Source organism: Paracoccus denitrificans (assembly GCF_900100045.1).
In the GTDB taxonomy this organism is placed as follows: domain Bacteria; phylum Pseudomonadota; class Alphaproteobacteria; order Rhodobacterales; family Rhodobacteraceae; genus Paracoccus; species Paracoccus denitrificans.
Window position 1 is genome coordinate 1 of the sequence record NZ_FNEA01000001.1, and the last position, 56,932, is coordinate 56,932.

The window sequence follows — 56,932 nt, forward strand, 5'->3', positions numbered from 1 at the left end:
GATCATCGACGGCAAGGCTTTTGCTTCTGGTGTCCGGGGCCGCGTTGCGTCGGCGGTTGCCGGGCTGGAGGCCGCGCACGGGGTGGTGCCGGGGCTGGCGGTGGTGCTGGTGGGCGAGGATCCGGCGAGCCAGGTCTATGTCCGCAACAAGGGCATCCAGACCCGCGAGGCCGGCATGGCGAGCTTCGAGCACAAGCTGCCGGCCGAGACGGCGCAGGCCGAACTCATGGCGCTGATTGAACGGCTCAACGCTGATCCGGCCGTCCATGGCATCCTGGTGCAGCTGCCGCTGCCCCGGCACATGGATGCCGAGGCGGTGATCAACGCCATCGACCCGAAGAAGGACGTGGACGGCTTCCATGTCCTGAACGTGGGCCTGCTGGGGACCGGGCAGAAGGCCATGGTGCCCTGCACGCCGCTGGGCTGCCTGATGCTGTTGCGCGACACGCTGGGCGATCTGTCCGGGCTGAACGCGGTGGTGGTCGGGCGCTCGAACATCGTCGGCAAGCCGATGGCGCAGCTGCTCCTGAACGAAAGCTGCACGGTGACCATCGCGCATTCGCGCACCCGCGACCTGGCCGGGCTGTGCCGGACGGCCGACATCCTGGTCGCGGCGGTGGGCCGGCCGCGGATGATCCGCGGCGACTGGATCAAGCCGGGCGCCACGGTGATCGACGTGGGCATCAACCGCATCGAGGAGGCGGGCCGCTCGCGCCTGGTCGGCGACGTGGACTTCGACAGCGCCGCGCCGGTGGCGGGCGCCATCACCCCGGTGCCGGGCGGCGTCGGGCCGATGACCATCGCCTGCCTGCTCGCGAATACGCTGACCGCCTGCTGCCGGGCCAACGGCCTGCCCGAGCCCGATTTCGCAGAGGCGGGGGGCTGACCGCCTGACGGTTCCCCGGATATGCGCACAAGAAGGAAATCAGGGCCCTTGCCCTTTCAGTGGAGAGCCAGATGAAGAAATACACGCTGACGGTCGCCTGCCCCTCGACCCGCGGCATCGTCGCCACCGTGGCCGGCTTCCTGGCCGAGCACGGCTGCAACATCACCGATTCCAGCCAGTTCGACGACATCGAGACCGGGCGCTTCTTCATGCGCGTCAGCTTCGTCTCCGAGGAAGGCGTGGGGCTCGAGGAGTTGCGCGCGGGCCTGGCCGAGCCGGCCAAGCCCTTCGACATGGACTATGCCATCCATGACGAGGCCGAGAAGATGAAGGTGGTGATCATGGTCAGCCGCTTCGGCCATTGCCTGAACGACCTTCTGTATCGCTGGCGCATCGGGGCGCTGCCGATCGAGATCGTGGCGGTGATCTCGAACCACATGGACTACCAGAAGGTGGTGGTGAACCACGACATCCCCTTCCACTGCATCAAGGTCACGAGGGAGAACAAGCCGCAGGCCGAGGCGCAGCTGATGCAGGTGGTCGAGGATTCGGGCGCCGAACTGGTGGTTCTGGCGCGCTACATGCAGGTGCTGTCGGATGCCCTGTGCAGGAAGATGTCGGGGCGGATCATCAATATCCACCATTCCTTCCTGCCCAGCTTCAAGGGCGCCAACCCCTACAAGCAGGCCTTCGAGCGCGGGGTGAAGCTGATCGGCGCGACCAGCCATTACGTCACCGCCGACCTGGACGAGGGCCCGATCATCGAGCAGGACATCATCCGGGTAACGCATGCGCAATCGCCCGAGGACTACGTCTCGCTGGGCCGCGACGTGGAGAGCCAGGTTCTGGCCCGCGCCATCCACGCCCATATCCATCGCCGGGTGTTCCTGAACGGCAACAAGACCGTGGTCTTCCCCGCCTCGCCCGGCAGCTACGCCAGCGAGCGCATGGGCTGAGAGCGGCACGGGGCGCGCCGGCCGCGCCTGCGCAGGATGCAGCCGGGGCTTGCGTTGGCCTGGCTGGTGCTGGCCGTGGTCCTTGCATGGGCGCTGGCGCCGGGGCTGTTCACGGGGTTCAGCGGCGTGACCGGCGTGCCGGGCAACCAACTCAAGGCTCCCGGCGGGGTCCATTGGCTTGGCACCGACGAGATCGGCCGCGACGTGCTGGCCCGCATCATCCACGGCGCGCGCTATTCGCTGTCGGGCGCCTTCATCGCGGTCGGGACCGGCCTTGTCTTCGGCACGCTGATCGGCGTTTCGGCGGGATCGGTCGGTGGGCGCACCGACGCCGTGCTCATGCGCGTCGTGGACATCATGCTTGCCATCCCAAGCCTGCTGCTGGCGCTGTCCTTCATCATCATTCTGGGCTTCGGTCATGTGCAGGTCGCCCTTGCGGTGGGGATCACCTCGATCGCCAGTTTCGCGCGCCTTGTAAGATCCGAGGTCGTGACCGTGCGCCGCGCCGATTATGTCGAGGCGGCGTTCGGTTCGGGCGGCCGCTTCTGGGCGGTGATCTGGCGCCATGTGCTGCCGAATTCGCTGACCATGGTGCTGGCCTATGCGGCGCTGCAACTGGGTTGGGCGGTCCTGCAGATCTCGACGCTGGGGTTTCTCGGCTATGGCGCGCCGCCGCCGACGCCGGAATGGGGCCTGCTGATCGCCGAGGGGCGCAACTACATGATGACGGCCTGGTGGCTGACGGTCTTTCCCGGCCTGGCGGTGATCGCCACGGTGCTGGCCGCGAACCGCATCGGCCGGTCGGTCGAAAGGGCGGTGCGATGAGCAGGGCTTCGACAATCTCTATTCAGAATGCGCGTGCCGCCATGCCGGTCCTGCGGATCTCGGATCTGGTGGTCTCCTACGACGGAATGCCGGTGGTGCACGGGGTCGATCTCGATGTCGGCGCGGGTGAGGTGGTGGCGCTGGTCGGTGAAAGCGGGTCCGGCAAGACCACGACCGCGCAATCGGTGATCGGCCTGCTGCCTGGCAACGGCCGGGTCGAATCGGGCCGGATCGAGTTGAACGGCGAGGATGTCTCGCGCTGGCCGGATCGTCGCTTCGATGCCATCCGCTGCTCGGTTGTCAGCCTGATCCCCCAGGATCCGGGGACTTCGCTCAATCCGGTGCGCAGCATCGGCAGCCAGATATCCGAGATCTTCCGCCTGCACGGACGCCGCGACCGCAAGGGCATCCGGGCCGAGGTGATCGCGCTGCTGGACCATGTCGGCCTGAGCCGGCCGGAACTGCGTTATCGCCAGTATCCGCACGAGCTGTCCGGCGGGATGCGCCAGCGGGTGCTGATCGCCGTCGCGCTGGCGCTGAAGCCGGCGCTGGTGATTGCCGACGAACCGACCAGCGCGCTGGATGTGACGGTGCAGAAGCGCATTCTGGACCTGATCGACGAATTGCGGGCCGAATATGGCACCTCGGTGGATTACACCAGACAGTTGATCGACGCGATTCCCGGGCAGCGTTTCGGAATTGCACCACAGGCAAGGAACCGAGCATGAGCGCGAGAATCAAGAAACCGGGCTTTTTCACCCGTTTGCTGGACGATGCCGGCCCGGCCGAGCGTTACAGCCTGGTAACCGAACAGATCCGCACGGCAGAGCGTTTCGGCTATCATACCGCCTGGGTGGCGCAGCATCATTTCCATCGCGACGAAGGCGGCCTTCCCGCGCCGCTGGTTTTCCTTGCCCATGTCGCGGCACGGACCAGCCGGATCCGGCTGGCGATCGGGGTGGTGACCTTGCCGCTGGAACACCCGGTGCGGGTCGCCGAGGATGCGGTGGTGCTCGACCTTCTGTCGGGTGGACGGCTGGACCTGGGGCTGGGCACCGGGGGCACGCCGGAGTCCTACGCCGCCTTCGGCCATGACCATGCAGACCGCGCGACGATCTACGACGAATATATCGCGACCCTGCGCAAGGCCCTGGCCGGAGCCGATCTGGGCGGCGGCAACAGGCTCTATCCCGCTGCCGGAGATCTGGCGTCGCGCATCTGGCAGGCGACCTTCTCGGTTCCCGGCGGGGTCCGGGCGGGCAGGGCGGGCGACGGGCTGCTGCTGTCGCGCACCCAGCCGCGCAGCAAGGACAATCCGGCGGCGGATCTGCATGAGCTGCAACTGCCGATCGTCGAGGCTTATCATGCAGCCCTGCCCGCAGGGGCCGCTCCGCGCATTCTGGCCTCGCGTTCGGTCTTCGTGGCCGACAGCCGGGCCGAGGCCCGCCGGCTGGCCGAGATCGGCCTGCGCCGCGTGGCCGCGCATTTTGCCGGCAGCGGGCATATTCTGCGCGGCGATACGCTGGACGACCTGATCCGCACGCCGGATTCCCATGTCGGCACCCCCGATGAGGTGGCCGAGTCCCTGGCCGCCGATCCGACACTGGATCACGCGACGGAAGTTGCGATCCAGGTCCATTCGATCGATCCCCCGCATCCGCTGATCCTGCGCTCGATCGAGCTTTTTGCCACCCGCGTTGCGCCCGCCCCTGGCTGGGCGGATGCGCCCTGCCTGTCCGAACCCGCCTGAAGGAACCCAGATGAGCGATACGATCAATCGGCTTGCGGGCATCGCCCCCGGCTCGCACCTCGATCAGTTGCGCAATCGGCGCGCGCAGGCAAAGACATCGGCCGAAGAAAGCTTCACGCTGTTGCTTTCCCCGGCGGATGAGGGCGATTTTCCGGTGGCCGACCGGCGCAGGGTCGCGTTCTTCGTGGCGCTGCTGCATGGCGATGCCGAGGCGGTGTCCTTCTATGAGGCGTTGCTGGGCGAGGATCCGCTTGCCGGCGGCCTGCGCAATGAAGCAGAGCGCGCCGTCGCGCCCGGTCCCTGGGGGCGCTACCCGGTGGGGCCGCTGAGCGCCGAGGATATCCAGGGGCCCGCACTGGCCATTCCCGACGCGGCCGGCTTCGAACCGAAGCTGGCCCGGGCACTGGAACACGCGCACCTCCTGGTGCTGCATCCGCGCGATGCGTCCCCCAGGGCGCTGCAGGCGCTGCTCGATGCGGGCTGGAGCACGACCGGCGTGGTCACGCTGTCCCAATTGGTGGCCTTCCTTTCTTTCCAGATCCGCGCGGCCATCGGCCTGCGCGCTCTTTCCAGAGTCTGAGGTGCCTTCATGCCGGACGCTGTCCTGACCCATCCCGACAATGCCGAGCCCGTCGAATTCACCCGTGCCGAATTGGGCTGGGTGCCATGGCGCGCGCCCTTGCCCGAGGCTGAATTCACCAAGCGTCACTATGACGGGCTGGTCGACCGCGGCCGGGCGAAATCGCCGTATTTCGCCCTTCTGGCGCGCGACCCCGAGGTGCTTGGCGCCCGCACCCGCACCGACAAGGACATCTTCTACAATACCGATGGCGGGCTGCCGCGGGCCGAACGCGAACTGGCTGCAACGACGGTCTCGCGGCTCAACAGCTGCATTTTCTGCGCCTCGGTCCACGCCCGCTTCGCCGCGCATCACGCGAAGGCACCCGAGGATGTCGACGCCTTGCTGGCCGGCGGCGTCGCGACCCGGACCAGCCCCCGCTGGGACGCGGTGGTGGATGCGGCGGCGGCGCTGACGCGCACTCCTTCGGCCTTCGGTCCCGACGAAATCCGTGCGCTGCGCGCGACAGGTCTGGCCGATGACGAGATTGCCGACCTGATCTTCGCCGCCGCCTTCTTCAACTGGGCCAAGCGGCTGAAGCTTTCGATCGGTAAGCCTACGCCGCCGACAGCCGGGTGACGTCATCGGGAGAGGAATACGAGAGTCGTTTTTCGGCCTGTTCTGATCTCGACCAAGATGTGATCCGGCAGGCGGTTGAAGAACTTTGGCCTCGACTGGTTTAGGAACATGATCACCCCCGGCATGCGGATGGCGGGGGGTGATGCGCGGATAACCGCGCCACGGAGCTGCCACCTTCCGATCAGGGTGGCGGCCGATTTCTGATGTTCCGGTGATCGCCTTCGGTATTCTCCTGGCCTATGTGGACGGCTCATGCGGGGCGTTGAACGGATGCCCCTCTCGTGGCCCGTCGGAAAGCTGACGGCCGATGTCGCATTGCTGCTGCGCCGGACCAGCGGCGCAGGACAAGATGCCCGAAACCGTCGAAACGCGGCTCCATCGGAAGGTTTCTCAAGAGGTTACCGAGAATGCTGAAAGAACGGATAGCGGGTTTGCTCGACCAGCGCCGGCCCGGCCATTCCTTGCCCCGCGACTTCTATGTCGATGACGAGATCTTTCGCGCCGACATGCAGGCGATATTCGAAACCGACTGGGTCTTTGCCTGCAACGTGGTCGAGATTCCGCGCCCCGGTGACTATGTTACGCTGAAGGTCGGCGACAATCCGGTCGTCGTGCTGCGCGATCGCGAGGGCCGGATCGCGGCCTTTCACAACAGTTGCCGCCATCGCGGCTCGCTGATCTGCCAGAAGGAGAGAGGGCGGGCGAACCGCCTGGTCTGCCCCTATCACCAATGGGTCTACGAGCTGGACGGCAGCCTGATCAATGCCCGCCAGATGCCCGAAGATTTCGACAGGGCCGAACACGGCCTTGCCCCGGTCCACGTCGAGGTGATCTGCGGCATGGTCTATATCTGTCTTGCCGAGCAGCCGCCCTCGCTTGCGCGTTTCCGCGCCGGGGTCACGCCCTATATCGCCCCGCACATGCCCGACCGCACCAAGGTCGCCTTCACCTCGACCATCGTCGAGGAAGCGAACTGGAAGCTGGTGATCGAGAACAACCGCGAATGCTATCACTGCGCGGGCAACCATCCCGAACTGCTGGTGACGCTGGTCGAATTCGCCCTGCCCGACGACCCGCTGGCCAAGGCGCAGTTCCAGGGGCTGATGGACCGCTCGGCCGCGCGCTGGGACGCGCTGGACCTGCCCCACAAGCCGGCCGAGGGCGGCGTCGAGTTCCGCTGCATCCGCCTGCCCTTCAACGAGGACTGCCTGTCCTTCACCATGGACGGCAAGCCCGCCTGCAACAAGCTTCTGGCCGATTTCACCGAACCCGATCTGGGCTCGGTCCGCATGTTCCGGGTGCCGAACAACTGGAACCACTTCCTGTCCGACCACATCCTGCATTTCCGGGTCCTGCCGCTGTCGGCGAACCGCACCGAGGTGCGCACGACATGGCTGGTCCACGAGGATGCGGTCGAGGGCGTGGATTACGACCTGCAACGCCTGACCGAAGTGTGGCTGGCCACCAATGACGAGGATCGCGTGTTGGCCGAGAACAACCATCGCGGCATCCTGTCGCGCGCCTACCGGCCCGGACCCTATGCGCCTTCGGAATTCATGCTGAACAATTTCTCGGAATGGTATGCGGGCAAGATGGGTGATTTCACCGGCGGCCCGCAGGCGCGGATTGCGGCGGAGTAAGGCGCATGGACATGCAAGCCCCTTCGGCGGCCCTGCTGTCGCTGTCCTGCATCGCCGTCCGCGACGAGACGCCCACCGTCAAGACCTTTCGCCTGCGCGCGGACAGCGGCCCGGTAGGTTTCGTGCCCGGTCAGGCGCTGGTGCTGAAGGTGCCCTTGCCGGGTGGCCCGGTCTGGCGCAGCTTCACCATCTCGGGCGGCACGGGGGCCGAGCTTGAACTGACGGTCAAGGCGCAGGCACCGGGCGGCGCGACCCGCTGGCTGCATGAAAATCTGCGCGAAGGCAGCGGCATCGAGGCCCGCCCCCCGCGCGGCGCCTTCACGCTGGGGCTGCGCGACAACGACCGGCTGGCCTTCGTCTCGGGCGGATCGGGGGCCACGCCGATGATGGCGATGCTGCGGCATCTGGCGCAAACCGACCCCGAGGCCGATCTTGCGTGGTTTCACGCCGCACGCAATCCGGCCGAGATCCTCTTTGCCCGCGAACTGGCCGAGATGCAGGGCCGGATGCCCAACCTGACGGTGGCGGTCGGCGTCAGCAAGGCCGCCCCGGGCTGGTTCGGTTATCGCGGGCGGGTCGACCGGACCCGGCTGGCCACCGCCATTCCCGATCTGGGCCGGCGCGAGGTGTTCTGCTGCGGTCCGCAGGGCTTCATGCAGGAGGTCCGGCTGATCCATGCCGCCGAGGGTGGCGTGCGGACGCAGTTCCACACCGAAAGCTTTGGCGCCGCCGCCCCGGCCGCCGCGCCCATGATCGAAACCGCGCCGGACAGCCCCGCCTTTGGCCTGACCGTGAACGGCCGCGCCATCGGCATCCGCCCGGACGAGACGCTCTTGCAGGCCAGTCTGCGCCAGGGGGTCGTCATCCCCTGCGGCTGCGGCGAAGGAATGTGCGGAACCTGCATGGTGCAACTCGTCTCGGGCCGGGTGGACAGCCGGCAGAATGGCGGGCTGACGCCGGAAGAGGCGGCCGAGGGTTATGTGCTGGCCTGCTCGACCCGCGCGGCGTCGGATGTCGAGATCAAGCTGGCCTGACCCCGGATCGCGGTCGGATTTCTTTCCCTTCGGGTCGAAAACCTGCTGCCGACCCGGCGGGCTTTACACCAAGGATGGCCCTGCCGCGATGCAGTCACCAGAGGACGCAAGATGAATACAGACCCCCGATCCGTCGCAGGCAAGCGCCTTGAGATCGCGGAGCGGACCCAGATCCTGATCGTCGGTGCCGGCCCCGCCGGGATCGCCGCCGCCCGCCATGCGCATCAAGGCGGCGCGCAGGTGATGCTGGTCGACGAACACCCCGTGCCCTTCGAGACGATGGGCGAAAGCGTCCCGCAGATCTGGGGCGGCCGGATGGGCGGCAGCGTCCGCAACCGCAATGCGATGACCGAACGGATGCTGGAAGCACGCCCCGATCTGGCAGAGCTGTTCGAGGCCGGCGTCGACATCCGTCTGGGCACGGCCTGCTGGGGGCTGTTCGCCAACCAGCCCAATCTGGGTTGGATACCGGGCCTGGTCGCCGGTCTGGCGGACGAGGAACAGGGCAGCCATCTGGTCGGATTCGATCAGGCCATCGTGGCGACCGGGCGGCGCGACATGGGGCTGGCCTTTCCCGGTTGGGATATGCCCGGCGTGCTGGGCGCCGGCGCCGCGCTGGTGCTGGCGCGGCTCTATAACGCGCTGGACAGCCGCCGGGCGGTCATGCTGGGCTCGACCCCCGAGGCGCTGCTGGCGGTGCTGGAGCTGGTGAGTGCGGGCGTCGCCATCGCCGCCGTGGTCGAACAGGCCGCCGCCCCTGCCGCACCCGAGGATCTGGTGGCCCGCATCCGCGCCGCCGGGGTCGAGATCGTCACCGGCGAGGCGCCGCGCGGCGTTACCTCGGACGCGGATGGCGTTACCGGGCTGGTGCTGCGGAACCGCACCATCGCCTGCGATTCCGTCCTGCTGGGCGTGGGCGCGGTGCCGATGATCGACCTGCTGCACGCCGCCGGTGCGCGCTGTGCCTTCGACAATGATCGCGGCGGCTTCGTGCCCCTGCTGGGCGCGGGCGGCGAGACCAGCCTGCCCGGCATCCGCGCGGCTGGTGACTGCGCGGGCATCTGGCCCGCGAAATCCTCCGATCCGGCACTGGCCGTGGCCGAGGGCCGGCTGGCCGCCGGGGCCGCGCTGGCGGCGCTGGGTCTGGCGACCGCGCCGGCCGATGTCGCACCGCAACCCGGTCCCGCCGCCGATCTGGGCGAATACCGCAAGGCCTGGGTTCGCGCCTCGGTCGTGGAGGCCGTCGCCGAAATGCCGGTCTGCCAATGCGAGGAGGTCACGGCGCGCGAGATCCTGGATGTCAGCCCGCCGCGCTATCTGAATGCGCCGCATCTGCCGAACCTGACGCGCAGCCTGACCGAGATCCTGGGCGAGGGGCCGCCCGATCCCGACCAGATCAAGCGGCTGACCCGCGCCGGCATGGGCCCCTGCCAGGGCCGCCGCTGCCGCGAGCAGATCCAGGCGCTGCTGGCCTTGCAGGAGGACTTGTCGCTGGGGGTAGTGCCGCTGGCCGGCTATCGCAGCCCGGTCCGGCCGATCAGCCTGGCCGCTGCCGCCATGCCCGAGGATCCCGCCATCGCCGCCGCCTGGGATTCCTGGTTCGGAATGCCGCGCCAATGGATCCCCTTCTGGGATGTCGAGGAACATTACACGGTCGCCGCGCTTGCGACGGAGAAGGAACATGTCAGCGAATAACCCCATCCCCGGCGTCCACTCGGATGATGACACGCGCGGCGCCTCGGTCATCGTGATCGGCGGCGGCGTCACTGGCCTTTCCACTGCCTTCTGGCTGGCCGAGGCGGGCGTCGAAGTTCTGGTGCTGGAACGCGGCATCGTCGGCTGGGAGGCGTCGGGACGCAATGGCGGCGGTTGCTCGCACCACCACAGCCCGCTTTTCGCCGAGGAACAGCGGCTGTGGCCGATGATGGACGAGTTGCTGGGCTATCCGACCGAGTTCCGGCCGAACCGCATCCGCATCGCGCTGTCGGCCGAGCAGTTGACGCTCTACGGCCGTGCCGTGGCCAATGCCCGCAAGCAGGGCTTTCGCGCCGACGATCTGGACGCGCAGACCGTTCGCGAACTGGTGCCGCTGGCCGGGAACAACGTCCATGCCGGGCATTATTACCACTTTGGCGGCCATGCGAATCCGCACCGCACCGTGCAGGCCTATGCCTGGGCGCTGCGCGACCGGGGCGGGCGGGTGCGCCAGCACGTCACCGTTACCGGCTTCAGGCGACAGGGCGACCGGGTGACGGCGGTCGAGACCGACAAGGGCGTCTTCTGCTGCGATCATCTGGTCATCGCGGCGGGCCCGCAGACCGGCAGGCTGGCCGCGATGCTGGAGGTGGACATCCCCATGCGTGCGGCCCGCGCCGAGATGATCGTCACCGAACCCTTGCCGCTGATGCCGCTGGGGGGGATTGACGGCAACGGGCTATATGGCCGCCAGACCCTGCGCGGCAACCTGGCCTATGGCGGCGGTCCGCATGAATGGGTCGAGACCGAGGCGCAACCGGGCGGGCCGCGCCCCTCGACCCCGCTGGCGGGCAGCATCGCCCGGCGCGTGGCCGAGCTTCTGCCCAAGGCCGCCCATGCCCGCGTCATACGCAGCTGGTCGGGCATCATCGAGAACACCCCCGATGGCCGCCCGGTCATGGACCGCCCGGCACCGTGGGAGAACCTGACCGTCGCCACGCTGTCCGGCGTGGGCTTCGGCCTGTCGCCCGCCTCGGGCCGGGCGTTGATGCAACTGGTGATGCAGGGGCACTGCGATTTCGCCGATCTCTCCAGCTTGCGGCTGAGCCGCTTCAGCCGGCTCGAGCCGGATTGGGACGCGCTTCAGGGCTGGCTGCCCGCCTCGATGGCGACGGCCTGATGCGGGTGGCCGGATGCGGGGCGGCTTGAAGCGCGGAGCGGCTTGACCCAACATGGCGCATCGCAACCCGGATCCGCCGATGTTCTACCACGACACGGGCGAGCCCTTGTGCTTCGCCTTCCTGATGATCGAGGGGCTCTCGATGCTGAGCCTTGCCTCGGCGACCGAGCCCTTGCGCGCCGCGAACCGCCTGCTGGGGCGCGAGGTCTTCCGCTGGGACCTGTGCAGCATCGACGGCCTGCCGGTCATGCCGTCCTCGGGCATTCCCTTTCCGGCGATCCATGTCGACCAGGCGATCGAGCGCAACCATGCCCTGTTCATCTGCGGCGGCGCGCGGGTCGATCCGCAGGACGAACGCCCCTATCTTGCCGCCCTGCGGCGGGCAGCGCATCGCGGCCGGGCCATCGGTGCCCTGTCCACGGCCAGCTATCTGCTTGCCCGCGCCGGGTTGCTGGACGGTTATCGCTGCACGATCCACTGGGAAAACCGCGCCGCCTTCGAGGAGGATTTCCCCCACCTGCCGATCACCGGCACGCTTTACGAGATCGACCGCAACCGGCTGACCTGCTCGGGCGGGACGGCCTCGATGGACCTGATGCTGCATATCATCGCCGACCTGCACGGGCGCGACCTGGCGAACGGGGTCGCCAACCAGTTCCATCATGCCCGCATGCGCGATGCGGGCGAGAACCAGCAGGGTGGCCGGGCCGAGCAGATCGGCACCCTGCCCGGGACGATGCAGATGGCCATCCGGCTGATGCAGGCCAATATCGAGGCGCCGTTGCAGATCGAAAGGCTGGCCGAGCTGGCGGGTGTCAGCGAGCGCCAGATGGAGCGCAACTTCCGCAATTTCCTGGGCATGACGCCGGCGCGCTATTACCTGTCGCTGCGGATCGAGCGCGCGCGCGAAATGCTGCTTTATACCGAACAGCCGATCATCGACATTGCCGTCGCCACGGGCTTCGCCTCGACCTCGCATTTCTCGAAATGGGTCAAGGAGTTCTATGGAATACGCCCAAGCGAGATGCGCGAACAGGCGCGGGCTGCCCGGGCCAGGTCGCGCCGCATCGCCTGAGCCGCCCCACGACCCCGCTGCTCAGGTCGCGCCCAGCAGGCCGAACAGCGCCGTCGTGCCGCCGCCGTCGCCCAGCCGGTCCACCGCCCTTTCCAGATCGGTGGTGCGAGCCTTGCCCAGAACCGGCGCGGCATAGGCGCGGAACTTGGCGCGCACCGCATCCATCGGGGCCGGCGCCTCGGGATCGCCCGCCGCTTCGGTCGGGCCGGATTCCAGCACCCGGCCGTCCTTCATCACCAGCCGCACATCGGCAAACCGGCGGGCCGGGAAGGCGGCATTGAAATCCTCGCGCTCGGTGACGGTCATGCCGGCGGCAAGGCTGCGGATCAGCGGGTCGGCCAAGCCGTCCTCGGCCACGTCCGCCGGATCGACGCGGCCCCGCACCAGCGCCACGGCGGCGGGATAGGCAGTGGAATACTGCGCCTCTTCGGTGCTGGCCGGATTGCGGGCGGCAAGGCGGCGGGACTGGTGAAAGGTGGTGATCTCGATCCGCTCGACCTGATCGGCGGTCACGCCATGCCGCGCCCGTAGGTCCAGCACCGCCTGCACGGAGGGCTGCGCCCAGCGGCAGACCGGCCAGGGCTTGAAATACTGCTCGGCGATGCGCCAGTTCGTGCCCAGATCGGCCCACAGGTCGGCGACATCCGCGCCCTCGACGATGATCGCCGGGGCGCCGGTGAATCCCTCCGCCGCCAGATAGGCGGCCGAGACCCCGGCCATCGCGCCCCAGCCCGAACCGTCCTTGACCATGGTCGGATGGTCGATGCAGCGCATCATCTGGCTGCGCGGGCCGTGATATTCGGCGATGCCCACGGCCTCGCGCGTCCGTGCCGCGTCCAGTCCCAGCACCCGCGCGCCCAGCGACGCCGCCGCAACCGCGATCCAGGCACCCGAGGTGTGATAGTCGCAGGCGGTGCGGTGCAGCGCGATGCCTGCGCGCGTTCCGACCTCGTACCCGATGACCAGGCCGGCCAGAAACTCGCGGTCGTCCGCCCGCCCTTCGGCCTGCATCAGCGCCAGCAGGGCGGGCAGGCTGCCGCAACCGACATGGCCCTTGGTCAGCTTGTGGCCGTCATGGCCGTCCAGCGCGTCGATGGTCATGCCGCCCGCCAGCGCCGCCCCCGCCGGGCTGACCATGCGGCCATCCATCAGCATCGGGGCAGCGCGGCCGCCTGCGCCGAAATGCGCCGCCGCATGGTCGCGGATGATGCGCGACAGCCGTGTCCGGCTGCCGCCCGCCGCGACCCCCAGCAGGTCCAGAAGCCAACGGCGGCCGAGGTCCAGCACCGGCTCCGGCATGTCCGCCATACGCATGTCGTGCAGGAAGTCGTGAAAGGGCGATGTCATGATGCTGTCCTCAGCAGGCCGGCTGCGGGGCATGGCGCGCGACCAGTTCGCGCCGGAGCACCTTGCCGCTGGGGTTCAGCGGCAGGCTTTCCAGAAACTCGTATCGGCGGGGCCGCTTGTAGGGCGCCAGAGCGTCGCTGGCCTTGCAGAACGCATCCAGGTCCTGCGCGCTCAGCGCCGGGTCCGAGCGGACGACGAAGGCCGTCACCGCCTGGCCCCATTTCTCGTCCGCCAGCCCGACGACTGCCACCTCCTGCACGCCGGGGCAGCGATAGAGGATCTCCTCGACCTCGCGCGGATGGATGTTCTCGCCGCCCGAGACGATCATGTCGTCGGCCCGGCCGTGGAAATAATAGAACCCGTCCCGGTCCTGGCTGAACAGGTCGCCCGTATAGATCCAGCCTGCCTTCAGCTTCTTCTGCGTCTCGAACGGGTTGTTCCAATAGCCCTGCATCGCCTGCGGGCCGCGCACGATCAGCTGGCCCACCTGTCCGCGCGGCACGGTTTCCGAGGGCGGCACCTCGCGCATGGGATCGTCGGTCACGATCCGGCATTCCGAAATCAGCGTCGGCTTGCCGCAGGATCCCAGCTTGCGCAGCGCGTCCTGCGGATGCAGCACCAGCGTCAGCGACGCTTCGGTCATGCCGTAGCCGTTGAAGATCGCCGGGCAGAACTCGGCCATCACCCGTTCCATCGTCGCGGCGGAAATGGCCGCGCCGCCGGTGGTGATCAGCCGCAGCGAAGTGAGGTCCTGATCGCGGAAGCGCGGGTGAAACAGCATCTCCTGGATTTGGGTGGGCACGGCGAACAGCGTGGTGATGCGCTCGGCCGCGATGGTGTCCAGCGTCTTTTCTGCCTCGTAGCGGCCGATCACGACATTGGTGCCGCCGACCAGCAGATGCGGAATGAAATAGGCTTGCATGCCGCCCACATGGTAAAGCGGCGCGATATGCAGCGCATTGTCGGTATGGTTCAGCGAATATTCCATGACGCAGTTCATCGCGATGGCGATGTCGTTGGCATGGGTGTGGATCACCCCCTTGGGCCGCCCGGTCGTCCCCGAGGTATAGACCAGCGAGGAAATCGCATCCCCCGAGGGAATGATGCGCGGCTCGTCGCGATCCGCGGTCTGCTCGGCCAGGGTTTCGAAATGCAGGTGGCCGGCGGGGATATGTGCCCGGTCGTAGGCGCAGCCGATGAAATCGTGGATCGAATGCATCTGCGCCGCGATCCGTTCGACGTTCCCGGTCAGGCTGCGGCCATAGATCAGCACGCGGGCGCCGGAATCCTGCAGGATGTGGGCGGCCTCGCCCGCCGAAAGGCGAAAGTTCATCGGCACCGCCACCGCGCCCAGCATCTGGCAGGCGAAATAGGTCGTCACCGAGTTTTCCGAGGTCGAGACATAGAAGGCCACGCGGTCCCCCGGCCGCACCCCCAGATCCGACAGCGCCTGCGCAAAGCGGCGGACGCGGGCCAGCCATTCGGCATAGGTCCAGCGCCTGTCCTCGAAGACCAGCGCAAGATGATCCGGGTAGCGGTCGGCGGAAGCCTCGAGAATGCGGGCGATATGCATCGGTTTCTCTTGCCTGTCACAGATTGGGACGGATCGCCGGCATCTCGCGTGCCGCGATCAGGTATTTGCACATCTCGGAACTGCCGCCGACGATGGGCAGCGCGCGGGCATCGCGGTAAAGCTGCTCGACACGGCCATATTGGCGGGTGACGCCGTCACCGCCGAGGATCTGCACCGCACGGTCGGAACAGAAGACGGCGGTCTCGGTCGCGACCAGCTTGGCCTGGCTGGCCTCGCGCATCAGGTCCTTGCCGCCGATGCCGTCGTCATACATCCTGGCCGCCCGCTGGGTCAGCAGTTCGGCCGCGTCGATCCGCCAGCTCATCTGCGCGATCATGTCCCAGATCAGCTGTTTCTGGCCCAGCCTCTCACCGAAGCTGACGCGGCTTTGCGCATGGTCCCGCGCCAGGTCGAAGGCCGCTCGCGCCACGCCCAGGCCCGAACCGCCCAGGATCACCCGCTCGAAGTTGAAGGCCTCCAGCATGATGCGGAAACCGGCGTCCGCCTGCCCCAGCAGGTTCTCCTCGGGGACGCGGACCCCGTCCAGCGCGACCTCGCCCACCACCGAGCCGCGCCGGCCCATGAAGTCATAGATGCGGGGAAAGGACAGCCCGGGGGTATCGGCGGGAACCAGCACCGCGCTCATGCCCTTCTGCGGGGCGGCACCGGGATCGGTGATGCCCCAGACGATGTAGACATCGGCCCTGGATGCGTTCGAGATATAGCGTTTGAACCCGTCGATCACCCATTCGCGGCTGGCCTCGTCGAAGCGGATCGCAGTTTCCATGCCGGCGCTGTCCGATCCGACGTTCGGCTCGGTCATGCAGATCGAGCCGACGGCGCGGCCTTCCAGGATCGGCATCAGGTAGCGTTCGCGCATCGCCGGCCGGGCATGGCGGTGGATCGGGTAGGCGCAGGACAGGGCCGTGGCGATGGTCGTCTCGAAGGCATAGTTCAGATAGGCGGCCTCTTCCGAGACGATCACCGCATGGGTCAGGCCGGGCCGCGACAGGCTGCCCGTATAAAGGTCGGGGAACATCAGCTTCAGATAGCCGGCCTTGCCCAGGGCCCGCGCGACCTCAAGCTGGGCCGCGAAATCCTGGTCGCGCTCGATCCGGTCCACGCGCGGGGCCAGTTCGCGGGCCAGGAAATCGCGGATCTCGGTGCGGAAGGCCCGGTCCTCGTCATTCAGGAAGAAATCGCGCATCGTCGTCTTGCCTCATTCGCGGACGAAATCCGGGACGCCCAACGTGTCGATCAGCCGCGCCGTCTCGCGCTGGACCAGCGCCAGATTGCTGTCGCGCACGGTGGGCAGCAGGTGGCGCGCACGGCGCAGCACGTCATAATCCAGCGTCGCGGTGATCATCTCTTCGCCGGAACCGGCTACGGCCAGTGCGCGCCCGAAGGGATCGATGATGCGCGAACCGCCCCAGAAGGTCAGGTCGCGCTCGGTCCCGGTGCGGTTCACCATGACGACCGGAGCGCCATAGATCATTGCATAGAACCGGCAGGTCAGCGCCCAGCCGCCGGGATTGTCGAAATCGACGCCTACCGCCTCCTCGCCGGAACTGACCGGGCAGATCAGCAGGGTGGCGCCATGCAGAAAGGCCAGGTGGGTCAGCGCCGGGTTCCAGACATCGGCGCAGATCAGCAGGCCCGCGCGCCAATACCCATCCAGTTCGCAGGTCTCGACGAAGCGGCCGGGCGCGTAATGCTTGCCCTCTTCCAGCTTGCCATAGGTGGGCAGGTTCACCTTGCGGTGCAGATGGATCATCCGCCCGTCGCACAGGATCGCGGCTGCGTTGTAGAATTGCGCGGCCGGTCCTTCCTCGATGAAGCCCAGCGTCACGGCCATCGGTCCCGCCGCCTCGGCCAGCCGCTTCAGCCGCGGATCCTTGCGCGACATGGCGGCGTCGAGCAGGTTCTCGGAGCCGTAATGGCCGGTCAGCGACAGCTCCGGCATGACCAGCATGTCCAGACCGGCCTCGCGCCCTCGCGCGATCCAGTGCAGGTGGCGGTCCAGGTTGGCGTCGACATCGCCGATCTCGCTGGAGAATTGCGCGGCGCCGATGGTGATCGTCTTGTTGGTCGTCATCGCCTTCGGCCCTTCCGCATCGCCACCCCGAGGGCAGGGGCGCATCCGCCCCCGCCGCTCTCGCCTCAGTTCAGGCCGTTGTCTTGCAGGAATTTCGCCGCCGCATTCTCGACCGAGACCTTGTCCACGTCGACGCTGGCGTTCAGCGCGGCCATGACCTGATCGTCGAGCTTGGCCGAAACCTCGTTCAGCAGGTCGCCGATATCTGGGTTCGCCTCCAGCACCTGGGTGCGGATCACGGGTGCCAGCGCGTAGCTGGGGAAATAGCCCTGATCGTCCTCCAGCACGGTGAAGTCGAAGGCGGGAATGCGGCCATCGGTGGCAAAGACCAGCCCCACGTCGACCTGCCCGTCCCGCAGCGCCTGATAGACCAGCCCGGTATCCATGCGCTTGACGTTGGCGCGGCCGAACTCGAAGCCATAAGCCGTCTCCAGCGGCTTCAGCCCATCCGGGCGGGCATAGAATTCGGCGTTCGAGCCGAATGTCAGGCTTTGGCCGCCGTTGATCGCCCCCGCCAGGTCGGAGATGGACGCGATGCCCTTTTCGCTGGCATCCGCCGCGCGCATCGCCAAGGCATAGGTGTTGTTCGCCTCGGACGGGTTCAGCCAGACGATGCCCTTCTGGGCGTCCAGCTCCTTGACCGTGTCATAGGTCTGCTGTGGGTCCAGCTTTTCCTCGATATTGTTGTAGGTGATGAGCGAGGTGCCGGTATATTCCCAATAGACGTCGATCTGGCCGTTCTCCATGGCCTGGCGCACCGCGGCCGAGCCCATGCCAGCGCGATTGTCGACCCGGTGGCCGTTGGCCTCCAGCACCTGCTGGGTGATGGCGGACAGGATCTGCTGTTCGGTGAAGTTCTTGCCGCCGACGACGATGTCGGCCGCCTGCGCGCCCGTCGCGAAAGCCGCGAAGGCAAATGCCGCAAGGCCGGACTTGACGATGATGTTCATTCTGTTGGCTCCCTTTGGTTGTTGGTTCTTGTTCCGCCTTATCGAAGCGGATTCACGCCCTTCGGGATCAGCCGCAACTGCGCCTGTCCCATCAGGAAATCGACGGCCACGGCCAGCGCTGCGGTCGGGACGGCGCCCGCCAGCAGCATGCCCGTATCCATGAGGTCGATGCCGGTAAAGATCAGCTCGCCCAAGCCCCCGCCACCGATCAGGAAGGCCAGCGGCGTCGTGCCCACGTTGATCGCCAGCGCCGTGCGGATGCCCGAAAAGATGACATAGAGCGCATTCGGGATCTCGACCCGCATCAGGATCTGCCGTTGTGTCATGCCCATGCCCGTCGCGGCCTCCTTCAGGTGCGAAGGCACCGCCAGCAGCCCGGCATAGGTATTGCGCACAATGGGCAGGAGCGAGGCCACGAACAGTCCGAAGAAGGCCGGCGGAAAGCCGATGCCCAAAAGCGTCATCGACAATGCGATGACCGCGAGCGTCGGTATGGTGGTGCCGATGTTGAAGACCTGCATCACCGTTTCGGCATAGCGTTCCATCGAGGGGCGCGACAGCCAGATGCCCACCGGCACGCCCACGAGGATCGCCGCTCCGCCGGAACTGGCGACCAGGAACACATGCTGGCGCGTCAGGTAGGTGATGTCGTCCCAGTATATCGTGATCTGGTCCAGCAACCCCGAGGTTGCCACCCAGATGCCCAGCAGGAAGACCAGCAGCATCGTCGCCCCGCGCCCGAGACCCAGCCAGCGTGTCATGACGCCCCCTGTTCCGGTCCCGCGCCCTTGTCGGGGCCATAGGTCGCGCGCAAGGCCGCGGTCACGTCCGGCTGGGTGATGACGCCCGCGAAACGGCCGTGATCGTCGGTGCAGGCCAGCCACATCGTGTCATGGGCGAACATCTCCGAGACCACGGCCCGCAGGTCCGCGCGGACCGGCACGGTGGCGGGCAGCGGATGGGCAAAGTCCCGGACCGTGCCCGAGGCGCCGGCCATTTCTTCGGCGGTCACGAAGCCCACCGGGCGGCGGTCGCTGTCGATGACGACCGCGCGGCGCGCCTTTGCGACGGTCAACTGGTGCAACGCGTCGGACACCTTGGTCGACCGCGCGGTCACCGGCACCTCGGTGGACGCCACCTCTTCGGCCGTGACCAGCCGCAGCCGCTTCAGCGTGCGGTCCGCGCCCACGAAATCGGCGACGAAGGCATTCGCGGGATGGGCCAGGATCATGTCGGGCGTGTCGTATTGCTCGATACGGCCGGCGCGGAAGATGGCGATCTTGTCACCCATCTTCACCGCCTCGTCGATGTCGTGGCTGACGAACATGATGGTCTTCTTCAACTCGGCCTGCATCTTCAGGAACTCGTCCTGGATGATCTCGCGGTTGATCGGGTCGATGGCGCCGAAGGGCTCGTCCATCAGCATGACCGGCGGATCGGCGGCCAGCGCCCGGATGACGCCGACGCGCTGCTGCTGGCCGCCCGACAGCTCCTTGGGATAGCGGCGCAGGAACTGGCGCGGGTCCAGGCCCACCAGGTCCAGCAGGTCCGCCGCGCGCTGCCGGGCCTTGCGGATGTCCCAGTTCAGCAGCCGGGGAACGACGCAGATGTTCTCCTCGATGGTCATGTTGGGAAACAGGCCGATCTGCTGGATCACATAGCCGATATTGCGGCGCAGCTGGATATCGTCCAGCTGCGAGGTGTCCTGCCCGTCGATATAGATCTTGCCGCTGGTGGGCGGGATCAGCCGGTTGATCATCTTCAGCGCCGTGGTCTTGCCGCAGCCCGAAGGCCCCAGCAGGATGCAGATCTCGCCGGTGGGCACTTCCATGTTCACCCGGTCGGCGGCGACGATGTCGGCGCCGGGGGTCTTGAATCTCTTGGTCAGGTCTTCGAGTCGGATCATTCGCAAAGGTCCTTGCTCGGAAGCGTCAGCGTTTCAGCCCGGCCGGGGTCAGCCGCTTCTGCAATTGCAAAAGCGCCCAGTCGGCCAAGATGGCGAGAAGAGAGACGGCCAGCGCGCCGGTGATCAGCTGGCGCGGATCGGTCTGCGAAATGCCGCGCGCGATCAGCACGCCCAGACCGCCGGCGCCGATATAGGCGGCGATCGCCGCGACGCCGATATTCATGACCACGGCGGTCCGCACGCCGGCCATGATGACCGGGATCGCGATGGGGATTTCGAGCCGGGTCAGCCGCTGGAAAGGCGTCATGCCCATGCCGATGGCCGCCTCGCGCAGCGCGGGATCGACATTGGTGATGGCGGTATAGGTGTTGCGCACGATGGGCAGCTGCGAATAGAGCAGGATCGCGATCACCGCGGGCAGCCAGCCGATCCCCTGGCCGATCTTGGACAGGATCGGGATCATCAGGCCGAAAAGCGCGATCGAGGGGATCGTGACGATGATCGAGGCCACATAAAGCACCCCGTCCGCGACGCGCCGGTTCTGGGTGATGGCGATGCCGATGGGCACGCCGGTCAGGATCGCCAACCCCACAGCCACGGCGACGATCGAGATGTGCTCGCCCGCCAGACGCAGGATGACCGGCCAGTTATTCGCAATGAAACCAAATATTTCCATATCCCTCTTTCCCTCGGGCAGAGATGGGGGCCTGATCAGCGATATCCCGGAATAGCCCGGTTGAAACGGCATCAAGTTGCGCCAATTCGTCACTAGCTTGCACGAATCCGTCGTGAAGACGGTTCAGGCGCCATCAAGCAGAGGCGGAGCTCGTCCTTCCGCCGGACCGCATATCGCAAAACTGTCGTATGACTTCATCTTGCAACAATTCCAGTCGCAGGGCTACCCCGCCGCGCCGACACTCTGGCGAGGCATTTCTTTTCGTCCAGCCGCCCCCGGTGGCGGGAGCCGCGGCGCACGGGCCGTCAAGTCGCCGAGTTCCTTGTCCGGGTGGCTGTGCCTGACGGCTGCACCGCACGCGGCACACTGTCACAGCAGCCGCGGAGAGCTTTGCCGGGAAAGGCGAAGTTCCCCCAATTCCGCCGCCTTTCAGCGGTCGAAAGATGGCGGTGGATAGATTTCTAATTAATAGAACAAAACGTATGAAATTATATAATTGTGAGCATGGTTGGGCTTCGATAATGTGAGGGGAACCGCATGAGGAGGCTTGCGGCAAGGCAATATTCAGTCAGCGCTCGGCATTCAGTCGGGGCATGTCGGATCAGCCCGGCATCCCGCCCGGCCGATCATGGCGGCGATGACGGTCAGGGAGGATGAATGCAGCACGCCGTGCGTCTGGACAATGTCGACATCAGTTTCGGAGCGACGGGGAAAAGCGTGTTCCGCGCAGTTGCCGGCGCAAATCTCAGCGTTGCGAAGGGCGAGTTCGTCGCGATCGTCGGCCCGACGGGCTCGGGAAAGTCGACGCTGCTGAACGCGGCCGCCGGCCTGCTGAAGCCTTCGGCCGGCACCGTCGAGATCCAGGGCCAGCCGCTCGATGGCCTCAACGGGCGCGCGGGCTATCTGTTTCAGGCCGATGCGCTGATGCCGTGGAAGACCTCGCGCGACAACGTGGCCATCGCGCTGGAAATCTCGGGCACGCCGCGGCGCGAAGCGCTGGAGCGGGCCGAGAACTGGCTGGAAAAGGTCGGCCTGAAGGGTTTCGGGCACCGCTATCCCCACATGCTTTCCGGCGGCCAGCGCAAGCGCGTCGCCATGGCGCAGGTGCTGATCCGCGACCCGGAAATCCTGCTGATGGACGAGCCCTTCGGCCCGCTGGACGCGCAGACCCGGCTGATCATGGGGGATCTGTTGCTGGACCTGTGGCAGCAGGACCGCAAGGCGGTGATGTTCGTGACCCATGATCTGGAAGAGGCCATCGCGCTGGCGGACCGGGTGGTCATCATGTCGACGGGACCGGACGCGAAGCTGATCGGGGATTTCACGATTCCCCTGGCGCGGCCGCGGGACGTTTCCGAGATCAAGCTGTCCCCCGAGTTCCAGGAACTGCACCGCGACATCTGGCACCTGCTGAAAGAGCAGGTGCTCAAGGCCTATGGCAACCAGAACCGGGAGGAGCGGGCATGAGCAGGACCGTCCTTGCAACCCTGCAGGTCCTCGTGGCGGTCATTGCCGTCGCGCTGTGGTGGGTGATCACCCAGACGTCGATCCTGGGCGATCCGGCCCGGATCCAGTTCTTTTTCTCGACGCCCGCCGACGTGTTCTGGCAGATCGTGGCCTGGTTCAGGAGCGGCGAGATCTGGCGGCACCTGTGGATCACGCTGATCGAGGCCGCGCTCGCTTTCGTCATCGGTGCGGTGGCCGCGATGATCGCCGGGTTCTGGCTGGCGCGCAGGCCGAAGCTGGCCGCGGTTTTCGACCCCTATGTCAAGGCGGCCAACGCCTTGCCGCGCGTGGTGCTGGCGCCGATCTTCACGCTGTGGTTCGGCCTGGGCATCTGGTCCAAGGTGGCGCTGGGGTTCACGCTGGTCTTCTTCATCGTGTTCTTCAACGTCTATCAGGGCGTGAAGGAGGTGAACCGGACCGTCCTGCAGAACGCCCGGATGCTGGGCATGTCCGAGCGTCAGTTGCTGCGCCACGTCTATCTGCCCTCGGCGCTGAGCTGGGTGTTCTCCTCGCTGCATGTCTCGATCGGGTTCGCCGTGGTCGGCGCGGTCGTGGGCGAATATCTGGGGTCTTCCGCCGGGCTTGGCTACCTGATCGCGCAGGCCGAAGGCATGTTCGACATCGCCGGCGTGTTCGCGGGAATGTTCGTCCTTTCGGCCTTCGTCCTTCTGATCGACTGGGGGGTGACGATGGTGGAAAGGAAGCTGCTGGTCTGGCAGCCCGACAACAATCACTGAAGGGAGGAGCAATATGACGATGCTCAGGACTATCCTTGCGGCTGCGCTGGTGGCGGGCGCGACGCCCGCGGCGGCCGAAACCGTCAAGATCGCGATCGGCGGTGCCAGCTGCGTCTGCTACATGCCCGTCGTTCTGGCCGAACAGCTGGGCCTTTACGAAAAGCACGGGGTCGATGTCGAACTGGTGGACTTCAAGGGCGGCTCGGCGGCGCTGAAGGCGGTGGTCGGCGGCAGCGCGGACGTGGTTTCGGGCTATTACGAACACACCATCACGCTGGCGGCCAAGCGGCAGGAGCTGTCCTCGTTCGTGCTGATGGGGCGGCTGCCCGGCATCGCCGTGGCCGTGGCGCCCGGCAAGACGGACGAGGTCAAGTCGATCAAGGATCTTGCCGGCAAGACCGTCGGGATCAGCGCGCCGGGTTCCTCGACCGACTTCTTCCTCAAATACATGCTGTCGCAGGCCGGGCTGGACCCGAATGCCGCCTCGGTCGTCGGGGTCGGCGTCGGCGCCACCGCGGTCGCGGCGCTTGAGCAGGGCCGGATCGACGCGGTGGTCACGCCCGATCCGGCGATCACCCAGTTGCAGAGCCGGCACGCCGACCTGCCCATCCTGGTCGATACCCGCAAGGCGGCGGATACCCACGCCCTGTTCGGCGCCGATTACCCCGGCGCGGCGCTTTATACCCGCACGGAATGGCTCGACCAGCATCCCGAACAGGCCCAGGCGCTGGCCGCCGCCATCGTCGAGACGCTGGAATACATCCACAACACCCCCGCCGAGGAGATCGCGGCGAAGATGCCGCCCAACCTGGTCGGTGCGGACAAGCAGGTCTATATCGAATCGCTGAACAACAGCATGGAAATGCTGTCGGAAACCGGGCTGGTGGATGCGAAGGGCGCCGAAGCGGTGCAGACGATGCTGAGCTTCAACCTGCCCGAGGTGGCCGGCGCCACCATCGACCTCGGCAAGACCTATACCAACGCCTATGTCGAAAAGGTCTCGGCGCAGCAGTAAGCGGCGAAACCGATAAGAAGGCCCCGTCCGCCCGGACGGGGCTTTCGTCATTCCGCCTCGATCAGTCTTGCCGGCCATATGCCGTCGTTGACGGCGCGGACCATCAGGTCACGGATCAGGTCGCGGATCGTCTCCAGCGCGATGGTCGGCGGCCGATCCGTCTGTTCGCAAAGATAAAGCGTCCTTGTCAGGGTCGGCGAGATGATCGGCCGCCAGTGCAGCCTGCCGGATTTGATCTCGTCGCCCATGAACAGCGTCGTCCCGATGGTGCAGCCCAGCCCCTCGCGGACGGCGCCGGAGATCGCATGGACCGAATTCATCTGCAACTGGCTGGTCGCATAGATCTGTTCCAGAGTCTTGTGATGGTCCAGCAGTGCCCGCGCCGCCATGCCCTGGCGCAGCATGATGATCTTGAAATCCAGCAGCTCCGGCACCGTGACCGGCTCCGATCCGCTGCCGATGATCTCGCGCTTGCCGATCAGGACCAGATCTTCCTCGAGGATCGGCGTGGCCTTGAAGGTGCTGGTCAGCGGCGGGTTGTAGGCCAGCCCCAGATCGGCATCCGCCGAGGACAGGTGCAGCAAGGTCGTGCTGGAAAGGCTTTCGATCATGTTGAGCTGCAGGTCCGGATAATCCTCGACCACGACCTTCGCCAGCTGGACGCCGATGGCCTGGATCGCGGAATAGGCCATGGCCAGCGATACCTCGCCCGAAACATTGTCGCGAAACGTGGACAGGTCCCTTTTCGCCACCTCGACGGTCTTCAGGATGGACCGGGCATGAAAGTAAAGCCGCTCGCCCGCCGCCGTGGCCTCGAGGCCCCGCGACTTTCGCGTAAACAGCGGAGCGCCGATCTCGGCCTCCAGATTGGCGAGATGGTAGCTCAGCGCGGAAACGGCGATTCTCTCGGCATCCGCAGCCGCCGACAGGCTCTTGTTGTCGTAGATGCTGCAGAAATACCGCAATTGCTTCAGGTCCAAGAGTGCCTCGCATGGATGCTATTTTTTAGAACGTATCTGTAAGTATTATATAATTGTAAGAAGGGCTGGGCAATCCTATCCTGTCGCCGATGGTATGGGAGGCCGCATGACTGCCGAGTTCAAACCCCTCGAGGGGATCCGCGTCGTTGAGATGAGCCATATGGTGATGGGGCCGAGCTGCGGCATGTTCCTGGCCTTCCTGGGTGCCGAGGTCGTCAAGGTCGAGCCGCCCGGGGGCGACAAGACACGCCAGTTGACCGGCATGGGCAGCGCTTTCTTTCCGCTGTTCAACCGTCGGAAGAAATCCGTCGTCCTAGACAGCCGCACGCCGGCCGGCAAGGAGGCGCTGAACCGGCTTCTGGCCTCGGCCGACGTGTTCATCGACAACTTCAAGGACAGCACCTTGCAGGGGATGGGGCTGGATGCCGAAACCCTGCACGAACGCTTTCCGCATCTGATCTGCGCCAGCCACAAGGGTTTTCTTTCAGGCCCTTACGAGCGCCGGACGGCGCTTGACGAGGTGGTGCAGATGATGTCCGGCCTTGCCTACATGACCGGCCCCAAGGGTCGGCCGCTACGCGTCGGCACCTCGGCCAACGACATCATGGGCGGGCTGTTCGGCGCCTTCGCCATCATCGCGGCGCTGTTCGAGCGGGGCAAGACAGGCGGGGGGCGGACCATCCGCGTCGGCCTGTTCGAGAACTGCCTGCTGCTGGTCTCGCAGCACATGGTGCAGTTCGAGTTGGAGGGCAGGGATCCCGAACCGATGCCCGAGCGGGCGTTCAGCTGGCCGATCTATGACGTCTTTGCCGATGCCGAAGGGGGCCAGATCTTCATCGGTGCGGTCAGCGACGGCCATTGGACCCGGCTGTGCGGCTATCTCGGCCTCGACGACCTGCTGCAACATCCCGAACTGCAAAGCAGGATGGCCCGCATCAATGCCCGCTCCTGGGTGGTTCCCCTGGTTGCGGCGGCCGTCGCAAGGCGCCCCATGGCCGAGCTTTTGCCCGCGCTGGAGAAGATGGAGATCCCCTTCGCGCCGGTGGCCAAGCCCTCGGATCTGTTCCGCGACCAGCATGTCATGCGGCAGGGCGGGCTCGCCTCGTCCCAGACCGCGGATGGCCGGACCTTCCGGGCGCCGGCTTTGCCGATCGAGATCGACGGCGCGTCGTTGGCCGGCGGGGGCGACGTGGACAGCATCGGCGGGCACAATGCCGAGATTCTCGGCAGTCTCGGCCTGACGCCCGAGGAAGTGGCAGCCGCAGCCAAGGCACCCTCGGGCGAGGCGGCGTGACATGGCCGGCCCCGTATCCGCCACCGGCCGGCAGGTTTCCGTGACCGAGGTTTCGCCGCGCGACGGCCTGCAATCCGAAAAGGTCTTCGTCCCGACCCAGGACAAGATCCGGCTTGTCGAAAGCCTTGTCGCGGCGGGCATCCGTTCGGTCGAGCTGACATCCTTCGTATCGCCGCGCGCCGTGCCGCAGATGCGCGATGCGGCCGAGCTGGTGCGGCATTTCCGGGGTCGCGCCGGTGTCCGCTTCAGCGCGCTGGTGCCGAACCTGCGCGGTGCCGAAGCCGCCATCGAGGCGGGAATCGATGCCGTCGTGATGTTCGCCTCGGCTTCGGAAAGCCACAACCTGAAGAACGTGAACCGCTCGCGCGCCGACTCGATGGCCGGGTTTCGGCAGATCGCGCGCATCGCCGAAGAGGCAGGCGTCGCGCTGCACGGCGCCATCGCCACGGCCTTCGGCTGCCCCTTCGAAGGCGACGTGCCCGTCGGCAACCTGGTCGACCAGGCCAGGCGGTATCGCGACCTCGGCATCTCGCGGATCACGCTGGGGGACACGACCGGGATGGCGACGCCGGGCAATGTCGTGCCGGTGCTCGATGCGCTGCGGACGGCGGTTCCCGAGGTGGGGATCGCGCTTCATTTCCACAATACGCGCGGCGTCGGCCTTGCCTGCGCCTATGCCGGCCTGCTGCACGGAATCCGCGATTTCGAGGCCAGCGTGGGCGGGATCGGCGGCTGTCCGTTCGTGCCGCGCGCGACCGGCAATATCGCCACGGAGGATTTCGTCTACATGTGCGAGGAATCCGGCTTTCCGACCGGGATCGACCTTGGCAAGCTGATCGAGGCAGCCGGGACAGCCGAGCGGATTCTGGGCAGGGAACTGCCCGGCCAGGTCATGAAGGCCGGGCCGCGCCTGGCGCTTTCCAGCATGGACGTGGTCAGGACGGCCAATGGCTGAACCCGTGTGCGCAAGGGCAGGATGAGCCACGTCCGGCTTGTTGGCGGGAACGCTTGGACGGCATGCTCCACAGCACCGATAACGGGCCAGCCCCGGACATAGGCGTTTATTCTCCGGTCAACGATTTTTCCGGCATAGCCCCCGCCGGTCCGAGAGCCGGAAGGAAGGTTGCGAATGCTCGAGGAAGCCACCATCCCCCGCGCCGCGCTGATCTGTTCGACCAGCCGGAAAGGGTGTCCGCGCGCTTGTCGCTTCGCTTCCGGCTTGGCCGGCTTCAGTTGTCGAAGGGGCAAAGATCGGCAAGCGTCCGCGCGCCAAGAAAGCCCATGCCCGTCCGCATCTCGGCCAGGATGATCTCCAGCAGCGTGGCGGCGCCGGTCTCTCCTCCGGCGGCAAGGCCCCATAGCGGCGCGCGGCCCAGCTGGACGGCCGAGGCGCCGAGGGCGAGGTATTTCAGCACGTCAGAGCCGCGCCGCACGCCGCTGTCGGCCAGCAGTTCGGGAACCGCGGCGGGATTGGCGGCGATGCGGGGCAGGGCCTCGGCAGTCGTCGGCAGGGCGTCGAAATTGCGCCCGCCATGGGTCGAGACCACGATGGCATCGGCGCCTTCGGCCTTGGCGCGCATGGCGTCCTCGGTCCCCAGCACGCCCTTCAGGATGATCCGGCCCTGCCAGCCGTCGCGCAGCGCGCGGAAATCCTGCCATGTCAGCGCCGGGTCCAGGCGCAGCTCCTCGGCCGTCACGGGCGACAGCAGGCCGGCGCGAAACTCGGGCGGATAGTGGCCATAGCTGGGCATCCCCCGGCGCAGGCCCGGCCGCAGGATCACCTCCCACAGCCAGCGCGGATGGCACAGCATGTCGGCGACATTGCCGGGCGTCGGCCGGAACGGCACGCCGAAGCCGTTGCGCTGGTTGTATTCGCGCTTGGGCGGCATCTGCGTGTCCACGGTCAGCACCAGCGTGTCGCAATCGCAAGCCGCGACCCGGCGCAGCAGCTCGGCCGTCCGGGCGCGGTCCTTCCAGACGTAAAGCTGGAACCACAGTTCGGCATCGGGGGCGCCGCGGCGGATGTCCTCGACGGGCTCGACCGATTGCGTCGAGACGGTGAAGGGGATGCCGAAGCGGCTGGCGGCGCGGGCAAGCTTCGTCTCGCCCTTATCCGCGACCATGCCGGCCAGCGCGGTCGGTGCGATCACCAGCGGGGTCGGATGGCGGCGGCCCAGCAGGGTGGTCTCCAGCGAGGCGGGGCAGTCGCCGTTCAGGATGCGCGGCCGGAGCCGGACCCCGTCCAGCGAGGCGCGGATGCGGGCCAGCGAAACCTCGTCCTCGGTGCCCCGGTCGATATAGTCGAACAGCCCCCTCGGCAGGCGCCGCCGCGCGGTCGCGCGGAAATCGTCCGTGTTCAGCGGCGCCATCCCCGGCGGTCCCTATGCGGCCAGCAGCTTTTCGACCTCGGCCCGCAGCCGGGCCGAGCGTTCGGGCTGGCAGGCATCCAGCGGCATCAGCACCTTTTGCGCGTCGATGCCGAACAGGTCCAGCACCGATTTCATCGGGCCTGGATTGGTCTCGCCGAAGGCCGCGTTCATCATCGGCAGGGCCTGGCGGTGCAGGGCCAGCGCGCCGGCCAGGTCGCCCGCGGCCAGCATGTCGTGCATCCTGACCCAGAAGGCCGGCAGCATCGAGGCGGTGACGATGATCCCGCCCTGCGCGCCCGCGGCCATATGCACGGGGAACAGCGAATCCTCGCCGCTGAGGATGGTGAAGTCGTCGCCGACCCCCGCCGCGACCTGCAGGAAGTGATACATGTCGGTGTTGCACGCCTTCATGCCGACGATGTTGGGGTGCCGCGACAGCTCATGCGTGACCTCGGGCGGGATGGCGACGCGCGTGCGATAGGGGATCTCGTAGATCAGCACCGGCACCGGCGAGGCATCGGCATAGCGCATGAAATAGTCGCGCAGCCCCATCGGCGTCGGGTTGGTGTAATAGGGCGTCAGCACCAGCAGGCAATCGGCGCCGGCCGCGGCGTAGTCCTTGCCGGCCTTGATGGCGTCGTAATAGCCGGCATCCAGCACGCCCGCCATGACGGTCTTCCCGGCCTGGCTGCGCTCGGCGCAGACGGCCACGGCATCGACCCGCGTCGCATGCGGCAGCGCGCCGTATTCGCCGGTGCCGCCGATGGGCAGCACGCCCGTGCAGCCCCCGGCATAGACGTGATCGACGAGTTTCGCCATGTCGCCGCGCGCCAGGCTGTCGTCGCCGTTCACAAGGGTCGGCAGGGCGGGGATGATCCCGCGAAGGTCTTTCGAAGTCAGCATTGTCTATCCGTTCAAGTTTATTTCTGGCGACGGTTCAGCAGCCCGACCGCGACGATCAGCACCGTCACGAACAGGAACAGGCAGGTCGAGACCGCGGCGAGCAGCGGCGAGATCGACAGCGATACCTCGTCCCAAAGCTGCTTGGGCAGGGTCGCGGACATGCCGCCCGAGGTGAAAAGCGCGATGGTCAATTCGTCGAAGCTGATGGTGAAGGCGAAAAGGAAGGCCGAGATCATGCCCGCGCCGATGATCGGCAGCGTGACCAGCCGCAGCGTTCGGATCGGCGTCGCGCCCAGGCTTTGCGCGGCCAGGTCCAGCCGGGTGTCGTAGTTGCGCAAGACCGACATGACCGTCAGCACCACATAGGGCACGGCGATGACCGTGTGGCCGATGATCAGGCCCAGGTTGGTGCCGACCAGCCCGATCTTGGCATAAAGGTAGAACAGCCCCACCGACAGGATCATGTTCGGCATCACCACCGGCATCAGGGTAAAGGCCAGCAATGCCGTCTTGCCCCGCATCCTGCCGCGCACCATCAGGAAGGCGACGGGCGTGCCGATCAGCAGCGCCAGGACCGCGGTGCTGAAGCCGACGACCAGCGAGCGGGTCAGCGCGCTCATCCAGATCGGCGAGTTGAAGATCTGCTGATACCATTTCAGGGTAAAGCCCTGCGGCGGCCAGTTCAGCCCGCTTTCCGCAAAGGACAGCGGGATCATCAGCAGCACCGGCAGCGTCATCACCGCCAGCAGCACGGTGACGAAGCCCACCAGCGGGCGCGGCGCCCCTTCGCGCGCGCGGCGGCGCGGAAACAGTCCGATGATCGCGTCCGAGGCATGGCCCAGCCCGGTCAGGATCGCGTCCCCGATACGCGAGAAGATCCCCTTGCGGCCGGGCCGGCCTTTCCTGGCCGAGGATTCGCCGGTCATGGTCGAAAGCCCGACGGCGCGGTCGTAGAGCACGAAGACCAGCAGCACGACCACCAGCAGCAGCACCGCGACGGCGCTGGCAAAGCCCCAGTTCATGGTCTGGATGATCTGCTCGATGATGATCTGGGTGATCATCGTCTCGCGCCGGCCGCCCAGCAGGGCCGGGAAGATGAAGAAGCCGATGGCGGTGACGAAGACCATCAGCGCCCCCGAGGTCACGCCGGGGAAAGACAGCGGAAAGTAGATCTTCCAGAAGGCCATGCCGGGCTTGGCGCCCAGGGTCGAGGCGGCGCGGGTCAGGTTGCGGTCGATGTTCTCCATCACCGACAGCATGGTCAGCACCGCCAGCGGCAGCAGGGCATGGACCATGCCGATGACCACGGCCGAGAAATTATACATCAGCGCGATGGGCGCGTCGCTGATGCCCAGCGTCTGCAACAGCTTGTTCACCACGCCGTTGCGGCCCAGCAGGATGATCCAGGCGAAGGCGCGCACCAGGAACGAGGTCCAGAAGGACAGCAGGATCCAGAACAGGATCCGGCCCTTTTTCGCCTTCGGCAGGATCGAGATCAGATAGGCCACCGGATAGCCGGCGATGACGGCGAAGATCGTGGTCACGACCGAGATCTTCAGCGTCAGCATCATCACCGTCAGATAGACCGGCGTGCCGAGCAGGCGCTGGTAGTTTTCCAGCGAGAAGCCGCCGCCCTTCTGGAAGGACAGCAGGAAAAGCTGCGCCGAAGGGTAGATCAGGAAGGTCACCAGCAGCAGCACCATCGGCGCCGCCATCAGAAGCTGCCTGCTTCTGCGGCTCATCGGCCTGCGGGTCGCGGCCGGGGCGGGGATGGCGGTCATCAGGCGGCCTCGTCGGCGGGGATGGCGACGGCGTCGCGCGGATCGAAGCTCAGGCGATAGTCGCGGCCGGGCTCGGGCGCGTCATGGCTCATCGCGGTGGCGCGGGTGGCGATCAGCGGCTCGGACCCCAGCGCCGGCGCGTCGAGGAAGAACTTGGTGCTGGCGCCGGTCACGCTCCAGCTGCGCAGCCTGGCGTTCAGCCCCTCGCCAGGCGTGTCCTCAAGGCGGATGTTCTGCGGCCGCAGCATGACCTTGACCGCCGCGCCATGGTCCAGCGGCCGGGGCAGGGTGACGCGGATCTCGCTGGCATCGCCCAGCCGCACCACGCCCTCGCCGTCCGCGCCCGAGACGAGGCGGCCCTCCAGCAGGTTCGCCTCGCCCAGGAAATCGGCGACGAACAGCGATTGCGGACGGAAATACAGGTCGGCCGGGCTGCCCAGCTGTGCGATCCTGCCGCCGTTCATCAGGCAGATGCGGTCCGACATGGTCATCGCCTCTTCCTGGTCGTGGGTGACATAGACGATGGTGCCGCCGATCTCCTTGTGGATGCGCAGGATCTCGAACTGCATCTGGTCGCGCAGCTTCTTGTCCAGCGCGCCCAGCGGCTCGTCCATCAGGATGACCGAGGGGCGATAGATGGTGCAGCGCGCAAGGGCCACGCGCTGCTGCTGTCCGCCGGACAGCTCCTTGGGGAAACGGTCCGCAATATGGGGCAGGCGCACCATGTCCAGTGCCTCCTGCACCAGCCGTTTGATCTCGGCCGCAGGCGTGCCGCGCATCTTCAGCGGAAAGGCGATGTTCTCGGCGATGGTCATGTGCGGGAACAGCGCATAGTTCTGGAACATCATGCCGATGTCGCGCTGATAGGGCGCGGCATGGGTCACGTCCCGGTCGTTCATCAGGATGCGCCCGCTGTCGGCCTCGGCCAGCCCGGCGATCAGGCTCAGCAGCGTGGTCTTGCCCGAGCCGGACGGCCCCAGCAGCGTCAGGAACTCGCCCTTCTCGACCTTCAGGTCGGTCGGTGCAAGGGCGACGAAGTCGCCATAGACCTTGCCCAGGCCCTGCGTTTCCAAAGTGCTCATGTCGCGATCCGTTCCCCCGGGCCCTAGCCGATGAACCAGCTGTTGAACCGCTCGATCACCGGGTCGGCGTTCTCCAGCCAATAGGCGGCGTCGATCTGCAGCCCGGTCTCGATGTTCGCCGGATAGGTCGGGCAGTTCCTGGCCACGTCCGCCGGGATGGTCTCGAAGGCAGCCGGCTGGACGATGCCGGCCGGGAAGAACTTGACCAGTTGCGCCATGCGCGCCGGGTCCGAGGCGAACTTGATCAGCTCGCGGCAGGCATCGGCATTGGGCGTGCCCTTCAGGATCGACCAGCCGTCGCAGCCCCAGATGTTCTGGTTCCAGACGATCTCGACCGGGGCGCCGGCCGCCTGCGCCGATTGCGCGCGCGACACCCAGGTCGAGATCAGGTCGACCTCGCCCGAGATCAGCAGCTGTTCGGCCTGCGCGCCGCTGGTCCACCAGATGTCGGTGGCGGGCTGCACCTTGTCCAGCCGGGCGAATGCGCGGTCCAGGTCCAGCGGATAGACCTGGTCCGCAGGCACGCCGTCGGCCATCAGCGCCTGTTCCAGCGTGTCATAGGGGTGGCGGCGCAGGGCGCGGCGGCCGGGGAACTTTTCGGGGTCCATCAGGTCCGCCCAGGAGGCCGGCGCCTCGCGCCCCTCGAAGGCGTCGCGGCGATAGGCCAGCACGGTGGTATAGACGTTGGTGCCGACCTGGTATTCGTTGCGGAAATGCGCCGGGATCGACTGGATCACCGCCTCGGCATCCAGGCCCACGGGTTCCAGATACTTGGTCTCGCCCGTGGTCAGCTGCAGCACCGCCGGGACCGAGATCTTGCCCATGTCCCAGGTATAGGTCCCGGTTTCCACCATCGAGCGGATCTGCGCGGTCGGTTCGGCCTGGGCCTGGGCGGGCACGACCTCGATTCCGGTCGCCTCGGTGAAGGGGCGATAGAAGATCTCGGTATAGGCCTGGGTATAGATGCCGCCGTCGTCGCGCACCACGATGCGGGTGGACTGGGCGCGCGCACCCGAGGGGCGCCAGATCGCCGGCGCGGCCAGCCCTGCGGCCGCCCCCAGCAGAAGGGTCCGACGCTTGATCGTCGGCATGGTGGGTTTCGTCATGTCACGTCTCTCCTGTTGGTTGGTCTTGTCGGGTGGTCAGGCGGCCGGGCCGATGACGCGGTCGCGGTTCATCAGTCCGTCGGGGTCGATGCAGCGTTTCAGCGCGCGCATCAGGTCGAGCTCGGGGCCGGTCTTGTAGCGCTCCATCAGCCCGGTCATGGTCTGGCCGACGCCATGCTCGGCGCTGAAGGTGCCGCCAAGCGCGATGGCGATGTCGTTGACCGCGTTGCGCACCTGCGTCTCGACCGCCTGGCGGTCGGGCAGCGCCGCCCAGAGGTCATGCGCAAACAGCGCGATGAAATGGATGTTGCCGTCGCCGACATGGCCCACCACGGTCACGAGGATGCCGGGATGGACCTGCATCGCCGCATCCGTGGCGCGGGCGATGAATTCGGGGACGCGGGCCACCGGAACTGCCGTGTCCGAGGTGATGCTGACCCCGACCCGCGCATTCGATTCCGTCACGCTGTGGCGGATCGCCCACATCGTCTCGGCCTGCGTCAGGTTCTGCGCGATGCTGCCGTCAAGGACCAGCCCGGCCTCGAACGCCTGCTCCAGGATCCCGACCATCAGCGTGTCGAGGTCGGCAGAGGCGGTATCGGCCAGCTCGACCATCAGGTGCCAGCCCTCTCGCCCCTCGACCGGCGCGGCGTGGCTGCCGTGGTCCAGCACATTGGCAAGCTGCTGGGCGTTCATCAGCTCAAAGGCGGTCAGGCTGCGCCCGGCATGGCGGCGGAACAGTTGCAGAAGCTCCAGCGCCTCGGCCGGCCCTGCGATGCGCAGCCAGCACATGCCGATCGCCGGGGTGGCGGGATAAAGCCGCATGACTGCGCCGGTGACGATGCCCAGCGTGCCCTCGGCGCCAATGAAAAGCTGCTTCAGATCGTAGCCGGCGGTATCCTTGTGCAGCGCCCGCATCATGTCCAGAACACGGCCGTCGGGCAGCACGACCTCCAGCCCCAGCGTGTTCGCGCGCGTGGTGCCATAGCGCAGCACCGCCGTGCCGCCGGCATTGGTGGCGATGGTGCCGCCCAGCTGGCAGCTGCCCTCCGATCCCAGGCTGACGGGATAGAGCAACCCCTCGGCCGCCGCGGCGGCCTGAAGCTGGGCGATGGTGCAGCCCGCGTCGGCGGCGACGGTCAGCCCGAAGGGGTCGACGGCGCGCAGCTTGTTCAGCCGTTCGGTCGAGACGATCACCGGCAGGCGGTCGTCGGGCGTCGCCCCGCCGCACAGGCTGGTATTGCCGCCCTGCGGCAGCATCGGCCAGCCATGCGCATGCAGCAGCTTGACCAGCGCCGCGACCTCGGCCGTGTCGCGCGGCTTGCAGACGCAAAGGGCGGGTGCGTGGAACTTGCGCCTTGCGTCGGTGCAATAGCCCTGGATCTCGGCCGGGTTCTCCAGCACGGCACCGGGGCCGAGCACTGCGCGGATCTTATCCATCAGAAGCGTGCGAGAGGTCTCGTGCCGGGTCGCAGACGTCATATGATTTCCTCCAGACCCTTGGGGGCGACATCTTCGCGATGCTTCGTCCGCAGAATCGTTCCTTCCGTTCTCCTAACTCAAATTATCGAGCAATGATAGAAAAATTTATCGTATAGGAAAATTTAAGCACTTTAGTGGAGAAACTTTATCCGCTAGACAGGGGGCAAGGGCTTTCGATGGCCCGCAGCACAAGGAGCGATCCCGATGAAAGATCTGAACGATGGCGGCGTGCTGGTGGTCGGTTGCGGCCGGATGGGCGGGGCGCTGCTGGACGGATGGATCGCGCAGGGATTGCAGCCCGCCAGCCTGTGGATCGAGGATCCGCATCCCGGCGACAGGTTGCTGGCGCTTGCCGCGCAGGGCGCGCATGTCAACGCCCCCCGGCCTGCCCGGCCCGCGGTCGTGCTGCTGGCGGTCAAGCCGCAGATGATGGCTGAGGTGCTGGCGGGTCTTGCGGCGTTGCCCGCGGATGTGCCGGTGCTGTCGGTCGCGGCCGGTGTCTCGCTGCAGCAATACGGCGCGGCGCTTGGCGACCGCCCGATCATCCGGGCGATGCCCAATACGCCTGCGCTGGTCGGTCGCGGCATCACGGCGATCATCGGCAATGACCATGCCGGGCCCGGGCATCTGGCGCTTGCGACGCGGATGTTCTCGGCGGTGGGCGAGGTCGTCGCCCTTGAGGCCGAGGCCCAGATCGACGCGGTGACGGCGATTTCGGGTTCCGGCCCGGCCTATCTGTTCCTTTTTGCCGAGGCGCTGGAACAGGCGGCCCGCGCCCTGGGCCTGCCCGAGGCGCTGGCGCGGCAGCTTGCCCGCGGCACGGTCGGCGGCGCCGCCGCGATGATGGTGGCCAGCGGCCGCGATGCGGCCGAGCTGCGCCGCGAAGTCACCAGCCCCGCCGGCACCACGGCGGCCGCGCTTGCGGTGCTGATGCGGCCGGATGGCTTGCCGGACTTGATCGCGCAGGCGGCAGAGGCGGCCCGCGACCGTTCGGTCGCTCTGGGGCAATAGGCGGGCGCCGATCTTGCCCCCGCCTTATCGAGACCTTCCCGCCGTCCTATGTTTACAGGGCATCAGGGCGCGGGAAAGTTCGGGATGGGGGGAATTCGCGCGGGACAGGGGTGCCGCACAGCGGATAACGTGACGTCAGGAATGCAAGGCTGGAGAGACATGCCGATCGTGAACCAGATTGGTGACATTGCAATGAGGCAGCGCCGCACGGCCCGTCCCCGGCGGGAGCGGCCGCTGGAGCTTGGCCCGCGGCTGAAGGCGCTTCGCAAGGGCCAGCAGCTGACCTTGCAGGAGGTCGCGCGCCTGACCGGGGTATCGACCTCGGCGCTGTCCAAGATCGAGCGCAACGACCTTTCGCCGACGCTGACCACCTTGCAGCGCATCGCCAGCGGCCTGCAGGTCGAGCTGTCGGCATTGCTGGGCGACGAGCCCGGCCACGCGCCCACCACCGGCCGCCGCAGCATTGCCCGGGCCGGGCAGGGCGACAACCTGAACAACGCCACCTGCAACAACAAGCTGCTTTGCGCGGATCTCAAGGACAAGTGCTTCACGCCCATCCGCACCGTGGTCAAGGCCCGCTCGCCCGAGGATTACGAGGCATGGGGCGTGTCGGATGGAGAGATCTTCCTGACCGTCCTCAAGGGTGAACTGGTCATCCACAGCCGGATCTATGAGCCGCTGGTGCTCTATCCCGGCGACAGCATGTATTACGACGCCTCGACCGAGCATTGCTGGACATCGCAGGGCGATGTCGACGCCGAACTGATCTGGGTGCTGGGCACGCGGACGGCCTGAGGCCGGGACGCGCTCGCACCTCGCGGCCGGACGCGGAAACCGTGCTGCGGCGGGACGGGGGCCAGTTGCATGGGCATCCCGCCCCGCCCGCTGAATCGCAACGCCACAGGCCGCATACCCGACAAGGGGACTCCGGCTTGCGGCTTTGGCGTGTTTCCTGCCGGATCAAGCGCCCGGCCGCTCAATTCGATCAGCGCATGCGCAGCACGGCGGCGGGGATCGGGGCGCCCGGGCGCCACGGTCGAGATCACCGGGATTTCCTCGGATTCCGCCACGCTGCACACCGGGTTGGTGGTCTCGGGGGTCGAGGCGACCAGCAGCAGGTTCACCTCGTCGCGGCTGATCAACTCGCGCGCCACTTCGGCGGCGCGGTTGGGGTTGGACTGGCTGTCCTTGACGATCACTTCGGCCTCGATGCCAAGCCCCGGCGCGGCGGCCAGGAATTGCCGGACCATGAAAGCGTCCGCAGCCGAGAAGGCCGAGAGCGGTCCGGTCTGCGGGCTGACATAGCCGATCCTGATCGCCTTGCCCTGCGCCAGCGCCGGCCGCGCCAGCCCCAGCCCCGCCAGTGCCGCGCCCGAGGCGATGAACGTCCGTCTGTTGAGCATTGCCAAACCTCCCATGATCCGCCGCATCCCGTCGCGGTGGTACGGCCCTCCTCCGGCCGATGCCTGCGGCAGGCGCGCCCTGTTGCCGGGCAGCCTTTCGTGATGCCTGCCAGTCTATCGTGGGGCGTTCGGTCATATCATCGCATGGTCGCGCCAAAATATGTCGTTTGGTTATATCTTTGCTGGGGGTCGATGGAGCGGGCCGGCACAGTCGGCGCCGGCTTGCATCGGATCAGGGATCGACAGGTGGCTGGCCCAAGGCAGGAGGATTGAATGGCCAGCAAACTCTAAGTATTCAAGTTGTCGACGTCATCCGACAGCATTTCAGGAGTTGCGCCCATGGCCGAGACAGAGACCTTCCCCGAGCGCAGGCGCGGATCGGGCGTCAAGCTGGTCTATGACCTGCTGCGCGACGAAATCCTGGACCTGGTGCTGCCGCCGGGCAGCCCCATCGACGAGGTGCAACTGGCCGAACGCTTCGGCATGTCCCGGACGCCGATCCGGGAGGCTCTGGTGCGCCTGGCGGGCGAGGGGCTGGTCGAGACGCTGCCGAACCGCTCGACCATGGTCGCCAATATCGACTTTCTCAACATGCATACGTTCTTCGACGCCCTGACGCTGATGTATCGCGTGACTACCAGGCTGGCGGCGAGCTATCACCAGCCCGCCGATCTGGAGATCATCCGCGAGCATCAGGCCAGGTTCACCGCTGCGGTCGAGGCGCAGGATGCGTTGGCGATGATCGCCTCCAATCGCGACCTGCATGCGGCCATCGCCGAGGCCGGCCGCAATCCCTATTACCTCAGCCTGTTCCTGCGCCTTCTGGACGAAGGGCGCCGCCTTTTGCGGCTGTATTACCAGTCGTTCAACGACCGCCTGCCGCGTGAATATGTCGATGAACACGAAGCGATGATCGCGGCGATCGAGGCGCGGGATGTCGAGCTGTGCGACCGGCTGGCAAAGGCGCATGCGGACCAGATCGTCCGCCAGATCCAGCAGTTCCTGGCCCGCGACCAGCGGCAGTCCTTGCCGCTGTAGGGGCCACGCCGATTCTTTGTCGACAAATAAAATGCAAGGACTAAGATGGCGGCTGAGAGAATCAGCCATCCCGCCCCTGCGCGACAGAAGGAGCCATCATCGATGAACACCCAGATCTTCACCGGCGTCATTCCCGCCCTGATGACACCCTGCACCGCCGACCGCCGGCCCGATTACGACGCCCTGGTGCGCAAGGGGCAGGAACTGATCGCGGCGGGAATGTCGGCGGTGGTCTATTGCGGCTCGATGGGCGACTGGCCGCTTCTGACCGATGCGCAGCGGATGGAAGGGGTGGAACGGCTGGTCAAGGCCGGGCTGCCGGTGATCGTGGGGACGGGGGCGGTGAACTCGGCCCTGGCCGCAGCCCATGCCGCCCATGCGCAGAAGATCGGCGCGGCGGGGCTGATGGTCATTCCCCGTGTGCTGTCGCGCGGCGCCTCGGCCACGGCGCAGCGCCATCATTTCAAGGCGATCCTGGCGGCCGCGCCCGACCTGCCGGCGGTGATCTACAACAGCCCCTATTACGGGTTCGAGACCAAGGCGGACCTGTTCTTCGCGCTGCGGGCCGAGCATCCGAACCTTGTCGGCTTCAAGGAATTCGGCGGCGCCAGGGCGATGAGCTATGCCGCCGAGCATATCACCAGCGCCGATGAAAGCGTGATCCTGATGGCCGGGGTCGATACCGGCGTCTATCACGGCTATGTCAAATGCGGCGCCACCGGCACCATCACCGGCATCGGCAACGTCCTTCCCCGCGAGATCCTGCATTTCGTCGCGCTGTCGAAGGCGGCAGCCGCCGGTGACGCGGACGCGCGGCAGCGCGCGCAGGAACTGGGCGAGGCGCTGGAGGTGCTGTCCTCCTGGGACGAGGGGACGGACCTGGTGCTGTATTACAAGCACATGATGGTCCTGCTGGGCGAGGCGGAATACAGCCTGCACTTCAATGAAACCGACGAACTGACCCCCAGCCAGCGGGCCTGGGCCGAAAAGCAGTTTTACCAGTTCAAGACCTGGTATGCGGAATGGAGCAAGCAGCCGGGCGCAGTGCAGAAATACGCGGCCTGACGATCGCGGTCCAGGGCCCTTCCGGTGTCGGAAGGGCCTTTTCCTTTCGCCTCATGCGATCGCGTCGAGGCCCAGTTCGAGCAGGCGATCAAGCTGAGCGACCTCTGCCCCGGTCAGGACGATCCCCTCTGCCAGCGCCTTTTGCCGCGCGGCGAACCGGCGTTGCGAGGGCAGGCGGGCGCCCTGGTCCTTGATCGCCCCGAACAGCAGTTCGGCCCGCGCGAAAGGATCGCCTTTGCGGCCGGCCGCGAATTTCTCGGGCGACAGGGCCAGGATCAGCTCTCCGTGAAAGGGGGCAAGCGTCGTGGTGCCCAGAAAATCCAGAACCTCGGGGCTGGTCAGGTCGCCGATCATGACGCCCGCGAGCAGCTCGATCATCGTGCCGATGGCCGATCCCTTGTGCCCGCCAAAGGGCAGCATGGCACCTGCCAGTGCCGCCTCGGGATCGGTGGTGGGCTGGCCCGATGCGTCCATCGCCCAACCCTCGGGCAAGGGCTTGCCGGCGCGCCGGTGCAGTTCGATCTCGCCCCGGGCCGCGACCGAGGTCGCGAAATCGAAGACATAGGGCTCGCGCCCCTGCCGCGGCCAGCCGAAGGCGAAGGGATTGGTGCCCAGCAGGGGCCGCGTGCCGCCGGTCGGCGCCACCGTCGCATAGCTGGGGCACATCACCATCGCGGCAAGGCCGTGATCCGCGACCGCCTCGACCTCGGGCCACAGGGCGGCGAAATGGGTGCAGTCGTTGATCACCAGCGCCGCCAGTCCCAATTGCTTCGCGCGATCCGCCAGGACGGGCAGGCCAAGTTCGAAGGCGGGGTTGGAAAAGCCGCCCTGCGCATTGACCCGCACGACGGCCCCGTCGCTGCCGGGATCGAGTTCCGGTTCGGCCGCGCCCTTGACCTTGCCGGCCTTCAGCGTGCGCAGGACCCCTTCGATCCGATAGATGCCGTGCGACTTGCAGCCGTCCCGCTCTCCGGCCGCGATCACGCGCGAAAGCGAGGCGGCCTGGACCGCGTTCATCCCGGCCTGCCGAAAGATCGTTTCGATGCGCTGTCGCAGGGCTTCGAAGGTCAGTGTCTGCTCCATGATTTCCTCTCTGGCGCGGTGGTTCATCCGTGATTGACTTTTTGCATACATGAAATATACAAAAACTCAAAGGCGGTTGAGGCCCAATTCGGGACCGGGCCCCTGCCGGTGATCTTGAAAGGAAGGATCGGCGATGACCTTTACCCCCCACGGCAAGCACCTGATCGGTGGCGAGTGGATCGCCAGCGAGCAGCGATTCACCAGCGAGCCGGCGCATGGCCCCTCGCACGCGTTCTCGGTCGGCACGGTCGCGCTGGTGAACCGGGCCTGCGAGGCGGCCGAGGCGGCGTTCTGGTCCTTCGGCCATGCCCCGCGCGAGGAACGGGCGGCGCTGCTTGAGGCCATCGCCGACGAGATCGAGGCCCGCGCCGAGGCGATCACCGCGATCGGCACCCAGGAAACCGGCCTGCCCGAGGCGCGGCTGCAGGGCGAGCGCGGCCGCACCGTGGGCCAGCTTCGGCTCTTTGCCGCGCATATCCGCAAGGGCGAGCATCTCGACCGCCGCCACGACCCGGCGCTGCCGGACCGCCAGCCTTTGCCGCGCCCCGATCTCCGCATGGTGCAGCGGCCCATCGGGCCGGTGGCGGTGTTCGGTGCCTCGAACTTCCCGCTGGCCTTTTCCACGGCGGGCGGCGACACAGCCGCCGCGCTGGCCGCAGGCTGCCCGGTGGTGGTCAAGGGGCACAGCGCCCATCCCGGCACCGGCGAGATCGTCGCCGAGGCGATCCATGCCGCCATCGCGAAGACCGGCACGCATCCGGGGGTCTTCAGCCTGGTGCAGGGCGGCGACCGCAAGGTGGGCGAGGCGCTGGTCCAGCATCCGCTGGTCAAGGCGGTGGGCTTTACCGGCAGCCTGGCCGGGGGCCGGGCGCTCTTCGACCTCTGCGCCGCGCGCCCCGAGCCGATCCCGTTCTTCGGCGAGCTGGGCTCGGTCAACCCGATGTTTCTTCTGCCCGAGGCCATGCGCGCCCGGGCCGAGGCGCTGGGGCAGGGCTGGGCCGGGTCGCTGAGCATGGGGGCCGGGCAGTTCTGCACCAATCCGGGCATCGCGGTGGTCCTGGACGGCGCGGATGCCGACCGCTTCGCCGAAGCCGCCAGGACGGCCTTGGCGCAGGTCGGCCCGCAGGTGATGCTGACCGAGGGCATCGCCCGCGCCTATCGCGACGGCAAGGCGCGTTTCGAGGCGCGCAATGCGGTGAAGCCGCTGCTGGCCACCGAAAGCGACGGCCGAACGGCGAGCCCGAACCTCTACGAGACCACGGCCGCGGCCTGGCTGCAGGACCAGGCGCTTGGCGAGGAGGTGTTCGGCCCGCTGGGCCTGGTCGTGCGGGTGCGCGGCATGGAGGAGATGCTGCACCTGGCGCGCGGCTTCGAGGGGCAGCTGACCGCGACCATCCACATGGAGGATGCCGACCTGGCGGCTGCGCGCGAGCTTTTGCCAGTGCTGGAGCGCAAGGCGGGCCGGGTGCTGGTGAACGGCTTTCCGACGGGGGTCGAGGTCTGCGACGCGATGGTCCACGGCGGCCCCTATCCCGCCAGCACCAACTTCGGCGCCACCTCGGTCGGAACCATGGCCATCCGAAGGTTCCTCAGACCCGTATGCTACCAAGGCTTCCCAGAGGCATTGCTGCCCCAGGATCTGCGCTGAGCATAAGGGAAGCCCGCTGTCCGGCGGGCTTCGTCCACTTTTTGTATATTAGTTGTATTTTTAATTTGCGTTGCGGGGGAAACCTGCGGATAGTGGCAGCCATGGAATCGGCCGGGAAAAGGCCGACAGGGAACTGACAGGAGAAGGTTCATGAAACCCACGTTCGCGATCAGCCTGCTGGCCGCCGCTGCGGCGTTTGCCGCGCCATCCCATGCCGACAAGCTGGACGACATCATCGCCTCGGGCACCCTGCGCTGCGCGGTCGTCCTGGATTTCCCGCCCATGGGGATGCGCGACGAAAGCAACACCCCGGTCGGCTTCGACGTCGATTATTGCAACGACCTGGCCGCCGCGCTTGGCGTGAAGGCCGAGATCGTCGAGACGCCCTTTCCCGAGCGGATTCCGGCACTGATGTCGGGCCGGGTCGATGTCGGCGTCGCCTCGACCTCGGATACGCTGGAACGCGCCAAGACGGTCGGCATGTCCATCCCCTATTTCGCCTTCGAGATGGCGGTGACGGCCAACGACAAGTCGGGCATCGCCAGCTTCGAGGACATGAAGGGCAAGACGGTCGGCGCGACCGCCGGCACCTTCGAGGCCATCGCGCTTGAAAAACAGGTCAAGGAATGGGGCGAGGGCACCTTCCGCCCCTACCAGACCCAGGCGGACGTGTTCCTGGCGCTGAGCCAGGGCCAGCTTGACGCCACCGTCTCGACCTCGACCGTGGCGCAGTCGAACGTCAAGACCGGCAATTTCCCCGGCATCTCGGTGGTGGGCAAGGCGCCCTTCGACATCGACTATGTGGCCCTGTTCACCAATCGCGAGGAATACGGCCTCATCAACTACCTGAACCTGTTCGTGAACCAGCAGGTCCGCACCGGCCGCTATGCCGAACTTTACGAGAAATGGGTCGGAGGCGACCTGCCTTCCCTGACCGTCGACGGCGTCCATCGCTGATATCGCCGGGGCGGCGCGGTCGTCGCGCCGCCCCGATGCTTCCTGGCAGCTGCGAGACGGCCATGTTCAACTATACCTTCCAATGGAAGCAGGCGATGGCGCGGCTTCCGCAGATGCTGGATGGCGCCGTCGTCACCATGCAGGTGGCGATCCTGTCGATGGTGCTGGGCATCCTGCTGGCGATCATCCTGACCATGTTCCGCCTGTCGGGCATCCGCATCCTGTCCGCCGTCGCGAAGACCTGGGTCGAGATCGCGCGCAACACCCCGGCGCTGTTCCAGATCTACATGGCGCATTTCGGGCTGGGCAGCTTCGGCCTGCATCTGAGCCCGTTCCTGTCGATCCTGATCGGCATCACCTTCAACAATGCCGGCTACCTGACCGAGAATTTCCGCGGCGCGCTGAAGGCCATCCCCGACACGCAGACCCGCGCCGCCCGGTCGTTGGGCATGGGGGCGGCGGGGGCGTTCCGTCATGTCGTGCTGCCGCAGATGCTGCGCATCTCGTTCCTGCCGATGACGAACCAGATGGTCTGGGCGATCCTGATGACCTCGCTGGGCGTCACCGTGGGGATGAATACCGACCTTTACGGCGTCACTCAGGACCTGAATGCGCTGACCTTCCGCACGTTCGAGCTGTTCGCCCTGGCCGCGGTGATCTTCTACGCCATCACCAAGATCGTCACCCTTGGCGCGCGGCTGATCGCCGCCCGGCTGTTCCGGTATTGAGGGCCGTCCGATGTTCGATACCGCACTGACGACCGCCGATTTCGTCTTTCTGGCCAAGGGCGCCGGCATGACCATCGTGGTCACGATCATCTCGGTGATCGCCGGCACCGTCCTGGGCATCGTCTTCGGCGTCATCCGCTATCAGTTGGGCGCGATCTGGGCCGCGCCGCTGATCTTCGTCCTGGACATCTTCCGGTCCATCCCGCTGCTGATCCAGCTTGTGCTGGCCAATGCCTTCATGGGCACGATCCTGCGGCTGAACATGTCGGGCTTTACCGTCGCCTGCATCGTGCTGTCGATGTATACCGCCGCCTATTGCGCCGAGATCGTGAGGGGCGGGATCGAGGCGGTGCCGGCGACGACGCGGCGCGCGGCGCGCTCGCTTGGCATGAGCTGGGGCCAGGACATGCGCGAGATCGTCCTGCCCCTGGCCACGCGGGTCGCGCTGCCGTCCTGGATCGGGCTGGCGCTTGGCGTCATGAAGGACTCGGCGCTGGTCTATGTCGTCCAGGTGACCGAGCTTCTGCGCTCGACCCAGATCCTGATCACGCGGCTTCAGGAACCGCTGCTGCTCTTGATGATCTGCGGCGCCTTCTATTTCGTCATCTCGTTCCCGCTGGCCCGGTTCGGCGGCTATCTGGAAAAACGGTGGTCCAATGATTGAGATCGAACATGTCCGCAAATCCTTTGGCCAGCTGGAGGTTCTGAAGGGCATCGACCTGACGGTCAGCAAGGGCGAGGTGGTCACGATCATCGGCGGCTCGGGGTCGGGCAAGTCGACGCTTCTGACCTGCATCAACGGGCTGGAGCCGATCGATTCCGGCCGCATCCTGATCGACGGGACCGAGGTTCACGCGAAATCCACCGACCTCAACAAGCTGCGCCGCAAGGTCGGGATCGTGTTCCAGCAGTGGAACGCCTTTCCGCACCTGACCGTGCTGGAAAACGTCACCTTGGCGCCCCGCAAGGTGCTGGGGATGGCAAGGGCCGAGGCCGAGGAGATCGCCGTTCGGCAACTGACCCATGTGGGGCTGGGCGACAAGCTCAAGACCTATCCGGGCCGGCTGTCGGGCGGCCAGCAGCAGCGCATGGCGATCGCCCGCGCGCTGGCCATGTCGCCCGAATACATGCTGTTCGACGAGGTGACCTCGGCGCTTGACCCGCAACTGGTGGGCGAGGTCCTGGACACGCTGAAGATGCTGGCCCAAGAGGGCATGACGATGATCCTGGTCACGCATGAGATGGCCTTTGCGCGCGACGTGTCGGACCGGGTGGCCTTCTTCCACCAGGGCGTCATGGCCGAGATCGGGCCGCCGCAGCAGATCTTCGGCGACCCGCAGCATCCCGAGACGCGCAAGTTCCTGTCGAGCACCCGGCAATGACCGGCAAGGTCGTCGTCATCGGTGCGGGCGTCGTCGGCCTGTCCGTCGCGCTGGCGGCGCAGGCGCGGGGCTTCGCGGTGCAGGTGGTCGACCGCGAGGGGCCGGCGGCGGGCGCCTCGGCCGGCAATGCCGGTGCCTTCGCCTTTACCGACATCCTGCCGCTGGCCTCGCCCCGGATCATGCGGCAGGCACCGAAATGGCTGCTGGACCCGCTGGGCCCGCTGACCGTGCCGCCTTCCTACGCGCTGCGGATCGCGCCTTGGATGCTTCGCTTCTGGCGGGCCTGCTCGCCCGCGCGGGTGCGCGCCTCGACCGCCGCGCAGACGGCGCTGATGGACCTGTCCAAGGCCGAGCTGGAGCCCTTTCTTGCCGCGACCGGAACCCTGCCGATGCTGCGCAAGGAGGGAAACCTCCAGGTCTATGAATCGCAGGCCGAGTTCGACGCCTCGCTGCCCGGCTGGCGCGCGCGAGAGGAACATGGCATCGCGTTCCGGCACATGGCGGCGGATGAGATGGCGGGCGTCCAGCCCGGCCTCGCGCCGCGCTTCACCCATGGCACCTTCACGCCCGGCTGGTATTCCATCGCCGATCCGCGCGACTACACGCTGGCGCTGGCCGACCGTTTCCGCGCAAGGGGCGGCGAGATCGTCATCGCCGAGGCGACCGGGCTGGCCGATGACGGGGTGCTGACCGCCTTGGGCAAGCTGACCGGCCGGGTGGTGCTGGCGGCGGGGGCGTTCTCGCATCTGCTGGCCCGGACGCTGGGGGTCCGCATCCCGCTGGAGACCGAGCGCGGCTACAACACCACGCTGCCGGCGGATGCCTTCGACCTGCGCTGCCAGGTCACCTTCGGGGGGCACGGCTTCGTCATCACGAAACTGTCCTCGGGCATCCGCGTCGGCGGCGCGGTCGAGCTGGGTGGGTTGAAGCTGCCCCCGAACTACAGGCGGTCCGAGGCGATGCTGAAAAAGGCCAAGGCGTTCCTGCCGGGGCTCAGGACTACGGGCGGGCAGCAATGGATGGGCTTTCGCCCGTCATTGCCCGACAGCCTGCCCGCCATCGGCCCCTTGCCCGGCCATCCGAACGTCGTCTGCGCCTTCGGGCACGGCCATCTGGGCCTGACGCAATCGGCGGGCACGGCGCGGATCGTGGCCGGCCTGCTGGCCGGCGAGGATCCCGGCATCGATCTGGCACCGTTCTCTCCCGCGCGTTTCTGAGGCGATCATGACCCAATACATCTTTCCCTGCATCGACGGCCATACCTGCGGCAACCCGGTGCGCCTGGTCGCGGGCGGCGCGCCGCGGCTGGAGGGCGCGACCATGCTGGAAAAGCGCGCGCATTTCCTGCGCGAGTTCGACTGGATCCGCACCGGCCTGATGTTCGAGCCGCGCGGCCATGACATGATGTCGGGCGCGATCCTCTATCCGCCGACGCGCGGGGATTGCGACGTGGCGGTGCTGTATATCGAGACCTCGGGCTGCCTGCCCATGTGCGGCCACGGCACCATCGGCACGATCACCATGGGGATCGAGAACGGGCTGATCGTCCCCCGCACGCCCGGCCGCCTGTCCATCGAGACCCCGGCGGGCAAGGTGGACATCGAATACCGGCAGGAGGGCCGCCATGTCGAGGAGGTCCGGCTGACCAACGTGCCCGGCTTCCTTTACGCCGAGGGCCTGACGGCCGAGGTCGAGGGCCTGGGCGAGATCGTCGTGGACGTGGCCTATGGCGGCAATTTCTATGCCATCGTCGAGCCGCAGAAGAATTTCCGCGACATGGCCGACCATACGGCGGGCGAGTTGATCGGCTGGTCGCTGACGCTGCGCGCGGCGCTGAACCAGAAATACGAGTTCACCCATCCCGAGCATCCGCAGATCAACGGGCTGAGCCACATCCAGTGGACCGGCGCGCCGACCGTGCCCGGCGCCCATGCCCGCAACGCCGTCTTCTATGGCGACAAGGCCATCGACCGCAGTCCCTGCGGCACCGGCACCTCGGCCCGGATGGCGCAGCTTGCGGCCAGGGGCAGGCTGGGGGTCGGCGACGAGTTCTGGCACGAGTCGATCATCGGCTCGATCTTCAAGGGCCGCATCGAAGCCGCCGCGACCGTGGCGGGCCGTGACGCCATCATCCCCTCGATCGCCGGATGGGCGCGCCAGACCGGGCTGAACACGATCTTCATCGATGCCGAGCGCGACCCCTTCGCCCATGGCTTCGTGGTGAAGTGAGCGCGTGACGGCGCGCTGAAACCGACGCGCGACGGCGCGATCAGACCTGCGCGCCACGGCGCGATGCAAACGAAAGACCGACGTCCTGACCGCTGGCCGGGGCGCATGAGAAAGCATGGGATCGGCCGCCGCGGGCCGCTTCCCGAAGACCACTCACACCCAAGAGGTGCCCTCCATGCCACGACATCCAAGCCCCTCCGCCCCGCCAGGCAGATGGTCCCCGCTGATCCGCGCGTCCGAGGGCCTGCTGGTCGTCGAGCGCCGTGCCGTCGCAACGCTGATGGCGCTGCTCAGCGGTGCGATCCTGCTGAACGTGGTCACCCGCTACCTGGGGATGCCGCTTTACTGGATCGATGAGCTTGCGGTCTATTGCATGGTCTGGCTGACCTTTATCGGCGCCTCGACGATGACGCGGCTGCGGCTGGACTTTGCCGTGACGATGCTGACCGAGCGGCTGTCGCCCGGCGCGGCGCGGGTGGCCAGGGTAGTGGCGACCATCGTCGTCGTCCTGTTCGGCATCGGCCTTGCCGTGATGTGCTGGCTCTGGTTCGAACCCCTGGGCATCGCGCGTGCGGGTTTCGACGCCCGCGAATTCGCCGGCCAGACCTTCAACTTCATCTATACCGAGCGCACGCAGACCCTGAACTGGTCGACCTGGGTCCTGTATCTGATCCTGCCGATCTTTGCCCTGACGATGACCCTCCACGGTATCGCCAACCTGCTGGAAGACGTGGGCGCGGTCCCCAGGGTCCAGCGCGCGACGATGATCAACGCCGAGGAGGCGGTGAACTGATGCTGACCTCAACCGCCTTTCTGGTCGTGATGCTGGTGGGCGTGCCCATCGGCCTGTGCCTCTGCGTCGCGGCCATCGTCTATGTGCTGGCCAGCGGCAACATGGTGCTGTTCCAAAGCTATCCCTTGCAGATGTTCAACGCGGTGGACAGCTATGGCCTGATCGCCATCCCGCTGTTCGTCCTGATCGGAGAGATCATGAACGCGGGCGGCATCACCAAGAAGATCGTCGACATGGCCATGGCCTTCGTCGGCTCGCTGCGCGGCGGGCTGGCCTATGTCAACGCCATCGCGAACATGTTCGTGGCCTCGATCCTCGGCTCCGCCACGGCGCAGGTGGCGATCATGTCGCAGATCATGGTCCCCGAGATGGAGAAAAAGGGCTACGACAAGGACTTCTCTGCCGGGCTGACCGCCTATGGCGGGATGCTGGGGTCGATCATGCCGCCCTCGGTCATGTTCGTGGTCTACAGCGTCATGGCGCAGGTCTCGGTATCGGACATGCTGATGGCGGGGCTGGTGCCGGGGCTGATCCTGACCGCGCTGTTCTGCGTGGTGATCGCCATCATCGGCCATTGCCAGAAATTCCCGCGCAGCGAGCCGCAGACGTTCAAGCAGCGCGCCGCCACGGTCTGGGCGGCGGTACCGTCGCTGTCGATCCCCATCGTCATCGTCGGCTCGATCTTTTCGGGTCTTGCCAGCGCGACCGAGGCCGGTGCCGTCGGCGCGGTGATGTCGCTGCTCATCGGCCGCTTCTGGACGAGGCGGCTGCGTTTCTCGGACATGCCGGCGATCATGACCCGGGCGGGGCTTTACTCGGCCATCGTGCTGTTCCTGGTCGTGGCGGCGGGGGTGCTGTCCTGGATCCTCGTGTTCGGGCGCGTCCCGCAAGAGGTCGCCGGCTGGATCCAGACCGTGGCCAAGGACCCGGTCACCTTCATGCTGCTGGCCAACGTGATCCTGCTGGTGATCGGCACGGTGATCGACGGCATTCCCGGCCTGATCATGACGGTTCCGATCCTGCTGCCGATCGCCACCGAGGTCTATGGCATCGACCCGCATCATTTCGGCGTCGTCGTGGTGATCAACCTGGTGCTGGGGCTGCTGTCGCCGCCGGTCGGCCTGTGCTTCTTCGTCGCCGCCGCCGCGACGGGGGCCAATCCCGGGCGGATGTTCATGGTGACCATGCCGTTCTTCCTGATCACCTGCGTCCTTCTGGTGATCCTGTCGGTGTTCCCGACCATCTCGCTGATCTTCATCGGATAAAACCCAACCAACAGAGGAGCGTTGCAATGATCAAGATTTCCCGCCGCCAGCTTGTCGCCGGGGCTGCGGCCCTGCCTTTCGCGGCCCCGCTGGTGGCCCGCGCGCAATCGACCCAGTTGCGCCTTGGCCTGATCACCCCGGTCGGCCATTCGTGGAACGACGCGGCGCTGCGCCTGGCCGAGCGCCTTGCCCAGCAAAGCGACGGCCGCCTGACGATGACCGTCTTCCACTCCGGCCAGCTGGGCAACGAGCCTGCGATGATGCAGCAGCTGCAATCGGGGGCGCTGGACATGGGCATCATCCAGGCCGCCGAACTGGGCTCTCGCGTCGAGCATATCGCGGCGATCAATGCGCCCTATCTGGTGCGCTCGACCGATGCCGTGGCCAGGCTGGTCCGCCACCCGGACGTGCTGAAGCTGTTCGACGTGCTGCCCCGGCAGACCGGCACCATCGGCCTTGGCTGGGCCATCACCGGCATGCGCACGGTATTTTCGGTCAAGCCCATCGACAGCATCGCCGGCCTGAACGGCATGAAGCTGCGCATCAACCCGACGCCGGTCTATCGCGACTTCTACCAGCTGCTGGGCTCGGCGCCGACGCCGATTCCGACGCCGCAGGTCTTCGACGCCATGTCGAACGGTCAGGTCGACGGGCTGGAGGCCGATATCGAGTTCTCGTGGAACCAGCGCTTCGACAAGGTGGCAAAGTCCATCCTGCGCATGAACGCGGTGTTCATGCCGGCGGCCGCGGTCGCCTCGGGCCGGGTCTGGACGGCCATGCCGGAGGCTGATCGCGAGCTGATCGCCGCGGCGGTCAGGACCGTGCTGGACGAGCAGATCGACAGCCTGGCGGGCGAGGAGCCGGCGCTGATCGAGAACCTCCGCCAGACCGGGGTGCCGATGCACGAGGTCCCCCAGGAGGACACGACCGAGATCATCGCCGCCTTCGACAAGATCTGGATGCCGAAAGCGCCGGTGATCGAGCAGTTGCGCGAAATCGGCGCGGCGCTGTGAGCGGCGCCTTTTCCGCCTGAACCGGGCGGGCCGGCCTGCAACGATGCGCGCCATCCCGGCGCGCGTCGTCACCCTTCTTTCGATCTGGACGGGCGCGATGGAAACCAAGGTGACGATGAGGCTTGACGAGATCTTCGCCCTCGTCCTGTCGGTGCTGACGGCAAACGGCCTGTCGCGAGACCAGGCCGAGGCCATTGCCGACATCGTCACCCGGGCCGAGGCCGACGCCTGCCGATCGCATGGCCTGTATCGGGTCGAGGGCTATGTCGCGGGCCTGCGAGCAGGGCGCGTGAACCCGACCGCGCAGCCACGGGTTCGGCGGCTGAGACCGGCCTTGCTGCAAGTCGACGGCGACAAGGGTTTTGCCCCGTTCGCGGCGAACCTTGCGCGCCCGCATCTGATTGCGGCGGCGCGCGAAAACGGCATCGCTGCGATGGCGATTGCCCGGACGCATCATTTTTCGGCCCTCTGGGCCGATCTGGAACCGCTGGTCGAGGCGGGGCTGGTGGCGTGGTGCTTCGTTGTGGGCCAATGCTCGGTCGCACCCCATGGCGGCAGCACGCCGCTGATGGGCACCAATCCCATCGGCTTCGGCTGGCCGCGGCCCGACGGCGCCCCGTTCATCTTCGATTTCGCGACAAGCGCGGCGGCGCGGGGCGATGTCGAGCTGAAACGCCTTGCGGGCGAGCCGATTCCCGCGGGCTGGGGGATCGACGCGGAGGGGCGGCTCACGCTCGACCCGGCCGAGGCCCTCTCCGGCGCGCTTCTTCCCTTTGGCGGGCACAAGGGTTCGGCGCTGTCCATGATGGTCGAGCTGATCGCGGGCCCCCTGATCGGCGAGTTGACCAGCAAGCAGGTGGCCGCGCTTGGCCATCGGGACGACGGCCCGCCGCCAGGGGGCGAGCTGTTCATCGCGCTGGACCCCGCTTCGCTGGGCGGATCGGCACCCGCCGTCGCCGAGCGGTTCTTTCTGGATGCGAAGGCGCAGCCGGGCCTGCGGCTGCCGTCGGAGCGGCGATATGTCGCCCGCTCGCGCAGTCATGCGTCCGGCGTCGGCGTGCCGAGCGATCTTCTGCGCCGCATCAAGGCGCTCATGCCCGGCCCCGCAGCCTGAAGAAGGAAGAACCCGGATGCGCCCGCGCCTTTCCCTTGATGTCGTCGGTGCCTGGCCCGCCGGGCAGCATCGCCATTTCGTCGATCCAGTAGACCCCGGGGCGTTGCGCCGACGCCGAACCAATAAAGCCACGACCGACCGGAGACCAAGCAGATGACCATGACCGCATCCAGCATCCTGCCGGGCATCGCAGACGGGCCCATCCTGTTTTCGGACGAACCGCTCAGCTTCTGGGGCGGGGTGGATCCGGCCACCGGCAGGATCATCGACGTGCATCACCCGTTGCAGGGGCGCTCCATTGCCGGGCGCGTCCTGATGATGCCCTCGACCCGCGGATCCTGCACGGGATCGGGGGTGCTGCTGGATCTGGTCCTGTCGGGTCGCGGCCCGGCGGCCCTGGTCTTTTCCGAGCCCGAGGATGTGGTCACCCTGGGCGCCCTGATCGCCGCCGAGATGTTCGGCAAGGCGTTGCCGGTCCTGCGCCTGTCGCCTTCGGCATTCGATGTGCTGAGCGGCCAGGCGTCGGCGCGGATCGGCCTGGATCGGATCACGGCCGGCGATCTGTCGATTGCGGTTCAGCCCCCCGGCACCGCGTCGCTGGTCCTGACCGGGCAGGATCGCGCGATCCTCGATGGCGGGAACGGGACGGCCGCCGCCCAGGCCATGCGGATCATCTGCGCGATGGCGGCCCAGCAGGGGGCGCGGTGTCTTGTGGATGTCACGCAGGCGCATATCGACGGCTGCATCTATGCCAGCCCGGCGAACCTGACCTTTGCCGAGCGCATGGTCGAGATGGGCGCCCGGGTGACGGTTCCGACGACGATGAACGCGATTTCCGTCGATCGCGAGAACTGGCGCCGGCAAGGCGTTCCCCCCAGCCTTGGCAATCCGGCACAGCGGCTGGCCAATGCCTATGTCAGGATGGGATGCCGGCCGACCTTTACCTGCTCTCCCTATCTTCTGGACAGTGCGCCGGGCAGGGGCGAGGCCATCGCCTGGGCGGAATCGAATGCCGTCATCCATGCCAACAGCGTCCTTGGCGCACGCACGGCGAAACATCCGGATTTTCTGGATCTGTGCATTGCGATCACCGGCAGGGCGCCCTTGTCCGGCGTCTATCTGGACGAGAACCGCAAGGCGCGCCGCATCATCGACGTGGACCTTCCACCCGATGCGGATGATGCGTTCTGGCCGCTGGTGGGCTATCTTGCGGGCAAGGTGTCGCCCGATCGCATTCCGCTGCTGCGCGGCCTTGCGCCGGCGCAGCCCGGCACGGACGAGTTGAAGGCCCTTTGCGCGGCTTTCGGCACCACCTCGGGCGCGGCGATGCTGCATGTCGAGGCCGTCACGCCCGAGGCCGAACTGATCGCCGACGATGCCGATCATTGCCGGATCACGCATGCCGACCTGGAGGATGGCTGGCGGCTTTTGAACGACGGTCCCGAGGATGTCGACCTTGTGGCCCTGGGCAGTCCCCACGCCTCGCTGAACGAATGCCGTGCCCTGGCACGAGGGCTTGCGGGGGACAGGGTCGTCATCCCCACCATCCTGACCACCGGCCGCGACACGCTCGCGCTGGCCCGCGCCGAGGGGGTGCTGGCAATGCTCGAGGCAAGCGGCGTGACGGTTCTGCCCGATCTGTGCTGGTGCTCGATCTCCGAGCCGGTCTTTCCGGTCCAGACGCATGCCGTGATGACCAATTCCGGGAAGTATGCCCATTACGGGCCGGGGCTGTCCGGTCGCGCCGTCAGGTTCGGCAACCTTGCGCAATGCGTTCGGGCGGCGCTGACGGGTAAGGCGCCGGGGACCATGCCGGACTGGATGCGGAAGCCGGACCTGCCATAAGACCAGAGAGCGGCGAGCCCTGCGCCCCCGGCACTGGCTTTCGGCTTTGGTGCAGCATGGCCATCGCCGATGCTGGCAGTATGTTTCCTTCAACCCGGGCGCCCGGTTGTGCTGGGGTTCAGCGGTGCTTGGCCTCTCGGCAGGGTATCCGATCCCCTCGGTCCGCTTGGCTCATCCGGGTTCCCGGCGGTTGTGGCTGGGCCCTGGGTCCGCTGCGATCTGGATGGTCTTGCGGTGCGGCTGGCAGGCCGGATCGGCCGGCACGGCGTTTCTTGCCGGGCAGAGAATCTCTGGCTGAATTGCGCGATTTGGACTATCATCGCCGTATTGCAATGCGGGGCGGCAAAGATGCGTATCATTCTGGCCCTAACTCTCTCGACAGCAACAATTGCGCTTGTTTCCGGTTGTGAGGAGGTCCCCTCCGCATCCGAACCCGGCCAGCAATCGCAGGCGACGATCTCCTCGACAGGGTCCGGCGGCGGCTCGGGCGGCGGTCGCGGCGGTGGAACCGGCGGGGGCGGCTCCGGCGGCAGCAACAGCGGTGGCTCGGGCAGCGGGTCCGGTGGAGGAAGCACCGGCGGCGGTTCCAGCGGCGGCAGCAGTGACGGCGGCTCGGGCGACGGGTCCGGCGGTGGCGACAGCGGCGGAGGTGGCGACGACGGGGGCGGCGACGACGGTGGAGGAGGCTGGGGCTAGCGATGTCCGTCGGGCGACCAGCAAGGTCCCTGCTGCTGCTGGCGGCGGCGGTATCGCTGGGCCTGACGACACTGGCCGAGGCCGAAGGCGCCCGCATCGCGCTGGTCGTCGGCAACGGGAATTACCAGCGTATCCCGGCCCTGGACAACGCCGTGCGCGACGCCCGCGACATCGCCGACATGCTGCGCGACTTCGGCTTTACCGTGCAGGAGTCCCACGACCTTGACAGGGCGGGTTTCGAAACCTTCCTGCGCACGGCGCTGCTGAACATTCCCGAAGGATCGGAGCTGGTCTTTTTCTATGCGGGCCACGGCATCCAGATCGGGCGCCGGAACTATCTGCTGCCGACCGATGTGGCCTTTGAAAGCGTCTATGACCTGCCGGTGCAGTCCATCACCCTGGACCGGGTGGTCGAGTTGCTTTCGGCCCGCGGCTCAAGCCATGTCGCCATGATCGACGCTTGCCGCGAAAATCCGTTTCCGAACCTGCGCCTGGCGGCAAACCTTGATGCGACGCTGTTCGAGGCCAAGTCCGGCTTCGAGGTCTTTTCGACCCCCATCAACTCGCTGGTCGCCTTTTCGACCTCGCCCGGGCAGGTGGCCTATGACGGCGAAGCGGGCGGAAACGGGCCCTATACGCAGGCGATCCTGGCCTCGGCAGGGCAATATTCGGATGAGAATATCCTGACGATGCTGGCCGATGTGCGCCAGCGTGTCTACCAATCGACCAGCGGCCGCCAGGTGCCTTGGGAAAGCTCGACCCTGGTGCAGCCCTTCTATCTGGTCCAGGGCGGGGCGGTTTCCACTCCGGCCCCCTCGGATTCCACGACCTCCCAGCCCAACCGCAGCGCAGCGCCGGTGCAGGAAATTGCGGTCGATCTGGCGATGCCCTTCGCGCGCGAACTGCCGCTGGACGACAGGCTTGCCGGGCAGATCGGCGGGTTTCAGGGCGATGTCTCGGTGATCGAGGCCCCGCAGCATGGGCAGCTGGATCTTGCCGGCGGTGCCCTGACCTATCGCCCGCACCTGGCCGAGACCTCGATGGCGGGCAAGACGGAATATGCCGTCCGCGACCGCTTCGGCCTTGGCATCGGCGGGGCGGAGCCGCGCATCCTGAACGTCTCGGTCGAGATGACGGCCCTGGCCTGCGACGTCCAGGCGGGCGATGCGCTGGATCTTCAGGGCGTGGGCCTTTACCGGCTGCCGAACCAGATCGAACCCCGGCGCGCATTGGCCGATTGCACGCAGGCCGTGACCGAAAATCCCGGCATTGCGCGGCTGCTCTACCAGCTGGGCCGCGCCCAGCAGGCTTCGGGCGACCTGAAATCGGCCTATGACAGTTTTCGCGCCGCCGCCGCGGCCGGCCATATCCGCGCCGGTCATGCGGCCGCCATGCTGCTGCTCAGCCCACGCGTGGACCGCGCTGCGGTGCCCATTCCGCTGGACGAGGCGCAGGGCAATGCGCTTCTGGACCAGGCCATCGCCAGCGGCGACCCCTTCGCCATGCATAGCCGCGGCCTGCGATTGCTGCGCAACGGACCTGCGGAGGACGATCGCCAGCGCGGCTTCGAATTGCTCGAGCGCGCGGCCGAGCTTGGCCATACCTATTCCATGAACGAGTTGGGCGCCTATTTCCTTGATCCCGACAGCCGTTGGTTCCGGCCGGAACGCGGGCTGACCTATCTGCGCGCCTCGGCCGAGCGCAAGGATATCTATGGCTACAACAACCTGGGGCTGGTGGCGCTGCGCGGCTATGAGGATGTGAAGCCGGACCATGCCGCCGCCCGGGACTGGTTCGAGCGTGCGGCCCAGGGCGGGCATCCCTTTGCGCCTTCGAATCTGGGGCGGATGATCATGCGCGGCCAGTTGGGCAAGCCCGATCCGCGTGCGGCGGTGCGCTGGTATGACATGGGGCTGGCGCGCGGCGACGGCTGGGGCGGCGCCAATGCCGCCGGTATCATCCTGAAGGGCGATGCCCGGCCCTTGGGCCCTGCCGATGCCGCCCTGCGCGCCGCCAAGGCGCTGTATCTGCCGGCGCCCGACGCGGCCGGCCGGGCGCGTGAACTGCTGGACGGGATTGCCGCCGCCGATCTGGACCGGGCCACGCAGATGATCCTGAACGAGTTGGGCGAAGCGGTCGCCGTGGACGGGCGGGCCGGTCCCGCCACCATCGAGGCGCTGGTCCGGGCCGGCAATCGGGCAGGGCTGGGGGCACTGCCTGCCGATGCGGGGGCGCAAGAGCGCCTGCTGATGGGGGCCCGGGCCTGGTGGGTGCAAAACCCGCCGCGCGTCGATCTGTTCTGACGCGGGCAGCGCAAGTCCGGTCGCGCCGCAATCCTCGCGCATCCGTCCGGCGCATCTGAGGCGGGCAAGGCGGCCCGGCGGACCAGCGCCGTCCCCGATCAGGCAGAAAGCCGCCTGCCGCCATGGCAGGCGGCGGCCGCGCGAGACCTCCCCCGATGGCGCAGCGTAGCCGTGTCTCACGATTCGCCTGGCGCTGCATGCGCGCCTTGCGCCGCTTGGTCCTCATTGTCAGATCGCTCCGGGCAGCACGCGGCTCCTTGCGCGTCGCGGGGATGATTTCACTTTGAAATCAAAGAGGTTTCCATCAATGGATCACAA

Annotated in this window: 51 protein-coding genes; 34 read left to right on the forward strand and 17 right to left on the reverse strand. The window is 67.0% G+C overall.

Annotated elements, in window-relative coordinates; translation table 11 throughout:
- The first annotated feature begins 1 nt into the window (after position 1).
- The 12 genes from folD (at position 2) to BLT64_RS00065 (ending at position 12,239) form a co-directional block, all read left to right on the forward strand.
- Complete coding sequence (folD, locus tag BLT64_RS00005) at positions 2–886, forward strand: bifunctional methylenetetrahydrofolate dehydrogenase/methenyltetrahydrofolate cyclohydrolase FolD (protein WP_074810269.1); 885 nt, start codon at positions 2–4, stop codon at positions 884–886.
- A gap of 71 nt (positions 887–957) precedes the next feature.
- On the forward strand, positions 958–1,842 hold the full coding sequence (purU, locus tag BLT64_RS00010) for a formyltetrahydrofolate deformylase (protein WP_011748893.1): 885 nt from the start codon (positions 958–960) through the stop codon (positions 1,840–1,842).
- Positions 1,843–1,896: 54 nt separating this feature from the next.
- The gene (locus tag BLT64_RS00015; RefSeq protein WP_254777231.1) at positions 1,897–2,667 is read left to right on the forward strand and encodes an ABC transporter permease; all 771 of its coding nucleotides are present in this window, start codon (positions 1,897–1,899) and stop codon (positions 2,665–2,667) included.
- A gap of 41 nt (positions 2,668–2,708) precedes the next feature.
- Positions 2,709–3,395 carry an ABC transporter ATP-binding protein gene (locus tag BLT64_RS00020; protein ID WP_254777232.1) on the forward strand — a complete coding sequence of 229 codons (687 nt, stop codon included), beginning with the start codon at positions 2,709–2,711 and terminating at the stop codon, positions 3,393–3,395.
- Positions 3,392–4,417 (forward strand): putative FMN-dependent luciferase-like monooxygenase, encoded by a 1,026-nt coding sequence (locus BLT64_RS00025; RefSeq protein ID WP_011751120.1) that lies wholly within the window; start codon positions 3,392–3,394, stop codon positions 4,415–4,417. The genes BLT64_RS00020 and BLT64_RS00025 overlap by 4 nt, the downstream gene beginning before the upstream one ends.
- Before the next feature lie 10 nt (positions 4,418–4,427).
- The gene (locus tag BLT64_RS00030; RefSeq protein WP_011751119.1) at positions 4,428–4,997 is read left to right on the forward strand and encodes a CMD domain protein; all 570 of its coding nucleotides are present in this window, start codon (positions 4,428–4,430) and stop codon (positions 4,995–4,997) included.
- A gap of 9 nt (positions 4,998–5,006) precedes the next feature.
- Positions 5,007–5,615, forward strand: a complete 609-nt coding sequence (locus tag BLT64_RS00035) for an alkylhydroperoxidase domain protein (RefSeq protein WP_011751118.1) — start codon at positions 5,007–5,009, stop codon at positions 5,613–5,615.
- A gap of 407 nt (positions 5,616–6,022) precedes the next feature.
- Complete coding sequence (locus BLT64_RS00045) at positions 6,023–7,255, forward strand: aromatic ring-hydroxylating oxygenase subunit alpha (RefSeq protein WP_011751116.1); 1,233 nt, start codon at positions 6,023–6,025, stop codon at positions 7,253–7,255.
- A gap of 5 nt (positions 7,256–7,260) precedes the next feature.
- The gene (locus BLT64_RS00050) at positions 7,261–8,289 is read left to right on the forward strand and encodes an FAD-binding oxidoreductase (RefSeq protein WP_011751115.1); all 1,029 of its coding nucleotides are present in this window, start codon (positions 7,261–7,263) and stop codon (positions 8,287–8,289) included.
- A gap of 111 nt (positions 8,290–8,400) precedes the next feature.
- Positions 8,401–9,984, forward strand: a complete 1,584-nt coding sequence (locus BLT64_RS00055) for an NAD(P)/FAD-dependent oxidoreductase (protein WP_011751114.1) — start codon at positions 8,401–8,403, stop codon at positions 9,982–9,984.
- Complete coding sequence (locus BLT64_RS00060; RefSeq protein WP_011751113.1) at positions 9,971–11,164, forward strand: NAD(P)/FAD-dependent oxidoreductase; 1,194 nt, start codon at positions 9,971–9,973, stop codon at positions 11,162–11,164. Before BLT64_RS00055 ends, BLT64_RS00060 begins: the two co-directional genes overlap by 14 nt.
- A 79-nt stretch (positions 11,165–11,243) precedes the next feature.
- A complete protein-coding gene (locus tag BLT64_RS00065; protein ID WP_049792449.1) occupies positions 11,244–12,239 on the forward strand; it encodes a GlxA family transcriptional regulator in 996 nt (331 codons plus the stop codon).
- A 21-nt stretch (positions 12,240–12,260) separates the two neighbouring features.
- Here BLT64_RS00065 and BLT64_RS00070 read toward each other — a convergent pair whose 3' ends face one another.
- The 8 genes from BLT64_RS00070 to BLT64_RS00105 form a co-directional block, all read right to left on the reverse strand.
- Positions 12,261–13,586, reverse strand: coding sequence for an MmgE/PrpD family protein (locus BLT64_RS00070; protein ID WP_011751111.1), 1,326 nt, complete (start codon positions 13,584–13,586; stop codon positions 12,261–12,263).
- A 10-nt stretch (positions 13,587–13,596) separates the two neighbouring features.
- Positions 13,597–15,159: a class I adenylate-forming enzyme family protein gene (locus tag BLT64_RS00075; protein ID WP_011751110.1), complete on the reverse strand. Its 1,563-nt coding sequence runs from the start codon at positions 15,157–15,159 to the stop codon at positions 13,597–13,599.
- 16 nt (positions 15,160–15,175) lie between these two features.
- Entirely contained in the window at positions 15,176–16,366 is a 1,191-nt protein-coding gene (locus tag BLT64_RS00080; protein ID WP_011751109.1) for an acyl-CoA dehydrogenase family protein, read from the reverse strand.
- A gap of 12 nt (positions 16,367–16,378) precedes the next feature.
- Positions 16,379–17,254, reverse strand: coding sequence for a nitrilase-related carbon-nitrogen hydrolase (locus tag BLT64_RS00085; RefSeq protein WP_041530727.1), 876 nt, complete (start codon positions 17,252–17,254; stop codon positions 16,379–16,381).
- 65 nt (positions 17,255–17,319) lie between these two features.
- A complete protein-coding gene (locus tag BLT64_RS00090; protein ID WP_011751107.1) occupies positions 17,320–18,204 on the reverse strand; it encodes a glycine betaine ABC transporter substrate-binding protein in 885 nt (294 codons plus the stop codon).
- Between the two features lie 38 nt (positions 18,205–18,242).
- The gene (locus BLT64_RS00095) at positions 18,243–18,965 is read right to left on the reverse strand and encodes an ABC transporter permease (RefSeq protein WP_011751106.1); all 723 of its coding nucleotides are present in this window, start codon (positions 18,963–18,965) and stop codon (positions 18,243–18,245) included.
- Positions 18,962–20,110, reverse strand: a complete 1,149-nt coding sequence (locus BLT64_RS00100; RefSeq protein ID WP_011751105.1) for an osmoprotectant ABC transporter ATP-binding protein OsmV — start codon at positions 20,108–20,110, stop codon at positions 18,962–18,964. Before BLT64_RS00100 ends, BLT64_RS00095 begins: the two co-directional genes overlap by 4 nt.
- A gap of 25 nt (positions 20,111–20,135) precedes the next feature.
- On the reverse strand, positions 20,136–20,786 hold the full coding sequence (locus BLT64_RS00105) for an ABC transporter permease (protein ID WP_011751104.1): 651 nt from the start codon (positions 20,784–20,786) through the stop codon (positions 20,136–20,138).
- 657 nt (positions 20,787–21,443) lie between these two features.
- On the opposite strand from BLT64_RS00105, the gene BLT64_RS00115 reads away from it, so the two are divergent.
- Genes BLT64_RS00115 through BLT64_RS00125 form a run of 3 tightly spaced genes read left to right on the forward strand, consistent with a single transcriptional unit; the run spans position 21,444 to position 24,044 of the window.
- Positions 21,444–22,253 (forward strand): ABC transporter ATP-binding protein, encoded by an 810-nt coding sequence (locus tag BLT64_RS00115; protein ID WP_011751102.1) that lies wholly within the window; start codon positions 21,444–21,446, stop codon positions 22,251–22,253.
- Positions 22,250–23,029: an ABC transporter permease gene (locus tag BLT64_RS00120; RefSeq protein ID WP_011751101.1), complete on the forward strand. Its 780-nt coding sequence runs from the start codon at positions 22,250–22,252 to the stop codon at positions 23,027–23,029. Before BLT64_RS00115 ends, BLT64_RS00120 begins: the two co-directional genes overlap by 4 nt.
- Positions 23,030–23,042: 13 nt before the next feature.
- Positions 23,043–24,044 carry an ABC transporter substrate-binding protein gene (locus tag BLT64_RS00125; RefSeq protein ID WP_011751100.1) on the forward strand — a complete coding sequence of 334 codons (1,002 nt, stop codon included), beginning with the start codon at positions 23,043–23,045 and terminating at the stop codon, positions 24,042–24,044.
- Positions 24,045–24,091: 47 nt separating this feature from the next.
- On the opposite strand, the gene BLT64_RS00130 is transcribed toward BLT64_RS00125, so the two are convergent.
- Positions 24,092–25,024: a LysR family transcriptional regulator gene (locus tag BLT64_RS00130; RefSeq protein ID WP_011751099.1), complete on the reverse strand. Its 933-nt coding sequence runs from the start codon at positions 25,022–25,024 to the stop codon at positions 24,092–24,094.
- A 106-nt stretch (positions 25,025–25,130) separates the two neighbouring features.
- Here BLT64_RS00130 and BLT64_RS00135 point away from each other — a divergent pair, with 106 nt between their 5' ends.
- Positions 25,131–26,318: a CaiB/BaiF CoA transferase family protein gene (locus tag BLT64_RS00135; RefSeq protein ID WP_011751098.1), complete on the forward strand. Its 1,188-nt coding sequence runs from the start codon at positions 25,131–25,133 to the stop codon at positions 26,316–26,318.
- A gap of 1 nt (position 26,319) precedes the next feature.
- Entirely contained in the window at positions 26,320–27,273 is a 954-nt protein-coding gene (locus BLT64_RS00140; RefSeq protein WP_011751097.1) for a hydroxymethylglutaryl-CoA lyase, read from the forward strand.
- A gap of 274 nt (positions 27,274–27,547) precedes the next feature.
- On the opposite strand, the gene BLT64_RS00145 is transcribed toward BLT64_RS00140, so the two are convergent.
- Genes BLT64_RS00145 through BLT64_RS00170 form a run of 6 tightly spaced genes read right to left on the reverse strand, consistent with a single transcriptional unit; the run spans position 27,548 to position 35,041 of the window.
- On the reverse strand, positions 27,548–28,687 hold the full coding sequence (locus tag BLT64_RS00145; protein ID WP_011751096.1) for an alpha-hydroxy acid oxidase: 1,140 nt from the start codon (positions 28,685–28,687) through the stop codon (positions 27,548–27,550).
- Between the two features lie 12 nt (positions 28,688–28,699).
- On the reverse strand, positions 28,700–29,590 hold the full coding sequence (locus BLT64_RS00150; RefSeq protein ID WP_011751095.1) for a dihydrodipicolinate synthase family protein: 891 nt from the start codon (positions 29,588–29,590) through the stop codon (positions 28,700–28,702).
- Between the two features lie 17 nt (positions 29,591–29,607).
- Positions 29,608–31,371 carry an ABC transporter permease subunit gene (locus BLT64_RS00155; RefSeq protein ID WP_011751094.1) on the reverse strand — a complete coding sequence of 588 codons (1,764 nt, stop codon included), beginning with the start codon at positions 31,369–31,371 and terminating at the stop codon, positions 29,608–29,610.
- Positions 31,371–32,453 (reverse strand): ABC transporter ATP-binding protein, encoded by a 1,083-nt coding sequence (locus BLT64_RS00160; protein WP_011751093.1) that lies wholly within the window; start codon positions 32,451–32,453, stop codon positions 31,371–31,373. The genes BLT64_RS00155 and BLT64_RS00160 overlap by 1 nt, the downstream gene beginning before the upstream one ends.
- Before the next feature lie 23 nt (positions 32,454–32,476).
- Positions 32,477–33,559: an ABC transporter substrate-binding protein gene (locus BLT64_RS00165; RefSeq protein WP_011751092.1), complete on the reverse strand. Its 1,083-nt coding sequence runs from the start codon at positions 33,557–33,559 to the stop codon at positions 32,477–32,479.
- Between the two features lie 36 nt (positions 33,560–33,595).
- The gene (locus BLT64_RS00170; RefSeq protein WP_011751091.1) at positions 33,596–35,041 is read right to left on the reverse strand and encodes an FAD-binding oxidoreductase; all 1,446 of its coding nucleotides are present in this window, start codon (positions 35,039–35,041) and stop codon (positions 33,596–33,598) included.
- Between the two features lie 204 nt (positions 35,042–35,245).
- On the opposite strand from BLT64_RS00170, the gene proC reads away from it, so the two are divergent.
- Together proC and BLT64_RS00180 are read left to right on the forward strand one after the other, a co-directional pair.
- The gene (gene proC, locus BLT64_RS00175; RefSeq protein ID WP_011751090.1) at positions 35,246–36,052 is read left to right on the forward strand and encodes a pyrroline-5-carboxylate reductase; all 807 of its coding nucleotides are present in this window, start codon (positions 35,246–35,248) and stop codon (positions 36,050–36,052) included.
- A 192-nt stretch (positions 36,053–36,244) separates the two neighbouring features.
- Positions 36,245–36,847: a helix-turn-helix domain-containing protein gene (locus BLT64_RS00180; protein ID WP_199259142.1), complete on the forward strand. Its 603-nt coding sequence runs from the start codon at positions 36,245–36,247 to the stop codon at positions 36,845–36,847.
- Here BLT64_RS00180 and BLT64_RS27220 read toward each other — a convergent pair.
- Positions 36,760–37,455: an ABC transporter substrate-binding protein gene (locus BLT64_RS27220; protein WP_041530724.1), complete on the reverse strand. Its 696-nt coding sequence runs from the start codon at positions 37,453–37,455 to the stop codon at positions 36,760–36,762. The genes BLT64_RS00180 and BLT64_RS27220 overlap by 88 nt on opposite strands.
- 339 nt (positions 37,456–37,794) lie before the next feature.
- Between BLT64_RS27220 and BLT64_RS00190 the strand changes: the two genes are divergently transcribed.
- A complete protein-coding gene (locus BLT64_RS00190; RefSeq protein WP_011751087.1) occupies positions 37,795–38,493 on the forward strand; it encodes a GntR family transcriptional regulator in 699 nt (232 codons plus the stop codon).
- A gap of 102 nt (positions 38,494–38,595) precedes the next feature.
- Entirely contained in the window at positions 38,596–39,558 is a 963-nt protein-coding gene (locus BLT64_RS00195; protein WP_011751086.1) for a dihydrodipicolinate synthase family protein, read from the forward strand.
- Between the two features lie 51 nt (positions 39,559–39,609).
- Here the strand turns inward: BLT64_RS00195 and BLT64_RS00200 are convergent, their stop codons facing one another.
- Positions 39,610–40,641, reverse strand: a complete 1,032-nt coding sequence (locus tag BLT64_RS00200) for an Ldh family oxidoreductase (RefSeq protein WP_011751085.1) — start codon at positions 40,639–40,641, stop codon at positions 39,610–39,612.
- 133 nt (positions 40,642–40,774) lie between these two features.
- Between BLT64_RS00200 and BLT64_RS00205 the strand changes: the two genes are divergently transcribed.
- The 13 genes from BLT64_RS00205 (at position 40,775) to BLT64_RS00270 (ending at position 56,614) form a co-directional block, all read left to right on the forward strand.
- A complete protein-coding gene (locus tag BLT64_RS00205; RefSeq protein WP_011751084.1) occupies positions 40,775–42,289 on the forward strand; it encodes an aldehyde dehydrogenase (NADP(+)) in 1,515 nt (504 codons plus the stop codon).
- A 150-nt stretch (positions 42,290–42,439) separates the two neighbouring features.
- Positions 42,440–43,246, forward strand: a complete 807-nt coding sequence (locus BLT64_RS00210; protein ID WP_011751083.1) for an ABC transporter substrate-binding protein — start codon at positions 42,440–42,442, stop codon at positions 43,244–43,246.
- Between the two features lie 62 nt (positions 43,247–43,308).
- Entirely contained in the window at positions 43,309–43,974 is a 666-nt protein-coding gene (locus tag BLT64_RS00215; protein ID WP_041530723.1) for an amino acid ABC transporter permease, read from the forward strand.
- A gap of 10 nt (positions 43,975–43,984) precedes the next feature.
- A complete protein-coding gene (locus tag BLT64_RS00220) occupies positions 43,985–44,638 on the forward strand; it encodes an amino acid ABC transporter permease (protein ID WP_011751081.1) in 654 nt (217 codons plus the stop codon).
- A complete protein-coding gene (locus tag BLT64_RS00225) occupies positions 44,631–45,356 on the forward strand; it encodes an amino acid ABC transporter ATP-binding protein (protein ID WP_011751080.1) in 726 nt (241 codons plus the stop codon). The genes BLT64_RS00220 and BLT64_RS00225 overlap by 8 nt, the downstream gene beginning before the upstream one ends.
- Positions 45,353–46,573, forward strand: coding sequence for an NAD(P)/FAD-dependent oxidoreductase (locus BLT64_RS00230; RefSeq protein ID WP_011751079.1), 1,221 nt, complete (start codon positions 45,353–45,355; stop codon positions 46,571–46,573). The genes BLT64_RS00225 and BLT64_RS00230 overlap by 4 nt, the downstream gene beginning before the upstream one ends.
- 7 nt (positions 46,574–46,580) lie before the next feature.
- Positions 46,581–47,585, forward strand: coding sequence for a 4-hydroxyproline epimerase (locus tag BLT64_RS00235; protein WP_011751078.1), 1,005 nt, complete (start codon positions 46,581–46,583; stop codon positions 47,583–47,585).
- 175 nt (positions 47,586–47,760) lie between these two features.
- Complete coding sequence (locus BLT64_RS00240; protein ID WP_011751077.1) at positions 47,761–48,378, forward strand: TRAP transporter small permease; 618 nt, start codon at positions 47,761–47,763, stop codon at positions 48,376–48,378.
- Complete coding sequence (locus BLT64_RS00245; RefSeq protein ID WP_011751076.1) at positions 48,378–49,643, forward strand: TRAP transporter large permease; 1,266 nt, start codon at positions 48,378–48,380, stop codon at positions 49,641–49,643. The genes BLT64_RS00240 and BLT64_RS00245 overlap by 1 nt, the downstream gene beginning before the upstream one ends.
- Before the next feature lie 26 nt (positions 49,644–49,669).
- A complete protein-coding gene (locus BLT64_RS00250; protein ID WP_011751075.1) occupies positions 49,670–50,656 on the forward strand; it encodes a TRAP transporter substrate-binding protein in 987 nt (328 codons plus the stop codon).
- Positions 50,657–50,771: 115 nt separating this feature from the next.
- A complete protein-coding gene (locus BLT64_RS00255; RefSeq protein ID WP_232290660.1) occupies positions 50,772–51,770 on the forward strand; it encodes an Ldh family oxidoreductase in 999 nt (332 codons plus the stop codon).
- Positions 51,771–51,923: 153 nt separating this feature from the next.
- A complete protein-coding gene (gene lhpI / locus BLT64_RS00260; protein ID WP_011751073.1) occupies positions 51,924–53,615 on the forward strand; it encodes a cis-3-hydroxy-L-proline dehydratase in 1,692 nt (563 codons plus the stop codon).
- Positions 53,616–54,313: 698 nt separating this feature from the next.
- Positions 54,314–56,614, forward strand: coding sequence for a caspase family protein (locus BLT64_RS00270; RefSeq protein ID WP_011751071.1), 2,301 nt, complete (start codon positions 54,314–54,316; stop codon positions 56,612–56,614).
- Positions 56,615–56,932: the final 318 nt, after the last annotated feature.

Bases quoted from the DNA above. Each gene is read 5' to 3' on its own strand.
- purU (WP_011748893.1), top strand. From the start codon at position 958: ATGAAGAAATACACGCTGACGGTCGCCTGCCCCTCGACCCGCGGCATC.
- BLT64_RS00020 (WP_254777232.1), top strand. From the start codon at position 2,709: ATGCCGGTCCTGCGGATCTCGGATCTGGTGGTCTCCTACGACGGAATG.
- BLT64_RS00025 (WP_011751120.1), top strand. From the start codon at position 3,392: ATGAGCGCGAGAATCAAGAAACCGGGCTTTTTCACCCGTTTGCTGGAC.
- BLT64_RS00030 (WP_011751119.1), top strand. From the start codon at position 4,428: ATGAGCGATACGATCAATCGGCTTGCGGGCATCGCCCCCGGCTCGCAC.
- BLT64_RS00035 (WP_011751118.1), top strand. From the start codon at position 5,007: ATGCCGGACGCTGTCCTGACCCATCCCGACAATGCCGAGCCCGTCGAA.
- BLT64_RS00045 (WP_011751116.1), top strand. From the start codon at position 6,023: ATGCTGAAAGAACGGATAGCGGGTTTGCTCGACCAGCGCCGGCCCGGC.
- BLT64_RS00050 (WP_011751115.1), top strand. From the start codon at position 7,261: ATGGACATGCAAGCCCCTTCGGCGGCCCTGCTGTCGCTGTCCTGCATC.
- BLT64_RS00055 (WP_011751114.1), top strand. From the start codon at position 8,401: ATGAATACAGACCCCCGATCCGTCGCAGGCAAGCGCCTTGAGATCGCG.
- BLT64_RS00060 (WP_011751113.1), top strand. From the start codon at position 9,971: ATGTCAGCGAATAACCCCATCCCCGGCGTCCACTCGGATGATGACACG.
- BLT64_RS00065 (WP_049792449.1), top strand. From the start codon at position 11,244: ATGTTCTACCACGACACGGGCGAGCCCTTGTGCTTCGCCTTCCTGATG.
- BLT64_RS00070 (WP_011751111.1), bottom strand. From the start codon at position 13,586: ATGACATCGCCCTTTCACGACTTCCTGCACGACATGCGTATGGCGGAC.
- BLT64_RS00075 (WP_011751110.1), bottom strand. From the start codon at position 15,159: ATGCATATCGCCCGCATTCTCGAGGCTTCCGCCGACCGCTACCCGGAT.
- BLT64_RS00080 (WP_011751109.1), bottom strand. From the start codon at position 16,366: ATGCGCGATTTCTTCCTGAATGACGAGGACCGGGCCTTCCGCACCGAG.
- BLT64_RS00085 (WP_041530727.1), bottom strand. From the start codon at position 17,254: ATGACGACCAACAAGACGATCACCATCGGCGCCGCGCAATTCTCCAGC.
- BLT64_RS00090 (WP_011751107.1), bottom strand. From the start codon at position 18,204: ATGAACATCATCGTCAAGTCCGGCCTTGCGGCATTTGCCTTCGCGGCT.
- BLT64_RS00095 (WP_011751106.1), bottom strand. From the start codon at position 18,965: ATGACACGCTGGCTGGGTCTCGGGCGCGGGGCGACGATGCTGCTGGTC.
- BLT64_RS00100 (WP_011751105.1), bottom strand. From the start codon at position 20,110: ATGATCCGACTCGAAGACCTGACCAAGAGATTCAAGACCCCCGGCGCC.
- BLT64_RS00105 (WP_011751104.1), bottom strand. From the start codon at position 20,786: ATGGAAATATTTGGTTTCATTGCGAATAACTGGCCGGTCATCCTGCGT.
- BLT64_RS00115 (WP_011751102.1), top strand. From the start codon at position 21,444: ATGCAGCACGCCGTGCGTCTGGACAATGTCGACATCAGTTTCGGAGCG.
- BLT64_RS00120 (WP_011751101.1), top strand. From the start codon at position 22,250: ATGAGCAGGACCGTCCTTGCAACCCTGCAGGTCCTCGTGGCGGTCATT.
- BLT64_RS00125 (WP_011751100.1), top strand. From the start codon at position 23,043: ATGACGATGCTCAGGACTATCCTTGCGGCTGCGCTGGTGGCGGGCGCG.
- BLT64_RS00135 (WP_011751098.1), top strand. From the start codon at position 25,131: ATGACTGCCGAGTTCAAACCCCTCGAGGGGATCCGCGTCGTTGAGATG.
- BLT64_RS00140 (WP_011751097.1), top strand. From the start codon at position 26,320: ATGGCCGGCCCCGTATCCGCCACCGGCCGGCAGGTTTCCGTGACCGAG.
- BLT64_RS00145 (WP_011751096.1), bottom strand. From the start codon at position 28,687: ATGGCGCCGCTGAACACGGACGATTTCCGCGCGACCGCGCGGCGGCGC.
- BLT64_RS00150 (WP_011751095.1), bottom strand. From the start codon at position 29,590: ATGCTGACTTCGAAAGACCTTCGCGGGATCATCCCCGCCCTGCCGACC.
- BLT64_RS00155 (WP_011751094.1), bottom strand. From the start codon at position 31,371: ATGACCGCCATCCCCGCCCCGGCCGCGACCCGCAGGCCGATGAGCCGC.
- BLT64_RS00160 (WP_011751093.1), bottom strand. From the start codon at position 32,453: ATGAGCACTTTGGAAACGCAGGGCCTGGGCAAGGTCTATGGCGACTTC.
- BLT64_RS00165 (WP_011751092.1), bottom strand. From the start codon at position 33,559: ATGACGAAACCCACCATGCCGACGATCAAGCGTCGGACCCTTCTGCTG.
- BLT64_RS00170 (WP_011751091.1), bottom strand. From the start codon at position 35,041: ATGACGTCTGCGACCCGGCACGAGACCTCTCGCACGCTTCTGATGGAT.
- proC (WP_011751090.1), top strand. From the start codon at position 35,246: ATGAAAGATCTGAACGATGGCGGCGTGCTGGTGGTCGGTTGCGGCCGG.
- BLT64_RS00180 (WP_199259142.1), top strand. From the start codon at position 36,245: ATGAGGCAGCGCCGCACGGCCCGTCCCCGGCGGGAGCGGCCGCTGGAG.
- BLT64_RS27220 (WP_041530724.1), bottom strand. From the start codon at position 37,455: ATGCTCAACAGACGGACGTTCATCGCCTCGGGCGCGGCACTGGCGGGG.
- BLT64_RS00190 (WP_011751087.1), top strand. From the start codon at position 37,795: ATGGCCGAGACAGAGACCTTCCCCGAGCGCAGGCGCGGATCGGGCGTC.
- BLT64_RS00195 (WP_011751086.1), top strand. From the start codon at position 38,596: ATGAACACCCAGATCTTCACCGGCGTCATTCCCGCCCTGATGACACCC.
- BLT64_RS00200 (WP_011751085.1), bottom strand. From the start codon at position 40,641: ATGGAGCAGACACTGACCTTCGAAGCCCTGCGACAGCGCATCGAAACG.
- BLT64_RS00205 (WP_011751084.1), top strand. From the start codon at position 40,775: ATGACCTTTACCCCCCACGGCAAGCACCTGATCGGTGGCGAGTGGATC.
- BLT64_RS00210 (WP_011751083.1), top strand. From the start codon at position 42,440: ATGAAACCCACGTTCGCGATCAGCCTGCTGGCCGCCGCTGCGGCGTTT.
- BLT64_RS00215 (WP_041530723.1), top strand. From the start codon at position 43,309: ATGTTCAACTATACCTTCCAATGGAAGCAGGCGATGGCGCGGCTTCCG.
- BLT64_RS00220 (WP_011751081.1), top strand. From the start codon at position 43,985: ATGTTCGATACCGCACTGACGACCGCCGATTTCGTCTTTCTGGCCAAG.
- BLT64_RS00225 (WP_011751080.1), top strand. From the start codon at position 44,631: ATGATTGAGATCGAACATGTCCGCAAATCCTTTGGCCAGCTGGAGGTT.
- BLT64_RS00230 (WP_011751079.1), top strand. From the start codon at position 45,353: ATGACCGGCAAGGTCGTCGTCATCGGTGCGGGCGTCGTCGGCCTGTCC.
- BLT64_RS00235 (WP_011751078.1), top strand. From the start codon at position 46,581: ATGACCCAATACATCTTTCCCTGCATCGACGGCCATACCTGCGGCAAC.
- BLT64_RS00240 (WP_011751077.1), top strand. From the start codon at position 47,761: ATGCCACGACATCCAAGCCCCTCCGCCCCGCCAGGCAGATGGTCCCCG.
- BLT64_RS00245 (WP_011751076.1), top strand. From the start codon at position 48,378: ATGCTGACCTCAACCGCCTTTCTGGTCGTGATGCTGGTGGGCGTGCCC.
- BLT64_RS00250 (WP_011751075.1), top strand. From the start codon at position 49,670: ATGATCAAGATTTCCCGCCGCCAGCTTGTCGCCGGGGCTGCGGCCCTG.
- BLT64_RS00255 (WP_232290660.1), top strand. From the start codon at position 50,772: ATGAGGCTTGACGAGATCTTCGCCCTCGTCCTGTCGGTGCTGACGGCA.
- lhpI (WP_011751073.1), top strand. From the start codon at position 51,924: ATGACCATGACCGCATCCAGCATCCTGCCGGGCATCGCAGACGGGCCC.
- BLT64_RS00270 (WP_011751071.1), top strand. From the start codon at position 54,314: ATGTCCGTCGGGCGACCAGCAAGGTCCCTGCTGCTGCTGGCGGCGGCG.